Here is a 56,382-nt window from a genome sequence, read left to right as displayed (position 1 = left end):
CGGCTACTGCCGCGGCCACGCCTGGGCCCTGGCCGGCGCCATCCTGCTGGCGCTGCTCATCACCGTGGCCTCCCTGGCCCTGCCCCGGCTGATGCAGATGGGTATCGACACGGCCATCGTTGCCGAAGGGATCAGCCGCCTGGAGCGCACCGCCGGGCTCGGCCGGATAGCGCTCTATTACGGCTTGCTGGTCGGCGTAGTCTTCCTGGCCACCTTCGTCCAGGTGGTGGTGCTGGAATGGATCGGCCAGTCGATCATGCACCGCCTGCGGCAGCATCTCTTCACCCACCTGCTCACTCTCGACCTCCACTATTTCCACGGCCAGCCCGCCGGCCGCCTGGTGACCCGGCTGACCAACGACATCGAGAACATGCACGAGATGTTCACCTCGGTGATGGTCACCCTGTTCAACGACGGCCTCAAGCTGGTGGGCATCTTCTGGTTTTTGTTCCTGATGAACGGCCGGCTGGCCCTGGCGATGGCCGTTTTCGTCCCCCTGGCCACGGTGAGCACCATGGTGTTCTCCCGCTTCGCCCGGGAGAAGTTCCGCGCCATCCGCGCGCAGCTGGCCCGGATCAACAGCTTTCTGGCCGAGTCCCTGGCCGGGGTGGCCGCGATCCAGTGTTTTGGCGGCCAGGAGCGGAGCAGCCGCGCCCACAGCGGCCTCACCCAGGAATACCTGGTGCGGACCTTCGGCCAGATCAAGGTATTCGGCCTGTTCATGCCCCTGACCGAGCTGATGAGTTCGGCCGCCATCGCCCTGATCATCTGGTACGGCGGCGGCGAGGTCATCCGCCGCCACCTGACCATCGGCGAACTCGCCGCCTTTGTCTCCTACATGCGCCTCTTTTTCCAGCCCTTACGCGAACTCTCCCAGAAGTATTCCATTGTGCAGGCGGCCATGGCCTCGGCCGAGCGCATCTTCCAGACCCTGGATACCCGTTCCGCCATGACGGCACCCGCCCTGCCGCCCGCCGCCGCGCCGGCTGCGGTCGCGGGCGCCATCGAGTTCAGGGGCGTGGTTTTCGGCTACGAACCGGGCCAGCCGATCCTGCACGGCATCGATCTGCGTATCCGGCCGGGCGAAACCGTGGCCCTGGTCGGGGCCACCGGCGCCGGCAAATCGACCCTGATCTCGCTCCTGGTCCGCTTCTACGATCCGGTGGCCGGGCAGGTGCTGCTCGACGGCGTCGATGTCCGCACGCTGCCCCTGCCCACCCTGCGGCAGCGGGTCGGCCTGATCATGCAGGATATTTTCATCCTGCCGGACACGGTGCGGGCCAACATCGTCCTCGACCAAGAACCGAACGAAGAGCGCCTGGCCGCCATCCTCGACCGGACCGGCCTGCGGGCCTTCATCGACCGGCTGCCCCGTGGTCTGGACACCCGCATCGGCGAGGGCGCCCTCAACCTCAGCCTGGGCGAGAAGCAGTTGCTTTCCTTTGTCCGGGCGCTGTACCGCGATCCGGCCATCCTGGTGCTCGACGAGGCCACCGCCTCCATCGACACCGAATCGGAGAACATGCTGGAGCAGGCGATCGCCGCCGGCTTCCGCGGCCGCACCTCGCTGGTGATCGCCCACCGGCTCTCCACCATTAGGCGGGTGGACCGGATCGTGGTCCTGGATCAGGGCCGGATCGTCGAGCAGGGCAGCCACGACGAACTGATGGCGCGGGAGAGCCTATACCGGGATCTGGTGCGGCTGGATGGGGAGTGAGGGGGGAGCGGTCGGGCAACTTCGCCGCTGAGACAATCCCGTTCGTCGGGATGCGGAGCCGGTCGCACTCCGGAAACAGGTTGGCGGGCCGCTAGTGTTTCGGGCTGTAGGCCGTGTTGCGGTAGAAGGGGATGGTCCGCTCCAGCATCTTCTGCAGGTCGCCGCTTCGATCGATGGCGGCCAGATAGTTGTTGGCCGCCTCGCGCAGGTCGTCGTCGTCGATCCGGACGGCCCAGGCCAGTTCCTCCCTGGTCAGGAGGATGTTGCCGGGCGTGAGCCCCTGGTCGATGTAAAGGGCGGCGTAGTAGTAGTTGGCGGGCTGGCTGAAGATGAAGACGTCGATGCTGCCCCTGATCAGGGCCTGCACTCCCTCCGGAGCCGTGGCGAAACGGTTGATCGCACCCTTGGGCCGCAGTCCCTTGAGCCAGGCGTCGGCGGTGCCCTCGGCGACCACGCCCAGCCGGATCGAAGGTTCGGTCAGGTGCCGGATGCCGTTGCCCAGCCGGTCGTAGTCGCTGAGCCGCACCAGGGTGGTCTGGCCCGAGGGCAGGTACGGGGCGGTGGTGGCGATTCTGTGTCGTTGCGCCTCGGCTACGGTCATCCCCGCCATGACGATGTCGATGTCCTTTGCCCGTAGGGCAGGGATCAGCTCATCCCTGGGCAGTTCCACCAGTTCCAGCCGCCGGTTCGTGAAACCGGCCAGCCCGGCGGCGAACATGGTTTCCAGCCCGGTGAGCGCGTTGTCCTTGGCATAGGCGAGCGGTGGAGCGTCGTTGACAATGCCCACCCTGAGGGTTTTGGCGGCCATGATCGCGCCGAACAGGTCCCTCGATTTGACGGCATCGGTGCAGCCGGTCAGCATGAGGACGGCCGCGAGCGGCAGCAGAAGTCGGAAGAAACGGGCCATATCGATCCTTGACGAGGCGGTGGGCGGTGTCGTTTTCGGTTGCTGGACGGGGTGTCGTTTCAACGGGCCGGGGCGATGCGCTGGCACGGCATGGACTTACCTGACTGCCGGTTGCGAGCGGTGGGCGGTCAGCAGGGCGGCCGCCGCCTCTTTGCTCAGATCGGCAATGGCCTGGGAGGCCTGGGCAACATAGCCGGAATAGTCCGGTTTGTCGATGGTCTGCGCCTGGCGGAAGGTTTTTCTGGTGAGGATGGTCTTGGCGACGCTGTCGCTGACCGTGTAGACGGCGACGGTGGCGAAGGTGCGGCCGTCGCCGCTGAACTCGTTCATTTCGACCTCCAGCTGATAACGGACGGCGCCGAAACGTGGTCCGGGATAGAGGCCGATGTTGTCGGTGGCGAGCAGGTCCTTGAGGGCGCCGACCATCTGCTGGCCGATCTGTTCGTCGAGGGGGCCGGCCCAGAGATGGGTGACCGAGGCACGGGTGGCGCCATCCGGCTGCTTATCGATCAGACCGCGTCCCTGCAGGTGCGGCGCCAGCCGGACCGGCATCAGCAGGATCATCCCGGAAAAACCGGAGAAATCCCGTGCCAGCGGTTGCTGGTGGACGGGGTGCAGGGTGTGGAGGGTGCTGGTGGTCGGCGTCAGGCAGGCGCTGAGCAGAAACGCGCAGAGCGCGGCCAGGCACAGGGAACGCGGGCAGAGACGGCGGCTGTTCATGGTGTGTCCTCGCGCTGGCCGAAGACCAGGGCATCTGGGTGCTGTTGGAGATAGTCGGTCAGTTGCCGGATCGAGACGGCGGTCCGCTCGATTTCCCGCAGGGAGGTCGTCACCTGGTAGGCAAAGATGGAATCTTTCGCGGTCAGCTGTTCGACGTTGTTCAGGGTCTTGGTGAGCGCCCCGGCCGTGGCGTTCAAGCCGGACAGCAGGTGCTTCAGTTCGGCGCTCGCCTCCGGCACCTCCCTGTCCGCGGTGCGGAGAAAGGTGGTGGCCGTGGCCGAGAGAGTGGCGAAATTGGCCAGCCCCGTTTTCAGCTCGGCGGCCAGGGCGGGAAACTCGGCGTCGGCGTGGGCGAGCAGGGCGTTGAGTCGCACCATGGTGGATTCCAGCGTCCCCAGCACATTGCGGGTTTCCTTGGAATTGACCAGGTTGTTGATGCCGTCGAGGGCCGTGGCGGTTTTGTTGAGAATCTCGGTGAGGGGCAGGCTTTCCAGCTTTTGGGTGATCTGTTCGAATCCGGAGGGCTGGGTGGGAATTTCGAGCAGGGATTCGTCCCTGCCGCGCAGGGTCGTTTGCGCATCCGGGAAAAAGGCGAGATCGATGTAGAGCTTGCTGGTCAGGAGGCTGGTGATCTTCAACTGGGCGCGCAGGCCCTGGCCGATCATCTGCTTGAGGATGACATTGAGTTCCTCCGGACTCCAGCTCTTTTTCTGCTCGCCCGACAGGTCGGGTTTTTGCTCGATGTCCAGATACACCGGGATGATGTAGTTGTTGTGTTCCTTGTCGAAATTGATCTGGACGGCGCTGACCCGGCCGATGGTCACCCCGCGGAAGGTCACCGGCGCGCCGGCGTCGAGGCCGTAGAGCGAGCCGGTGAAGTAGGCGACGCAGCGCAGCCGGTTCTCCTTGAACTTGATCTTGCCCAGGATGACGATCGCCGCCAGGGCCAGGGTCAGGGCGACCAGGACGAAGATGCCGACCAGGGTGGGATTGGCTTTCTTGCTCAAACCGTTCGAACCTCCCGTTGCCCGGTTCCCCGGGTGAGAAAATTGAGCACCGTGGGATTGGTGCATTCCCGCAGCAGGGTCTTGGGATCGCCGGTGGCCAGCATGGTCCTGGCCTCGCTGTCGAGGAACACCGAATTGGTGGCGATGGCGTAGATCGAGGCCAGTTCGTGGGTGACGATTACCACCGTGGCGCCCAGACTCTCCCGCAACTCCAGGATGAGCTGGTCGAGGTTGCGGGCGCTGATCGGATCGAGCCCGGCCGAGGGCTCGTCGAAGAAGAGAAAATCCGGGTCCAGGGCGATGGCCCGGGCGAGCGCCGCCCGCTTGCGCATGCCGCCGGACAGCTCGGACGGATAGAAGGCCTCGAAGCCGGCCAGCCCGACCAGCGACAGCTTGAAGGAGACCATCTCATCGATCACCGCCGGCGCCAGGTCGGTGTAATGCTGGAGCGGCAGGGCCACGTTTTCGGCCAGAGTCATCGAACTCCACAGGGCGCCGGACTGGTAGAGCACGCCGGCCCGGCGGATGATCGCCGCCCGGTCCTCGTCGGCCAGGTTCCAGAAATCGGCGTCGCCGTACCGGACCGAGCCTGCGGCGGGCTGCTTGAGGCCGATCATGTGCCTGAGCAGGGTGGATTTGCCGCAGCCCGAGCCGCCCATGATCACGAAAATATCGCCCCGGTTGATGGTGAAATCGAGGTCCCGCTGGAGCACGAAACTGCCGTAGGCCATGGTCAGCCCCGTGACGGTGATGGCGGGAACGTTGGTGCCCATGGCGGCGGTTCAGCGGTAGAGGAGGTAGGTGATGAACGAGTCCGACACCACGATCAGCACGATCGAGGTGACCACCGCCGAGGTGGTGGCCTCGCCCACGGCCAGGGCGCTGCGGCCGCACTGCATGCCGCGCAGGCAGCCGGCGAAGCCGATGAGCACGCCGAAGATGGACGCCTTGAGGATGCCCTGGCCGAACTGGCTGAGCTGGATCGTTTTCCGGGTCTGCTCCAGGTATTCGGTCAGGGAGAGGTCGAGCATGGTCACGCCGATCACCGAGCCGCCGAGAATGCCCATGATGTCGGCGTAGACGCAGAGCAGGGGCAGCATGAGCATCAGGGCCAGCATCCGGGGCAGCACGAGGAAGCCCACCGGCGAGATGCCCATGGTCCGCAGGGCGTCGATCTCCTCGTTGACCTGCATGGTGCCCAGCTGGGCCGCATAGGAGGCGCCGATGCGGCCGGCGATGATCACCCCGCTCATCAGGGCGCCCATTTCCAGGACCATGCCCAGGCCGACCAGGTTGGCCACGTAGATCTGGGCGCCGAACATCTGCAACTGCACCGCGCCCACGAAGGAGAGGATCACCCCCACCAGCACGGCGATCAGGGAGACGATGGGCAGGGAGTCGACGCCGCAGCTCTGGATGAAATACAGAAAATCACGGGCTTTGAACGGCTTCTTGCCGATGAGCAGAGCCAGCAGGGCCAGCAGGATTTCGCCGATGAAGGTGGCCACTTCCCGGGTCTGCCCGATCAGGGCCAGGGTGAGCCGGCCGACGCGGGTGGCCACAAATTCCCGTACCGGTGCGCTGTAGGTGGTCTGTTCGGGGACCGCTTCCGACAGCGTCAGCAGCCGCTGCACGCCGGGGGGCAGGCCGGTCCGGTCCACCTCGATGTGGTGCTGGTCGGCGGTTTCAAGGACGGCTTTCAGGAAAATCAGCAGCCGGGTGTCCCAGGCCGCGAGGGCATCGCAGGCAAAGCCGAGGCGCCGGACGGTCCCGTCGAGGGCGGCGAGCAGCTCGGCCGGCTCCGGAGGATGGGCGCGCAGGGTCCAGGAACCGCTCAATGCCACGGCGAGATCGCCCGGCTGCGGCCGCTGGAGGGTGAACGCCGGCGGCTGGTCCATGGGGCTTGGGGTCGGGCGAGGCTCCGTTTGCATCGGCACGACCCGATCATCTGCCGATCGGCTGGGCGTTGCGTCCCGGCTTGGGCAGGAGCTGGCGCAGGGTATCGGCCTGCGGGTTGCGCCATTTCCGGTTGATGAGGATGTCGAACACCTGCACCGGCTGGCCGTAGTACCGCGCGTTCCAGTCGTCCAGCGGGACAATGGCGGCACCCTCGAAGCTGGCCCCGCCGTAGGCCCCCTGGGAACGGCCGAAGGCGAGGATGTCGGCGGTCTGGACCTTGGCCGAGCCGCCGACCGGCCCCGCGGCGAGGGCCACGTCGGCGCCGAGCTTGTAGTCGGTCGAGAGCAGGGCGTTCAGGCCCCGGTCGGTCCTGATCAGCAGGATGATTTCCGAGGCATCGGCCCCGATTTGCAGGCCCAGGGAAACCGAGCCCATGCTGTAGAATGCCGGCGAACTCCACTCGGCGGTGGCGGGGTCCTGGGCGATGAGCAGGCCGCGCCCGCCCGAACCGCCGATGATGAAGCCGCCGCGCAGCATCTGCGGCACGATGAAGATTCCCCGGGCGCCACCGGCGTTGTTCCGGAACCACTCCATGTTGGGATCGGCCAGGAACCTCTTGTACACGGCGGCCGCCCGGTCCACCAGCTCGCCCGGTTCGCCGTAATCGTCGGCCCTGGCGGGGACGTGGAAGAACACTGCGGCGAGAACGGCGGCCAAGACGAGGAAAACGGAGCGGTAGGGAACGGACATGACGAAGACCTCAAGGGAAACAGGAACGCGTGTTTCTTCCTGCCGGAAGCATTGATGCTATTGTATCGATCTCCTTTGTACAAGAAAAAAATGGCCTGTGGGCGGGCCGATGCGAGGGGAGCGGTTCGAAACGGCCCGTGCCCGGACGGGGGCGGGAGAAGGGACGAGCACGGTGGCACGCCCGCAAACCGGCGGTATCGGCCGGTTTGCGGGGGAGAAACTCAATCGACGGCGTAAAAGTATTCCTTTTCCGCGCCGCACTTGGGGCAGACCCAGTCATCCGGCAGGTCGGCGAAGGCCGTGCCTGGCGCTACACCGTGTTCGTAATCGCCTTCAGCGGGATCGTAGACGTACCCGCAGGGGCATTCCATCTTCTGCATAGGGACTTCTCCTGAAAGTGAGGATTGACGGGTGCTTTCCGCCGTTTTTTGTCGTAAAAAACGGATATGGACAGCCATGTTATTGACGATACACTATAATTTTTTCCGGCCGGCGACAAGGAAAACCATGTTCGAGTCAGGAGGAATTCTCCTTGCGCGGGGCGGACCGCCGGTCGACAGGCACGCCTGTTCCGTCCGGGACAGAGGGAAAAAAAAAAACCCAGCGCCGCCGGGAAAAGGCCCGGAGATGAATATAACTCTTGACAAACTCCGGCGTCATCGAGTTAAATGCCGCGTTCTACGACTGATTATTTCCATTGCATGACGTTTTTGTTGAGGAAAGAGAGGAGGAGTCGCATGTATGCAATAATCCGCACCGGCGGCAAACAGTATCAGGTGGAGGCCGGCGATACCCTGCGCGTCGAGAAGCTGGAGGGCGAAGTGGGCGACACCGTGGAGTTGGCGGACGTTCTGCTGCTGGTCGACGGCGAGACGGTCAAGATCGGCCAGCCCGTGGTCGACGGCGCCAAGGTGGTGGCCAAGATCCTGGAGCAGGGGCGACATAAGAAGGTCATCGTTTTCAAGAAGAAGCGGCGGAAGGGCTATCAGGTCAAAAAAGGCCACCGGCAAATGTACACCGCCCTGAACATCGAGACGATTTCGGCATAAGCAACACGTACATCCGGAGGGCATACCATGGCACATAAGAAAGCGGGCGGCAGTTCACGCAACGGCCGCGACAGCGCCGGCCAGCGGCGCGGGGTCAAGCGGTTCGGCGGGCAGGTCGTCAAGGCCGGCAATATCCTGGTGCGGCAGCTGGGCACGGTCATCCATCCCGGCGCCAATGTCGGTTGCGGCCGCGATTACACCCTGTTCGCCAAGATCGACGGCACCGTCAAGTTCGAGGATTTCGGCAAGGATCGCAAGCGCGTTTCCGTCTATCCCATCGAGCAGGGCTGATCGTCTCCCGCCCGGGAGGCGAGGCGCGTCGCGCCGCAGCCCCCCCCCACAGTCTGTTGCAACCCGGCATCAACACATGATGATGCCGGGTTTTTTTCGTAGTGTCTTCCTTGCAGGTCGCGGATAGATCATGGGTTTTGTCGATGAAGCCAAATTTTTCGTCAAGGCGGGTGACGGCGGCAACGGCTGCGTCAGTTTCCGGCGGGAGAAATTTGTGCCCAAGGGCGGCCCCAACGGCGGCGACGGCGGCAACGGCGGCGACGTCATCCTGATCGCCGACCGCAACCTGGGCTCCCTGATCGATTTCCGCTACAAATCCCATTTCAAGGCCGAATCCGGCGCCGGTGGCCAGGGCAGCGACAAGCACGGCCGCGGCGGCAAGGATTGCGTGGTGCGGGTGCCGGTGGGCTCGGTGCTCAAGGACGCCGAAACCGGCGCGGTGCTGGTCGATCTGACCGCGCACGGCCAGACCTTCTGCGCCGCCGAGGGCGGCAGGGGCGGTTTGGGCAACGCCCGCTTCGCCACCTCCACCAACAGGGCGCCGCGCAAGGCCACGCCGGGACAGCCGGGCGAGGAGCGCTGGCTGTTGATCGAACTCAAGCTGCTGGCCGATGTCGGCCTGATCGGCCTGCCCAACGCCGGCAAGTCGACGCTCCTGTCCCGGCTGTCGGCGGCCAATCCCAAGATAGCCCCCTATCCCTTCACCACCCTGGAGCCGCAACTGGGGGTGCTTGCCTTCAAGTACATTGATCCCTGCATCATCGCCGACATTCCGGGGCTGATCGAGGGCGCGCACCAGGGCGTGGGCCTGGGGCACCAGTTCCTCCGCCATATCGAGCGGACCTCGATCCTGCTCCATCTCATCGATGTCTCCGGCGAGGAGAACCAACCCTACGAGGACTATCTGGTGCTGGCCCGGGAGTTGGCCGCCTACAAGCGGGAGCTGCTCGACCGACGCCATGTGATCGTCCTCAACAAGATCGACCTGATCGATGGCCAGCGGCTCGATCAGGTCAGGGCACAGTTTGCCGGCCTCGACCTGCCGCTGCTCGCCATCTCGGCGGCGGAGGGCGAGGGCCTGGAATCGTTGCGAGAGCTGCTCGGCGACCTGCTGGAGCGGCAGCGGGCGGAGGCGCGCCATGACCTTTCAGGTGAATAAGGAAGACGGGCTCTATTACCGTCAGACCCTCTTCGATCAGGCCAAAAGAGTGGTGATCAAGGTCGGCAGCGCCGTGCTCACCGGCGACAACGGTCTCGACGAGTCGATCGTCGCCAATATCGCCCGCCAGATTTCCTTTCTCCAGTCTACCGGCCGCGAGGTGATCCTGGTCAGTTCCGGGGCGGTGGCCGCCGGCCGCAAGCGGCTGGGCGTGGCCAGGACGCCGCACGAGGAACTCCGGGTCAAACAGGCCCTGGCCGCCACCGGGCAGGGATTGTTGATGCAGGCCTACGAACTGGCCTTCGCCGTCTTCCGGCAGCCGGTGGCCCAGGTGCTGCTGACCCACGCCGATTTGTCCAACCGGGGCCGCTATCTGAACGTCCGCAACACCATCCGCACCCTGTTCGAGTTCGGGGTGGTGCCGATCATCAACGAAAACGACACGGTCTCGGCCGAGGAGCTGCGCTTCTCCGACAACGACACCCTGGGCGCGCTCATGACCAACATGATCGGCGCCGACATGTTCATCATCCTCACCGATGTCGACTGCCTCTACACAGGTCATCCGGCGGAAGATCCCGATGCCCGGCCCATCTACACCGTGGCCGCCATCACCAGGGAGATCGAGCGCATGGCCGGCCATTCGGGCAGTGCGCTCGGCACCGGCGGCATGATGGCCAAGCTGCGCGCCGCCAAGATGGTGGCGGCCTGCGGCGGTTCGTCCTTCATCGGCCCCGGCCGGCACCCGGAGATCCTTCAGGCCCTGTTCAGCGGCGAACTGGTGGGCACCTTTTTCCTGCCCGGCAAGGGCACGCTCAACCGGCGCAAGCACTGGATCGCCTACGTGCTCAAACCGCAGGGGACTCTGGTGGTCGACGACGGCGCCCGCCGCGCCCTGGTCGAGCAGGGGCGGAGCCTGCTGCCCTCGGGCATCGTCGAGGTCCGGGGCAGCTTTGCCGTGGGCGCGCCGGTCCACTGTCTCGACCGCCGGGGCACGGTGATCGCCGCCGGGCTGAGCAATTACGGCGCGGCCGACATCGAGCGGATCAGGGGCCGCAAAACCGGAGAAATCGCCGCCATCCTCGGGACCAAGGACGCCGACGAGGTCATCCACCGCGACAACCTGGTGATCCTCGGCAGCGAGGGAGTGGTATAAAGCCGCTTTACAAGACCGGCGCTTCGCGTCATAGTGAACACGTTGCCCTGAAGACGGGGCGCACAATTGCAGACGACAGGAGGAGACGACCGCATGGAACGGGCACAGATCGAAGCAACAGTCCTGGACATGGTGAAAAAAGCCAAGGGCGCGGCCCGGAGTCTCAGCGCCATGCCGGCTGCCCTGAAAAACGCCATTCTGCTCGATATCGGTGAGGCCCTGATCGCGCAGCAGCCGTATATCCTCGCCGAAAATCTCAAGGACATGGCCGAAGGCGAAAAGAAAGGCTTGTCCGCCGCCATGCTCGACCGCCTGCGGCTCACCGAAAAGGGGATCAGGGACATGGTCCAGGGGTTGCGCGAGGTGGCCGCTCTGGAGGACCCGGTGGGCGAGGTGAACGAGATGCGCCGCCGGCCCAGCGGCATCGTCGTCGGCCGGATGCGGGTGCCCCTGGGCGTTATCCTGATGATCTACGAATCCCGGCCCAACGTCACCATCGACTCGGCGGCGCTGTGCCTGAAAGCCGGCAACGCGGTCATCCTCCGCGGCGGCTCCGAGGCCATCCATTCCAATCTGGCCCTGGCCAAGGTGTTGCAGGAGGTGCTGACCAAACACAAGGTCGACCCCGCCATCGTCCAGGTGCTGGGCTTCACCGACCGGGAAGGGATCGACGTCCTGCTCCTGCAGGAGGAATACATCGACCTGGTTATTCCGCGCGGCGGCGAGGGCCTGATCCGGGCGGTGACCGCGAAATCGCGCATCCCGGTGCTCAAGCATTACAAGGGCGTCTGCCACTGTTTCGTCGATGCCGATGCCGACCAGGACATGGCCATCCCCATCATCCTGAACGCCAAGGTGCAGCGGCCGGGCGTGTGCAACGCCCTCGAAGGGCTGCTGGTCCACCGGGAGATCGCCGAGGAGTTCCTGCCCAAGGTGGCGCAGGCCCTGAACAAGGAGGGGGTGCGCCTGCTCGGCTGCCGTTCCAGCTGCCTGATCTGCGACGAGATGATCGAGCCGGCCGCGGACAGCGACTGGGGCACCGAGTTCCTCGACCTGGCCCTGGTGGTGAAGGTGGTGGCGGGTATCGACGAAGCCATGGACTATATCGACCGCTACGGCTCCAGACACACCGAGATCATCATCACCCGCTCCTACGAGCGCAGCCAGCGCTTCCTGCGCGAGGTCGACGCCTCGGCGGTGATGGTCAACGCCTCCACCCGGTTCAACGACGGCGGCCAGTTCGGGCTGGGCGCAGAGATCGGCATCTCCACCACCAAGCTGCACGCCTACGGTCCCATGGGCTTGAAGGAGTTGACCACGCAGAAGTTCATCGTCTACGGCGCCGGCGAAACCCGGACCTGACGCGTGGCCGCTCCGGACGGAGAACTGACGGTCGGGCTGTTCGGCGGGACCTTTGATCCCGTCCACCAGGGGCACCTCGATGTGGCGCTCCATGTGCTCGACCGCTGCCGGCTCGACCGGCTGCTGTTCATTCCGGCCCTGCTGCCGCCGCACAAGCGCCAGCCGGTGGCCTCCTTCGCCCACCGGACGGCGATGATCGAAGCGGCCCTGGCCGGTTGCCCCGATACCGGCGGCCGCCTCCGCTGTTCGCGCATCGAGGCGGAGCTGCCGCCGCCCTCCTACACCGTCAACACGGTGCAGGCCCTGATGCGGGAAGGCCGCCACCGCTACAGCCTCATCATCGGCGCCGACTCGCTCCTTGATCTGCCCCACTGGCACCGGGTCGACGATCTCCTGGCCCTGGTCGACCTGATTGTGGTCAAGCGGGAGGCGATCGCCGCGGCCACCGTCGAGCGGGCGCTGGCCGCCCTGGCGCCGGCCTTTGCCCGCGATGCCGGCCGGGAACGATGGCTTGGTCGGGACGGCCGGACGGCGATCTACCTCGACGATATCGAGCTGCCGGTCTCCTCTTCGGCCATCCGCGAGGAGCTGGCCCGCGGCACGATGCCGGCCCTGCTGCCGCCGCCGGTTCTGGCCCACATCCGGCGCCACCACCTCTACGGCTGGAAGGAGTCCCCGTGAACTACATCGCCGATCTCCACATCCACAGCCACTATTCCCGGGCCACCAGCCAGGCCAGCAACCTGTACGGCCTGGCCGCCTGGGCCGCGGTCAAGGGTATCGGCGTGGTCGGCACCGGCGATTTCACCCACCCCGGCTGGTTCGCCCATCTGCACGACTGCCTGGAGGAGGCCGAACCGGGTTTCTTCCGCCTTAAGGCTGAACCGGGTGGGGCGCTTGCCGGCCTGCTGCCGCCGGGCATCCGGCCGGCGGTGCCGCTCACCGCCATCCGCTTCCTGCTCAGCGCCGAAATCAGTTCCATCTACAAACGGGGCGGCAAGGTGCGCAAGGTGCACAACCTGCTCTACGTGCCGGATTTCGATGCCGCCCGCCGCCTCAACGCCACCCTGGCCACCCTGGGCAACATCGCCGCCGACGGCCGGCCGATCCTCGGCCTCGATTCCCGCGATCTGCTCGAAATCCTGCTGAAAAAGGCGCCCGAGGGCTTCCTCGTCCCGGCCCATGTCTGGACCCCCTGGTTTTCGCTTTTCGGCTCGAAATCGGGCTTCGACTCGATCGAGGAATGCTTCGGCGATCTCAGCCCCCACGTGTTCGCCCTGGAAACCGGCCTGTCCTCGGACCCGGAGATGAACCGGCTGATCTCGGCCCTGGACCGGTTCACCCTCATCTCCAATTCGGACTGCCATTCGCCGGCCAAACTGGGCCGCGAGGCCAACCTGTTCGCCACCGGCTTCGATTACTTTTCCCTGCGCGAGGCCCTGCGGGCGCCGGTCGACGAGGCGGGGCAGCAGGTCTTCGCCGCCACGGTCGAGTTCTATCCCGAGGAGGGCAAGTACCACTGCGACGGCCACCGCAAATGCCAGGTCTGCCTGGAGCCCCGCGAGACCCGCGCGGCCGGGGGGCTCTGCCCGGTCTGCGGCAAGCCCCTGACCATCGGCGTGCTCCACCGGGTGATGGAACTGGCCGACCGGGAGCGGCCGGTGCTGCCGCCGGGTAGTCCGGGAGTGCACAGCCTCATCCCCCTGCAGGAGGTCGTGGCCGAACTGCTCGATTGCGGCCCGACGAGCAAAAAGGTGATGGAGGGGTATGTCCGGCTGATCAACACCTTCGGCTCCGAGTTCGGCCTGCTGCTCGACACGCCGGTGGAGGCGATCCGGGCCAGGGGATTTTCGCTGCTGGCCGAGGCGATCGAGCGGATGCGGTCCAACCGGGTGATTCGCCGGCCCGGCTACGACGGCGAGTTTGGGGTGATCACCGTCTTTTCCGAAGGCGAACGCGCCGAGCTCTGCGGCCAAGCCAGCCTGTTCGGTGCGGCTGCCGGGCCGGCGCGCACGGCGGCCAGAAAACGCGAACGGCTGGAGTCGCGCCCGGAGAAAACGGACCCGGCAGCAGGGCCGGCCATCAGGGAACTGAACGGCGAGCAGCAGGGGGCGGTGGCCAGTACGGCCGCGCTGATCCTGGTCCAGGCCGGACCGGGCACCGGCAAGACCCACACCCTGGTGAGCCGGGTGCGGCGGTTGGCCGCACAGGCGGACCGACCCAACACGGTGATCACCTTCACCAACAAGGCGGCGGACGAAGTCCGGGAGCGGTTGCGGGATGCGGCAACGGCAAGCGCACCGGTGATTGTGGCCACCTTCCACGGCTATTGCCTGGCCCAGTTGCGGCGTTTCACCCCCAATCTCCAGGTGGCGGGGCCGGAGGAACGGGCCGCCCTGATCGAGGAGTTGTTTCCCGGATGGAGCGCCGGCGAGCGGGATGGTTTTTCCCGCGCCTTGAGCGAGCTGTTCCGTCGATCCGAAGCCGGGGACCAGTCCGTCGAAACCCGCCGCTATCTCGCCGCCCTGACGGAACGCTTTCTGATCGACATCGAGGCGGTGGTGCCGCGCACCGTGGAACTGCTGCGCCGGGACGGTGCGGAAGCCGCCGCCATCCGGGCCGCCACCGGTCATCTCCTGGTCGACGAATTCCAGGATGTCAACGCGGCCCAGTACGCCCTGGTCGCCCTCCTGGCGCAGACCTCGACCGTGTTCGCCATCGGCGACCCGGATCAGGCGATCTACGGGTTCCGCGGGTCCGATCCGCAGTGGTTTTACACGTTTATCCGCGAGATGCACCCCGAGGTGCACCACCTGATCCGCAACTACCGCAGCGCCCCGGTCATCGTCGGCGCCGCCGAACAACTGATCGGCCACAATCCCCATCCGCTGCCGCCCGCGGCGATGCAGCCCCTCTCCTCCCGCCAGGGGACCGTCCATCGCCAGGAATGCGCCACACCCGAAGGCGAGGCCCGGTTCATCGCCGAGCAGATCGAGATCCGCCTGGGCGGCACTTCGCACCGCAGCCTTGAGCGGTTCGATCACACCGGCGGCGGCGCGGTCGGCCTGCGCGACATCGGCGTGCTCTACCGCACCGGCCGCCAGGCCGAGGCCATCGGCAGGGCGCTCGCCGAACGGGGCCTTCCCTTCCAACTGGTCGATCTCGAAGCCTATTACACCAAGGGGGACTGCCGCCTGCTCTACCATTGGCTGCTTTTGCTGGCCGGCCGGGCCGAACCGGACCAACTGCTGGCGCTGGTGCGAAAGGAACAGGGCATCGGCGACCAGGCCCTGCGGCTGGTGCGCGCCTTTCTCCGGCAAACGGTGCGGGAGCAGGGGAACGGGCTTGCCGCCATGCCGCTTCTGGGCGGCCCCATCGACGCGGTGCTCGAACCGTTCCGCCAGGTGCTGGCGCAGTTGCGCGCCCTGGCGGCCACCGAACCGGTGGCGGCCGTTATCGACGCGCTCCTTGCCCGGTACCGGCTCGATCCGGCCCAGCCGGACCTGAAGCGGCTGCGCGAACTGGCCCTGACCTTTGACCGCTCGCTCACCGATTGCGCCGCCCATCTGCACCGCTTCAGCGACTCCGTGCTCTACGATCCGCGCGCCGAGGCGGTGACCCTGTCCACCCTCCACGCAGCCAAGGGCCTTGAGTTTCCGGTGGTGTTCATCGCCGGCTGCGAGGAGGGGCTGCTGCCGCTTACGCCGCACGCCGCAGCGCCGCCGGAGACGCACCCGCGCCATGTGGAAGAAGAACGGCGGCTTTTCTACGTGGGCATCACCAGGGCCATCGCCACCCTGGTGCTCACCTTGTGCCGGTCGCGCGCCCTGTACGGGGGCCCGGCCGAGCCCCGTGAGCCGTCCCGGTTTCTGGACGAACTCCCGGCAGCCGTCTTCTCCCCGCTCCCCCAGTCGCGGGCGCGCCGCCGCAAGCCCGCGATGCGCCAGCTCTCCCTGTTCTCCTGAGTCATGGAAAAGAGCGCCCCCGCACAGAACCGGATCGCCGAGCTCGAGGCCGAGGTCCAGCGACTGGAGCGGGAAAACCGTGCCTTGCGGCAACAGGCGCGGCAGGCCGATTCCGCCAACCAGGCCAAGTCCGATTTCCTGGCCATGATCAGCCACGAGATCCGCACCCCGATGAACGGCGTCATCGGCATCAGCGAGTTGTTGCTCGACACGGACCTGCAGCCTCGGCAAAAGCATTTCGCCCAACTGATCCGCACCTCGGCCTCCAGCCTGCTCACCCTGATCAACAATCTGCTCGATTTCAGCAGGATCGAGGCCGACAAGATGGCCCTGGACCTCGAACCCTTCGACCTGCGGGGCTTGCTCGAACAGTTGCTGTCGCTCTATCGGGTGACCGGCAGGCGCAAGGGCCTGACGGTCACCGCCGACATCGATCCCGGACTGGCGCCGTCCTACCAGGGCGACAGCTACCGCCTGCGCCAGGTGCTGGTCAACCTGCTCGGCAACGCGGTCAAGTTCACCGAGCAGGGCACGATCGCCCTGCGGGTGCGCCGGGAGGCGTCCGCCGGCGGGGAGGACCGGCTCCGGTTCGAGGTCGAGGATTCAGGGGTGGGGATACCGCACGAGTCGATCGACAAGCTGTTCCAACCGTTCAGCCAGGTGGACAGCTCCTCGACCCGCCGCTATGGCGGTAGCGGCCTGGGCCTTTCGATCTGCGCCCGGCTCCTCAAGCTGATGGGCGGCACCTTCGGCGTCGAGTCGGAGTACGGCCAGGGCGCCACCTTCTGGTTTGCCGTGCCGCTGCCGGCAATACGGCAACCACCCAGGACAGGAGCGGTGGCCGTGGCGGACGACGGGCCAACAGAGGCGCAGCCGGCACCGGAAGAGCCGGCTTCCCTGCCTGCCGCCGCTCCCGAGGGGCCGCACAACCTGCGCCTCATGATCGTTGACGACGAAGAAACCAACCGGGTGGTCATGGCGGAGACCTTCCGCCGCGCCGAGGTCGACATCGTCACGGCCTGCAACGGCCAGGAGGCCGTCGACCTCTGCCGTACCGGCCGGTTCGACCTGATTTTCATGGATTGCCAGATGCCGGTGCTCGACGGATTCACCGCCACCCGAACGATCCTGACGGAGGCGGAGCGGCAGCGGCGGCCGGTGCCGCCGGTGGTCGCCCTGACCGCCGATGCCACGGCGGCGGCGCACAAGCGGTGCCGGGAAGTGGGCATGGTGGATTATCTGATCAAGCCGCTGGACTTCAACAGGCTGCAGACGGTGCTCAGCCGCTGGCTGCCCGAACTGCGTTGCTCCATCGTGCCCGGAATGGCGGCAGCCGAGGACGGCGACCGGGCGGCACTGGGGCCGCCGGCCGTCAACGAGGCGGTCTTGCGGCGTCTGCGCGAAAATGTCGGCGACATCGTCCCGGTGATCGGCGTGTTTCTGCGGTCGCTCGACCGCCGCCTCGCCGAGCTGGAACAGGCGGTCGGTGCCAGGGATCTGGAGGCGATCAACAAGGTGGCACACACCATGAAGGGGAGCAGCAGCCAGTTCGGAGCCGAGGATCTGGCGCACCTCTGCCTGTTGGCGGAGCAGATGGGCAAGGGCGGCAACATGCAGCAGATCGACCGGATCCATGGCCAGATCGTCCGCGCCGTCGACCGGGTCAAACAATTTTTCGCTGAACGGCTTGATTAATAAGCCGTGATTCATAGAGTGGTTAAAAGAGGTTACGATATTTCCCCCTTTTCTTTCCGTTTGCGCTTATGACGGTATCCCTGCTCGCCGGTTCCACTCCGGTCATTCTGATAGTCGATGACGACGAAGTTCTCCGCATGCTCATGCGTCAGTTTCTCGAAGGCGAGGGCTATGCGGTGGTGGAGGCCGAAGATGGGCACGCGGCCCTGGAGAAGTTGGCTGAGCAGTCGTTCGACCTCGTGATTCTCGACATCGCCATGCCCGGCATCGACGGCCCGGGCGTGTGCGAGCACATCCGCTCCTCCATGACCGATCCGCCGCCGGTGCTGATGGTGACCGCCCTGGACGACGAAAAAAGCATCGAGCGCTCCTATGGCGCCGGGGCCGTCGACTATATCCGCAAGCCGTTGCGCTGGCCGGTGCTCAAGAACCGCATCCGCTACATCCTGGGATCGCACCGGGCCAAGCAGGAACTGGAACTCTTGTCCCGCAACTACGAGATGATCCTCGACGCCGCGGCTAACGGTATCTGCGGGGTCGACGACCAGGGGCTGATCAGCTACATCAACCCGGCCGCCCTGAAGATGCTGGGCTACACGAGCGAAGAGGTGAGGGGGCGTGACTGCCGGGCGGTGTTCAGGATCTCCCTGCCCGGCAGCGAGGAGTTTTCCGAGGATTGCTGTCCCTATTTCACCCGGCCGGACGTCAGGACCACCACCTGCTTCGACGAGGCCAGGATGCTGCGCAAGGATGGCACCAGCTTTCCGGTGGATTTCCGCTCCACCCCGATCCGCCAGGGACAGCGGCTGATCGGCGGGGTGCTGGTGTTCCAGGACGTGACCGAGCGGCAGGAGGCGGCCGAACTGATCCGCTACATGGCCAACCACGACCCGCTCACCAATCTGCCCAACCGCAACTACTTCCGCCGCCGGCTGCCCCAGGCCATCTCCCTGGCCCGGCGCTACGGCCGCATCCTCTGTCTGCTGTTCATCGATCTCGACCGGTTCAAGCCGATCAACGACCAGTTCGGCCACGGGGTCGGCGACATCGTCCTGATGCAGGTGGCCGAACGGCTGCGCAAGGCCCTGCGGACCTCGGACTCGGTATGCCGACTGGGGGGCGACGAGTTCGTCATTCTCCTGGAAAGCACCGAGGCCCTGGAGGGCGCTACCCTGGTGGCCCAGAAGGTGATCGAATCGCTCAACGAGCCCATCGATGCCGGCGACCACGTCTGTTTCATCGGCGCCAGCATCGGCATCTCGGTCTTTCCTCTCGACTGCCAGGATGCCGAGACCATGCTCCGCCACGCCGACATCGCCATGTACGAGGCCAAGAAGAAAGGCCGCAACTGCTGGCAGCTCTACACCGAATAGCGCTACATCCCCTGGGCGATGGTGCGGATGATGTCCGACTTGCCGATCACGCCCACCAACTGCCCCTCCGCCAGCACCGGCAGGGTGTGGATCTTCTTCTCGGCCATCAGAGTGGCCAGTTCGTCCAGTTCCGTGTCCGGGGTCACCGTGACCGGATTGCGGGTGCAGATGTCGCCGACCTTCGAGCCCGCCATCTTCTTCAGTTCCTGCTCCATCTTGCCCGGCCGTTCGAGGAAGACGAAGGCGTCGAGCAGGGCGAAGGCGGTGGGCAGGTGCACCTTCTTGTTCTGAAAGATCAGATCGCTTTCGGTGACCACGCCGATGAGCAGGCCGCTGTCGTCGACCACCGGCACGCCGCTGATGTTGCTGGTGAGCAGGAGCGCGGCCAGCTCCCGCACCGGGGCGCTTTCCCTGACCGTGATCACTTCGCGGGTCATGATATCCTTTGCTGTCAGCATAGATTCTCCTTAATGGGATTGGGGCCGCAGTGAGCCGATGACCTGCGGCAGGTGCCGTGCCACCTCGGTGGCGGTGTAGCCGTAGGGCCGGTCGGCGGCGATCCGGTCGGCGGCCAGGCCGTGGAGATGGGCCCCGAGGCAGGCGGCTTCCCAGGGATCGTGTCCCTGGACCAGCAGGCCGCCAATGATGCCGGCCAGCACGTCGCCCATGCCGCCGGTGGCCATGCCGGGATTGCCGGAACCGTTGATGGCCCAGTCGCCGCCGGCAGCGGCCACCACGGTTCCGGCGCCCTTGAGTACGGTGATCAGCGGCGGCCGTCCGACCGCGCCGTCGCCGCCCAGCCATTGGGCCGCCGCGAGCCGGTCGGCCTGGATCGCCTCGATCGAGGTGTCGAGCAGCCGGGCCATTTCGCCGGGATGGGGCGTGAAGATCCTCGCTCCGGCCGGATTGCGGAGAATGTCCGGATGACCGGCCAGGATGGCGAGGGCGTCGGCGTCGGCCACCATCGGTCCGGGGTAGGCATTGTAGAGGCGGAGCACCAGTTGTACCGTCGCCTCCTCGGTGCCGATGCCGGGGCCGAGCACGATGCCGTTTTTGCCGGTGCAGAGGGCCTCGATCCGCTGGTAGTCGTCGATGGACAGAAAACCCTGCGAAGCGGGCAGGGGGACCGACATGGTCTCGGCGATGGCAGTCTCGAAAATCGGGTTGAGATCGCCGGGCACGGCAAAGGTCACCAGGCCGGCGCCGCTGCGGAGAGCGCCGCGGCCGCAGAGCAGGGCCGCCCCGGTCTTGCCCGCGGAACCGGCCAGGATGAGCAGATGCCCGTTGACGCCCTTGTGCGCCGTGGCCGGGCGTGGTCGCAGGAGGTCGGCGAGTTCCCGGTCGAGCAGCGTTCCCTGCAGCCCCATCCGGGCGACCAGTTTGGCCGGGATGCCGATGTCGATGCAGGCCAGGCGGCCGACGTGGGCGCCGCCGTGGTGAAAATGGCCGGGTTTGGCCAAGCCGTAGGTCACGGTGAGATCGGCCGCCACCGCGCCGCCGAGCACGGCTCCGGTGTCGCTGTGCAGGCCCGAGGGCATGTCGACACTGACCACCGGCAGCCGGTGGCGATCCCGCAGGGCGTTCATGCAGGTGATCGTGTCCAGGAAGCCGCCGCTGATCTCGCGCTCGAGGCCGGTGCCGAACAGGGCGTCCACCAGGGAATGGATCGGGTGCATCCGGTTGAGGGTGAGGACGGTGTCCGCGAGGGTGAACAGTTTTTCCTGGTTGTCGAGCACCTGGTACGGCAGGCGCAGGCGCTGGTAGACGGCGAAGTTCTGGCCGGCGTCGCCGGTGAGCCGTTCCGGGGCGAGCGGAAAGAAGACAAAGGGAAATCCGCCCAGCCCGTGCACGGTGCGGGCGATCACCAGACCGTCGCCGCCGTTGTTGCCGGGGCCGGCGAAGACGCAAACCGTTTTGCCCGCCACCGGGCCGAAGGCCTGCTCCATCCGCTCGACCGTGCCCCGGCCGGCGTTTTCCATCAGGACCATGCCGGGGATGCCGATCTCCTCGATGGTCTGCCGATCAAGTTCGCGCATCTGCGCCGCCATTGCCAGTTGCATCGCTGCTCACCGCCTCCTTGGCCGGGAACCGCGCCTCGATCCCTGCCTCCGCATTGTCGGGTGAAAAACTCGTTGTCGCGACACCCTATTATATAAGCGCCCGCCTCCGAGGGCAACCGCCCGGTGGGGTGTATCGGTCAGACGGCCCGCTCAAGGGGCCGGCTCGTCGTGCTTCTCCGGCCTATCGCAGAAGGGGCAGGGGGAGAATCCCGCCTCGCGGGCGACCCGGACGTTCTTGAACTGGAGCCGGCATTCCGCGCGGTGGTAGTGGACGCACTCTGGCAGGTGATACAGGCCGGTGGTTCGGTCGGCGCGGATGGGAAGCCCGTCCGCGCCGCTCGCGGTACCGTCCGTGGTGGCCGGCGCCCGCGCTCCCCGTTTGACGAACACGGCGGCCAGACGGGCAAGCCGCCGCCAAACCGGCAGGACCAGACGGTCGTGCAACCCATGGAAGAAGCAGAGGACCCGGTCGGGCACCAGGGGCCGCTCCCGGTACACCCGCCGGAAGAGATACAGCGCCAGCAGGAAAAAGAGGGCATTCGGCAGCCACATGCCCGGCACCAGCGGCAGGATGTCGGCTTCGCTCATGGTCCGGCTGACGGTCAGGGTGATGTAGTAGCCCACGAAGACGAGCAGCCCCAGGGGAATGCCCACGGCACGCCGGCCCGGAGCGGCCTGGAGCCCCAGCGGCAGGCCGATCAGGCTGAGGATGAAGCAGCCCACCGGCAGCACCAGGCGATGGTGGTATTCGGACAGGTACATCCGGGCCGATCTGGCATCCGCCGGCTGTTTGGCCTTGGCCGCGGCGGCGAGCAGTTGCTCCTGGCTCATGGCGCCGCGGCTCTGGTTGGTGACGTCCTCCTTGCCGATCTGGGTCGGCGGCTGGAGGGAGATCTGCAACTGATACCTGCCGAAACGGATCACCTGGTTGTCCATGCCCTCATTGTTGTGCAGGGTGCCGTCGTTGAGGACGACCGTCACCAGCATCCGTTCCATGTCGGCTTCCAGGTGGCCGGATCGGGCCACGGTGATCAGCGGCTGGGTTCGGCCCCGCATGTCGGACACATAGACGCCGTGCCAGCGCTGCTCGTCGTCGATGTCGTCGACGTAGAGAACGATGTCGCCCAGGGCTTCGGTGAACTCCTTGGCCTTGAGCCCCTTGTCGATCTTCTCCTTGGCCAGTTCGAACATCAGCTGCTTGACGCCCAGGGCGCCGGCGGGGATCAGGCTGGCGGAAAAGAGACCGGTCAGGCCGGCGATGGCGGCGGCAATGACCACCACCGGCGGCAGCATGTGCTTGAGACTGACGCCGCAGGCCTTCAGGGCCAGGATCTCCCGGTCGTTGGTCAGGCGGGTAAAGCCGACGATCACCCCGGCCATGCTGGCCATGGGGATGATGTAGAGCAGCATGTGCGGAAAAATATAGGCGAACAGCCGGATGAAATCGGCCAGGCCGATGCGCAGGGCCAGGACGACTTCCAGCAGCGGAATGAGACGGACCAGGAAAAAGACGCAGTAGAGAATGAGGAAGCTGGCAAAAAAGGGCGCCAGCAGCTCGGTGGCGATATAGCTGTAAAGCAGGAGCGGCGGGCGCCAGCGGCGGTTGCCGCCGCTCATGCCCTCTTTTCCCGTGATCCCGGCCTGGCCTTGATCAGAGCGCATTGAGGGCGGACTTGACGTTGACATCGATCCAGTGCTGGTCCCACCATTCCACCGGGGTGACGAAGATGCCGTGCACCAGCATGGAGAAGTGGAGATGGTCGCCGCCGGCCATGCCCGTGACGCCCGAACGACCGATGGGCTGGTCCTTTGCCGCCATGGTGCCCGCAGTGGTGTCGATGCTGCTCAGATGGGAGTAGAGACTGGCGACGCCCTGGCCGTGGTCGATGATGACCGTTTTTCCGTAAATGCCCAGATAATCGGCGAAAACAACCTTGCCCCGATTGGCGGCGCGCACCTCGGCCTGGGCCACGGAGGCGATGTCGACGCCGAGATGGGTCTGGGTGTCGATGGCCGTGCCATTGTACAGATAGGTGCGCTGGTCGGCGAATCCGGCCCGGCCGGCGCCCGGCATGCGCAGAAAGCGGTCGGTCCACAACTGCTGCGGATCGGTGGTGGTGCAGATCTGGGCAATGGTCCGGGCGTTGCTCTGGCGGATCTGATTGTTGACGTAGAGATATTTCTCGACGAGAGTGCCCTGCATCTCCGGGTAATGCTGCTCGAACTCCGGCATTTTCTGCTGGAGGAACTGGTCGCTGAGGTTGATGCTGTCCCGTTTGATCGTCTCCGCCTTGAAGGCGGTGGGCAGGGGCAGGACGACCTCGTTGCCGGCCTCGTCGCTGCCGACGAGCCGTATTTTCTCCGGTTGCCCGGCATCCCAGGGCAGGGCGAAGTAACAGACATAGGCGTCTTTCTTGCCCACGGGAAATCCGGGGAAAAAGGCGTTGTCAATGGCGACCCCGTGTTTGCCCGGCGGTTCGGACAGGGTATACAAAACCATGCCGCTGCCGCCGGGCCGGATGGTCCGCTGGGCATGCAGCATCTTCACCACCGGCGGCCTGGTATCCATGGTCACCGGCAGCCGTTTCAGGGTTTCGTTGCCTTTGAACAAGCCGTTGCAGGAAAAATCCCGTACCGAGACGATCAGTTCGGCATTGCCTTCCCTGATGCCGGCCTTCTGGGCATCGATCGTCACCTTTTCGTTCAGCGAAGTCGGACCGGCCGGCTTGAACCAGGCCTGGCGGGGAAAGGTCTTCTCCAGCAGGGTGACCGAGGTGGCGCCCTGGGTCAGGGTGATGGTGAGCGAACGGATGCCGCTTTTCTGGTCGGTGGCCTGCAAGGGCAGTTCGACCTTGCCGCCCAGGTATTTGATCTCCTTTTCCAGCACCAGGGTCGGTTTCTCGAATTCAAACAGCAGCACGGCCGCGGCGGCCGCCGCCAGGCCCGCGACTACCGCCAGGGCGAGCAGGAGCGTCTTGAAAAAACCGCCGCCCCTCCGCGAGGAGCTGCGCAGTCGGATATGGTGTGCCATGGTCAGTCTGTCCGGTTGTGGTCTTGAAGTCGGCACGCGGTCCGGCGCGGACCGGGCCGCAGGGTGACGGGATTTACGGTTCTCTATTCATTCCAGATGACGTCGTAGCGCTTGATATGCATGTCCGGCACCGGGATGATGGTGAACCGTTTCCCGGTCCGCTGCTCCAGTTGCTCGATGGTGTACGATTCCTCGTTCAGCAGCATTTCGGCGATGTGGGGATGCACCTTGATCGTGACGTGCGAGCCGCCGATCTTGCGGGCGTCGCGGCTGATCTTGCGGAAGATCTCGTGGCAGATGGTGCGGCGCGACTTGATGAACCCGTCTCCGCCGCAGTAGTGGCAGGGCTCGCACATGGTCTGCATGAGGCTCTCCGACAGGCGCTTGCGCGTCATCTGCACCAGCCCGAACTCGGAGAGCTTGAGAATGTTGACCTTGCTCTTGTCGGTGCGCATCGCCTCCTGGAAGGCGGCGAACAGCTCCTCGCGGTGCTGTTCGTTGTCCATGTCGATGAAATCGATGATGATGATGCCGCCGAGATTGCGCAGGCGCAGCTGGCGGGCGATCTCGCACACGGCCTCCATGTTGGTCTTGAAGATGGTTTCGCTCAGGTCGGAGGCGTTGACGTAGCGGCCGGTGTTGACGTCGATGACGGTCAGGGCCTCGGTGGTCTCGATGATGATGTAGCCGCCGCAGCGCAGCCACACCTTCTTGTCCAGGGCGTTGTTGATGTCCGCCTCCACCCCGTAGCGCTCGAACAGCGGCAGGTCGGAGTCGTAGTGGGTGATCTTGTCCTGCAACTGGGGGGCGAAGGTCTTGGCGTAGGACATCAACTGCTCGTAGACTTCGAAGTTGTCGATCACCAGCTCGTTGATATCCTCGGTGAAAAAATCGCGCACCGAGCGGAGGATGATGTCGAGGTCCTTGTAGATGAGGCAGGGCGCCGGCTCCCGCTGCACCTTGGTGAGGATTTCGTCCCAGAGCGAGAGGAGGAACTCCATGTCCGCTTCCAGGGCCTCGTTGTCGATGTGCTCGGCCACGGTGCGGATGATGAAGCCCGTGCCCGGCGGCCGCAGGACCTCGATCCGGTCGCGCAGCTGTTGGCGGGTGACCTCGTCCTCGATCTTGCGGGAGATGCCGATGTGGTCGGTCAGCGGCATGAACACCAGGTTGCGGCAGGGCAGGGTGATGTTGCAGGTCAGGCGGGCCCCCTTGGTGCCGATCGGTTCCTTGGCGATCTGCACCAGGATTTCCTGGCCCTCGCGGAGGATTTCGTTGATCGCCGGCGAGGTGGTCAGGGAAGGCGGCGGAGCCGGCCGCAGCTTGTGGCCCTGGGGCAGCCGCCGATAGTTGTCCGAGAAGATGTAGAGGGCCTCGTCGACGTAGAGGAAGCCGGTGCGCTCCAGGCCGATATCGACGAAGGCCGCGTCAATGCCCGGCAGCACCCGGACCACCCGGCCCAGGTAGATGTTGCCGATCAGGCCCCGCTCCGAAACCCGTTCGAGGTGGAATTCGCGCAGTTTGCCGTTTTCCACCAGGGCGATCCGGTTCTCGTAGAAGGTTGCATTGATGAGGATGTCTGTGTACATAGGAGAGCCTGACCGAATGCCCGGTGCGGTGCCGGAACGCCGGAAATGCGCGGGCGCAGGGCGCGGAAGTGGTTATGAATCAGGGATGTTACTATACTATACCGTCGGTAAACCGCCATAACAAATTGGTCGATGCGGCAGCGCCGCCCCCGGCGGACGGGCCGGTTGCGGCCGGTTTTTCGCTGGCGCCATGGTGATTTCGGTCATCATTCCCAGCCACAACCGGGCGGCCCTGCTGGAGCGGGCCATCGGCTCGGTGCTGGCGCAGCGGCGGGCATGCGATGAGCTGATCGTGGTCGACGACGGTTCCACCGACGGCACCGCCGCCCTGGTCGAGCGGCTGGCCGCCGGCGCCGCCGTGCCGATCCGGCTGGTGCAGCAGCCCAACCGGGGTGCGGCCGCGGCCCGCAACACCGGCATCCGCCTGGCCAGGGGACGTCTGCTCGCCTTTCTCGATTCCGACGACTGGTGGCTGCCGGGCAAGCTGGCCGTGCAGGCGGCGGCCCTGGCGGCCCGGCCGGAGCGGCTGATTGCCCACACCCGCGAGATCTGGTTTCGGCGGGGGCAGCGGGTCAACCAGAAGAAGAAGCACGATCCGCCCGATGGCGACGTCTTCGCCGCCAGCCTGGCCATGTGCGTGGTCGGCATGTCCACGGTGATGGCGCGGCGGGAGCTGTTCGACCGCTACGGATTGTTCGACGAATCGCTGCCCTGTTGCGAGGATTACGACCTCTGGCTGCGGGTCGGCTGCCGCGAACCTTTCCTGCTCGTGCCCGAGCCGCTGACCGGCAAGGATGGCGGGCGGGCGGACCAGCTTTCCGCGATCCACCGCCAGGGCATGGATGTGTTCCGCATCCGTTCGCTCTGCACCCTGCTCGATGCCGGCGTGCTGCACCCGGCGCAACGGCGGGCGGCCGTGGCCGAACTGGCGCGCAAATGCCGGATCTACGGCCAGGGGTGCGGCAAGCACGGCCGGCCCGAGGAAGGCGAGCGCTATCGCGCCCTGGCCGCGCGTTATCAGGAAACAGGAGATTTCCTTTCGTGAACGTGAACCAGGCGTCTTACGGCGATCCGGTCCGCTTCGTCACCCGCCTTTATGTGACCGAAGACTGCCTCGATCTGCCCTACACCCGCGAGATCGTCGCCCGCGCCCATCTGCCGGTGACCGTGGTGCCCGAGCGCGGCGTGCCGAACATCGAAGGCGACTATCCGGCCAACCTCACCGCCGGCAAGCATCATCTCCTGCTCTGCCGCAACCGGGGTGCCTTTTTCAAGCCCTGTCCGGGTACCCGCGAGTACCGCTGCTGCGACTACCAGGTGCTCAACATCGGCATGAACTGCCCTATGGACTGCGTCTACTGCATCCTCCAGGCCTACCTCAACAATCCCTGGCTCAGCTTCTTCGTCAACGTCGAGGACCTGTTCGCCGAACTCGACCGGGCGCTCGCCGCCGAACCTGACCGTTTTTTTCGTATCGGCACCGGCGAGTTCACCGACAGCCTGGCCCTGGACAGCCTTACCCGGCTGAGCCCCCGGCTGGTCGCCTACATGGCGGCGCAGGCCAATGCCGTGCTGGAACTGAAGAGCAAGAGCGTCAATATCGGCAACCTGGAGGGGCTCGACCACCAGGGCCGGACCATTGTCGCCTGGTCGCTCAACAGCCCGCCGATCATGGCCCGGGAGGAGATCCGCACCGCCACCCTGGAGGAGCGCCTGCAAGCCGCGGCCCAGTGCGCCGACAGGGGCTATTCCCTGGCCTTTCATTTCGACCCGATCATCCTCCATCCCGGCTGGCAGGAGGGGTACCGCTTCACCATCGACCGGCTGTTCGCCGCGGTGCCGGCCGAGGCCATTGCCTGGATCAGCATGGGCGCCCTGCGCTATCTGCCGCCGCTCAAGCAGATCGCCGCCGAGCGCTTTCCCGCCTCGCGCTTCTTCTACCAGGAGTTCATCGACGGTCTCGACGGCAAGCGCCGCTATATCCGGCCGCAGCGGGTGGAAATGTACCGGTTCATCCACGATGCCCTGCGCCGGCGGCTCCATCCCCGGACCTGCCTCTATTTCTGCATGGAAAACGATACCATCTGGCAGGAGGTGTTCGGTTATGTCCCCGGCGATTACGGCGGCTTGCCGGCGATGCTCGACCGGGCGGCCCGCTGGCGCTGAACCCGGCCGCCCCTTGGTTTTTTACCCGGCATTGGGTATGGTGCGGCAGAACAGGAGGAGGAAAACGACCGCAAGTCCGGCTGGCCGGGATCGTCGCCCGAGACCGGGTGGCTTAAAGCAGCGAGCCCCGGAACAGGTAGGCGGTCAGGGCCAGGCCGAGAAACGCGACGACCAGGTTGATCCAGGGGCCCAGGGCGGTGAGATAACCCGTGGGCACTTCCACGGGCTGGAGGGTGCGCAGGACCCTGCGGTACTGCACCACCGCCCCCACCGAGGCGAGCGAGCCGAGCAGGATGAAGGAGAGGCCGATCCAGAAAGAAAGGCCCCGTTGCAGGGTCTCGCTGTGCTGCGCGAGCAGGGCCGAGACGAACAGGCCGAACCGCTCCACCACGAAGCCGAAGGCCATCAGGGTCAGCGAGGTGCGGGTCCAGGCCAGCAGCGTTCGTTCCGCCGCGAAAAAGACCCGGGGATCGTTCAGTGCGGACATGCGATTCTCCTGCGCGAAAATGGCCGGTAGGTCACCTGCCTGTTTTGCCGGGGCAAGGGCCGCCTCCGCCGGGACCGGATCCGGCGCGGCAGGACCGCGGGCCGACACCCTCGACGGGGCCGTTTTTTCCGGGATTGATGGGAATGAATACAACAGGTGCGAGGTGAGAGCTATGGGTTTGTTGCCGATCATCGAAAAAGGGAAACCGGTGGCCTGCCATGCGGATTGGCCGCTTTTCTACATGAACGATTTTTCGCGGCTGGGTCTGGTGGTCAGCCGGATGGACGAGGCCCTGTCGGTCCTGCAGGCGGGCGGTTACACGGTGCACGCCGACGAGCGGGGCACTGTGCTGGAGATCGACGGCACGACCCAGGTAGCGGCAATCGTGGCCGCTCTGCACGACAGGGCGATCAGCTGCGAAACGGCCGATCTGGTCAGTTGCGTCTATCAGAGGTGATAGCGCCTTTTTCCCTGCCCGGCGGGCAGGCACCAGGTGAGAGACAGGGAGGGCGGAGTGCCTTTCCTGATAGCTTTTTTGTTTTGATACAGTGATATCTGCCATGCATGCGACCAATGCCCGGCCCGACGGCGCGGCCCCCGTGCCGCCCTGGGTGCCGTTTTCCACCTCCTGCGCCTTCCTGTTCCGTCATCCCCGCCTGCTGGGCTGGAGCCTGCTGCTCGTGCTCCTGACCGGCACCCTCACCTGGTTGGGCTATCTCTTTTCCGTGGACCTGATCAACCATTTCACCGGTTCGTTCTTCACCACCCCGCCCACGGTGGAGAAATTCTGGCACTGGCCGCTCTTGTGGGGATGGACCGCCCTGAAATGGGTTTTCCTGCTGCTCACCCGGGTGGCCGCCTTTTATCTGGCCTTTGTCCTGGCCTACACCCTGACCACGCCCGGCTATGTTTTCCTGAGCACCTGGGCCGGCAACCGGTACTGCGACCAGGCCGGGGAGGGCGAGGCGGTGTTCAGCCTGGCCGGCGCCCTCATCGACCTCCGCGAGGGCGTCAAGATCGGCGCCATGGGCGTGGTGGTCACGGTGGTGGCCCTGTTCGCCAACTTCATTCCGGTGATCGGCCAGGGGGCGGTGTTCGTGCTGTACACCTACTATTCGGCCCTGATGTTCGTCGACTACCCCGCCTCCCGCTACCGCTGGACCCTGGGGCAAAAGATCAACTGGCTGCAGCTCCATGCCGGGCCGGCCTTCCGTTTGGGCCTGTTTCCGGCCATGATCAGCATGGTGCCGCTGCTGAACATCTTTTTCATGGCCCTGTTCTTCCCCCTCTTCACCATCCATACCACCCTCAACTTCCTCGTCATCGAAGGCCGCAAGGAGATCGTTTCCGCTCGGTGAGCGGCGGTCGCCATCTCGAATTTTTTTTCAGGAAAAGGAAAGGCGACGCCCGCTGCTAGCGGTCGCGCCAGGACACCACGAAGACGATGCCGAAGCCGATGGCGAGCATCAGGTGGAAAATGAAGAAGCTGTAGTTGCCGACGAGCGCGGCCAGCAGCAGCGCCGCACTGAATAGGAGGGCGAGGAGCCCTTCGATGATCAGGATGTTGCTGATGGGATTTTTCTGGTCCCTGTCGGTTCGTTGGCGGATGCGGCCGACGATGTTGTATTTGGGCGTCCGCACGAAGGAGGACTTGATGCCCAGGTAGCCTTCGACCACGGCCACCGAGTTGTGAAAGCTCAGGCCCATGAACATGATCAGCAGCAGGGGAAAATAGCCGACCAGGGCCAGGACCTGGTGCAGGGACACCGGCTTGGGCAGGAGGGTGATGTTGGCGTAGAAGTAGACCGCCGCCACTCCGACAAGCCCCAGCAGGGAGAAGGAGAGGGCGCGGGGGTCCACCTCGAGGTCGTCGAGGAAGGGCAGCAGGGCGACGCTGGAGAGGGCCAGCATCAGGGTGGCGACAAAGATCGAGCTGTTGGCGAGATGCACCAGGGCATGCAGCTTGGTGCGCAACGGCAGCCTGCTGCCCATGATTAGCGGCGCCAGGCGGCGGGCATTTTCGGCGCCGCCTTTCATCCAGCGGAACTGCTGCGACTTGATGCCGTTCATCTCGGCTGGCAACTCGGCCGGGGCCTCGATGTCCTCCAAATAAACGATCTGCCACTGCTTCAGTTGCGCCCGGAAACTCAGGTCCAGATCCTCGGTGAGGGTATCGGCCTTCCAGCCGCCGGCATCCTCGATGGCCCGTTTGCGCCAGATGCCCGCCGTGCCGTTGAACTGGAGGAAATGGTTGCCGGCCTTGCGGCCCATCTGTTCGATGGTGAAATGGACATTGAGCTGCAGGGCCTGGAGTTTGGTGAACAGCGAATAGTCGCTGTTCAGGTGGGCCCAGCGGGTCTGCACCACGCCGACGCGTTCATCCCGGAAATAGGGGACGGTATCGCGCAGAAAGCGGGGCGAGGGCAGGAAGTCGGCATCGAAGATGGCAACGAATTCGCCCTTGGCCTGCCGCAGGCCCTCGGCCAGGGCGCCGGCTTTGAACCCCGTGCGGTCGGTGCGGTGGATGACCCGGATATCGAATCCCCGGTCGCGGTACATCCCGGCCTTGCGCTCGCAGATTTCGGTGGTGTCGTCGGTCGAGTCATCAAGGATCTGCACCTCGAACCGGTCGCGGGGATAGTCCAGGGCGATGATGTTGTCGATGAGCCGCTCCGCCACATAGGGCTCGTTGAACAGCGGCAATTGCACGGTGACGAAGGGCGTGTCGCCGTCGGCGGGCGGCGGCGCGGCCTTGACCTTCTCTCTGTCCAGGTAATGCCGCAGCAGGTTGAGCTGGAGCAGGTTGTAGGCAAGAATGAGGACAAGAAACACTATGTAAAGACCAAGCAGTAGGTGCATCGAGGGGAATATCTCCGGAATTGTCATTCAGCGGAAAGGACGGAGGACTCCAGCGGAGTCGGTCGGTCGGCGCCCGGGACTCCTGGGCGGGAAGGCGTTGGCTCGATCGGTTCCTGAAGGATGGTTGGCATTCGGCGCTCTTCTGACTGCTGAACACGTTCTTCGGAGCATCCTCCATTGCTACACGTCCGGCACAAGACACGAGAACGACGAATTCTATAGGAGTCGTGGGCGGCTGTCAATCTTTCCGGTCGATGCGCGGTGGGATGATGCCGACATGTTCGGGGGAAACGGACCGGGGACGGCGGTCCGCCGGTCGGACGAAGGGCGGGATGTCAGGGAGAGGGACGGGCGCCGACCTCGTCCATGAGGTCGTCCAGGAAGCGTTCGCTCAGGTACAGGTCAATGCGGAGCTGATCGTACCGCCGATCCAGGGCGCGGAGTTCGTGTCTGAGCAGATATGCGTCGTGCTCTGAGAGCGGGCTATTCCAGAGCCAGAAGACGTAACGATGCCGCTGGGCGCTGATCTCGTCGAGTTCCCGTCTGAGGCGGTACACTGCAAGGGCGGCCCGGTTGCAGCGTTCGAACGCCCCATCGATTTCCGGTGGGCACACGCGTTGGTAGCGGTGTCCCCGCAAGCCGGCGGCGCAGGCGTTGTCGATGTGGCAATAGGCGCGCAATCCCTGGTCGTAGCCTGCGCGGTACCGCTGTTCGTCGACCGGGATACCGTATTCGGCACAGGCGCGGACATGCCGGTCCAGCCGGCCGAGCGGCTCCCCCGCCTGGCCGTCGGCGGTGCCGATGCCGTGCCAGTCGCCGCTCCGGCACTGCTCCCGGCTGAGAGTGGCGCAGCCGGCGAGCAGAACGAGCGACATCAGGGACACGGCATGTTTCGCCAGGAAACGCCTTGAGGTGGGACGTCCCCGTGTGTGTTCCGATGCCGGCATGTTTTTTCGGAAAACGATGCGGTCAGCCGTCGAGGACCGAGCGGACGCAGCGGGCGAGATCGCTCAGAACCACCGGCTTGTTCAGGAACCCCTCGATACCGATGGAGCGCGCGCTGCGGCTGTCGAGCTGCTCGCTGAAGCCGGTACAGATGATGACCTTGATGTCGGAGCGAATCTTCTTGATCTCCCGGTAGAGTTGCAGTCCGGTCATCTGCGGCATGCTCAGGTCGGCGATGAGGAGGTCGATCCGGTCCGACAGGTTGCGGAAAGCCTCCAGGGCGTCGTAACCGCTGATCCGGACCGTCACCTTATAGCCGAGCCGTTCCAGCATGCCGGTGGTGACATCGGCGATCGATTTCTCGTCGTCCACCAGGAGAATGTGCTCCGTGCCGCGCGGAAGCGGCTCCTGACGGTCGCACTCGGCCGGTTTCCGGGCGGCGGCCAGTTCCACCACCGGAAAATAGAGGATGAAGGCGGTCCCTCCGCCGACCTCGCTCTCCACCCGGATTTCACCGCCGTAGCCCCGCAGGATGCCGAGCACCACCGCCAGTCCCAGTCCCGTCCCCTTGCCGCGCGGTTTGGTGGTGAAGTAGGGATCGAAGATCTTGTCCATGGTGGCCCTGTCCATGCCGTGGCCGGTATCCTCGATGCGCAGCCGCACGTACCGGCCGGGCGCGATGGACAGGTCCTCGGATTCACGGATGTCGAGGCTGACGGCTTCCAGATGGAAACGCAGGCGGCCGCCGTTGCCCTCCATGGCGTGAAAGGCATTGGTCACCAGGTTCATGATCACCTGGTGCAACTGGGTGGCGTCGGCCATTATCCGCGGACACCGGTCGGGCAGATCGTATTCGATCCCGATGGTCGCGGGCAGGGTGGGGCGCACCAGCCCGATGACCTCCCGGATGATCTCGTCCAGCGAAACCGGGGTGATCTCCTGGTCGACCTGGCGGCTGAACGTGAGGATCTGCCTGACCAGGTCGCGGGCCCGCTTGGCGGCCTCGACAATACCCCGGCAGTGTTCGCGCAGGGGGGCGTTGTCGGCGTTTTCGATGAGCATCAGCTCGGCCCGTCCCATGATCGGTGCCAGGATATTGTTGAAATCGTGGGCGATGCCGCCCGCCAGGCTGCCGATGGCCTCGAGCTTCTGCGTTTGCTGCAATTTTTTTTCAAAGGATTTGTTTTCCTTGCGCAACCGTACCTGCTCGGTGATGTCGATGATGGTGACGAACACCTTGCGCCAGCTCTGCTCGAAACCGGCGGCCACCACCGCCCGCCGCTCCACGGTCAGGACATCGCCGCGCAGGGTCCTGTTTTCCAGCACGATCTCGCTGCCGCCCTCCTTGACGAGCCCCAACAGCTCCTTCTTGAACTGCAGCAACTGGTCGTCGGGCAGCACCGAGGTGAGCTGCCCCATGGCCCCGGCGGTGGCGGCGCCGTACATGGCCAGCGCCGCCCGATTGGCGTCGATGATGCGCACCATGGCGGCGCAGCGGGCCAGGCTTTCCGGATTGTCGGCGAAGTAGCGGTGGAGGTCGGCCACGCCCTGGGCCCGCAACTGGTCGAGGAAGGTTTTGACCGTGCTCAGGTCTTCCTCCATCAGGGGAATGGGCGAATGCTCGAAGAGGAGGCGATAGCGGGCCTCGGTCTCTTCAAGGGCCTTCGATGTGTTGGAGATGATGGATTTCTTTCGTTGGTTGAGGATGACGAGGGTCAGCAGCAGGAGGACGACCGCGACCAGTCCGGCAATGGTGTAGAAATCGGCGGGATTGACGTTGAGACTGGAGGCCGCATTGCCCACACCGGCATGGAGCGCCGGCGGGGCGACCAGCACCGGCACTGTCCGACGCCGGCCCGGCCCGGAACAGTCCGCCCTGCGTCGGGGCAGTCGTGCCGGCGACTGTCCGCGAACGGGCACCCGGCGAGCGGGAAGAGGGGAAGAACCCGGCAACATGGCGGTGGCGCCTCGGGTCAACAAGCATTCGGGAGGGAGGGGTCGGAACGCATAGTGTATCTTAGGGGGAAGAGCGCGGCGATGTCAAAGAGAAATCGTCGCCGAACGGTTGACGACCCCCGGCTGTCCATGGGATGACGGGGGGCTGTCGCGGGGCGCAGGCCGTCCGCCTTGGGCACAAGAAGCAACATGTTTCGTTTTTCGGGCTGCACGCTGTGCCTCCGGGGACATCCGCCCCACCGGAGCATCGCATTCGACCGGACAGGAAGTTGCTGTGATTATCCTGGGTAACCTCATTATAACATTGACAATTACAACCAGGTTCGCTAGCGTGATCCGAATATGCGACAGGGCGGTCTCTGCTGAGGAGGAAGCATCATGGCAATCCATACATACGAGGCCACGGAGCTGTTCCACTGGCTGGCCACCCGGGCGGACCTGGTGGTGCTCGATGTCAGAAACGCCAAGGATTTCGCTCGGTTCCAGGTCGAAGGCCCCTACCCGTTCCCCTTGATCAACATCTCCTACTACGAGTTCATGGAGGACGAGGAGGAGGCAGTGTCCCGCGTGCCCCGGGACCGCGGGGTGCGCATCGTCTGCGCCAAGGAGAGTTCGGCCCGTTATGTCGCCGAGATCCTCGACCGGCACGGCTTCGAGGTCGGATACCTGCGGGGCGGCATTTCCTCCTGGGGCAACCTGCTGGTGCCGAAGCGGGTCGGCCAGGGGACGGACTACGAATTGTATCAGTTTATCAGGCCGGGCAAGGCCTCGTGCAGCTACGGCCTGATCAGCGGCAAGGAAATGATGCTGTTCGATCCCTCGCGCAATGTCGATTTCTATCTGGAATTCGCGGCGCAGCAGGGATGCATGGTCACGGCGACCTTTGAAACCCATCTCCAGGCCGATTACATAGCCGGCAGCCGGGACATCGCCCGCCGGACCGGCGCGGTGTTCTACGCCAACGACGGCGATTTCAAGACCTCGAACAATCCCTACACCCCGCTGCGGGACGGCGAGATTCAGCGATTCAATCTCGGCGGCCCCGACATCCGGGTGGTGTTCACCCCCGGTCATACGCCCGGCTCCACCTCCTTTCTCATCGACGACCGGTTTCTTCTTTCCGGCGACACCGTCTTCATCGACTCGGTGGGGCGCCCCGATCTGGGGGGCAAGGCCGAGGAGTGGGCCGGGACGCTGTACGAGACGATCCGGATGGTCAAGCGGTTCGACCACGGCCTCCAGGTGCTGCCCGCCCATTTCATCGACTGGCGCGAGGCGAACGCAGAGCTGGTTTTTGTCCGCGGTCTGGGCGAGATCCTGGAGCGCAACGGCGATATCTACGGAATCGACAATCAGGCCGCCTTCATCGCCTTCATCAAGGCGAACATGCGGCCGCAGCCCGAGGAATACGCCATCATCCGCCTGGTCAACGCCAACCTCCGCGAGGAGGAGGACGCACGGCGGGAGGAACTGGACCTCGGCAAGAATGAATGCGCGGCCTCGGCGTACGCCAGGGCGCGGGAAGCCCGGAACGCCTGAGCGTGCCGGGCAAAGGCAAGGGTTCGGCCGGGGGGCTTGGGGGTCGGCAAACGATTTCTCTTTTTTCCAACAAAGGCTTATGCATCATACACGTGTTCGTTCTGTTTTAGGCAAGGGCTTGTTGTTCTGTTCGTTGGTGACGATTGCCGCCCTCTGGTGCGCGCAACCGGCCGGTTGCACCGAGCCGCCGACCACGCCCAAGGCGGAACAGCTCATGGCGCAAACCAGGCCCAAGCTCCAGCAGGAACTGCGGGACAAGGGATTCACCCTGGGACAGCCGATTTTCGTCCGTATCTTCAAGATTCCCGGCATGTTGGAGGTATGGATGGACAAGGGGCGGGGCTTCGAGCTGTTCAAGACCTATCGGGTCTGCAACTACTCCGGATTTCCCGGACCCAAGGTCAACGAGGGCGACTGGCAGGCTCCGGAAGGCTTCTACAGCGTGACCGCCGAGCAGATGAACCCGAAATCGGCCTATCATCTCGCTTTTGACGTCGGCTATCCCAATGAGTTCGACCAGGCCAAGAATCGGACCGGCAGCCTGATCATGGTGCACGGCGATTGCCAGTCGGTGGGCTGTTTCGCCATGACTAACGGCCGCATCGAGGAGATCTATGTCCTGGCACACGATGCCCTCAGGCAGGGACAGGAACGCTTTGCCGTGCATATCTTCCCCTTTGTCATGACGCCGCTCAATCTGAAAAAATTCGCCACCTCGCCGTGGATCAAATTCTGGCAGACCCTGGAACCGGGGTACACCGCCTTCGAGCAATCGAGGCAGGTTCCCGAGATATCGGTGCGCAACGGCGAGTATGTGGTGGCGTCGCGCAACCACCGGCTGGCCATGCAGCATACCTTCGAGCAGGATCGGTGACATGGCCCCTTCGGAACGCCGCCGGTCACGGCGGATTGTGTTCGCCGGCACCGCCGTGCTCCGCTACGGTGACGACGGCGTGCTGGAGGCGGAGGTCGATACCCGGAATATCAGCCTCCACGGCCTTTCTTTCGAAACCGATGTCCGCCTGCCCCTTGAAACGCCCTGTGCCGTCGAGATCCGTCTGAGTGGTGTCACCAGCAGGATGGATGTCCGCGCCCAGGGCGTGATCCAACGCCATGATCCCGCCGGCATGGCCGTGGCCTTCACCCAACTCGATCCGGACAGCTTTCTCCACATCCTCAATCTGGTCAGGCTCCACGAAGCGGACGAGAGCCCGGCCGGCCAGCCGCCACGCCCCCGCACCTGACCCGTCCGCGCGGGCGGCGTTCGGCGATCCCGGCCTCCGCCCGGACCTGTTCCGGGTGATGCCCCCCCTGTTTCTCGGACAGCGGTACGCGGATTTCTCGATGTCGTCGTTTCTCGACCACTGCGTGCGGCAGTGTTTGACAAAAATGAAGAGAAAGCGACACATGTCTACGCTTTTGTCCGCGAGCGGACTGCCACATGAATCCCCCGGTCTGAAATTTGACGATAAGATTCTGAAAATATGAGTTTTTATTGTCGATGACAAAACCGGATCGATTGTTGCTTTTCGCTGGCAGCCCCAGTCGCCCGCTTCGGTTCGACCGGCGGCCTGCAAGGCAAATCAAGAGCAATCAATCATCAAGGGAGAACAGCATGTCGAAGAAGAGTGTAGAGGAGTTGTTGATCGCCGGCGGCGCGGACGAGCAGCTTCGGGGCAAGTACGATGCCCTGAAGACCAAGGATGAGTTCATCGCCCAGGCGGCGGCCGACGGCTATGTGTTCTCGGTGGAAGAACTGGATGCCGTTCTGCGCGAATCCGGCGACGCCTTCGAGTCCTTCGGCAACCCGCCCAAACGGATGATCTGGTGGCAGTGAGCGACCGGGTCGAGTTCAGAATTCCACGTGACATTTGAGGCCGGCCGGCAGCGCCGATTGCGGGTTGGGCAGTTCCAGCCGGACCCCGAAGGTGCCGCTGGCCGCGTCGATCACCTGATCGATGATCACCACCTTGGCCGTGTAGGTGCCGCCGACCGGCTGATCGAGGACGACCTTGGCGGTGCTGCCGTTGCGCAGGGCGCCGAAGTGAGCGGCCGGCACGATGACCTCGACGTTGAGGGGATTGATGCGGGCAACGGTCAAAAACGGTTCCTCGCCGACATAGTCGCCGGGCGCCCCGGTCCGTTTGACCACCACGCCGTCGATGGTGCTGGCGATGGTGCGCAGCTTCAGGCGTTCCTCGGCCTCGATCAGTTCCAGTCGCGCCTGCTGGATTTCGGTCTCCAGTTCGTCCTTGTCGTGAAGCGAAAGCAGTTGCTTTTTGTACAATTCCTCGTTGCGGCGCGCCTTGCGCTGACCGAATTCCAGCCGCGCCCTGGCCCGGTTGACCACCGCCTTCTCCACGCCTGATTTCAGCCGGGCCAGGATCTGCTCCTTTTTCACCACGTCGCCGCGTTCCACCTCGACCTGTTCGAGAATGCCGGGCGTCTGGCTGCTGAACTGCACCACCTCGCTTGGGGCGAGCAGCCCCTCCAGGGGCGGCAGGTCGGCCGCTGCCGCCGTCATCGTTCCCAGCCACCAGACAAGCGCGGCCAGCGCGGTTTTTCTTCTGTCCATCGTCAAACCTCCCGTTTATTCCATGCGCCCTGAAAAGGAGAGCAGGCTGCCCTGGCGCCGGTCCTGGCGAAACAGCTCCCGCCGTATCCGGGCGTGGTATTTTTCCATGCGTTGCTGGGCGTGATCCAGGGCCAGCCGGGCGAGACGCTCCGGCACGTCCCTTCCGGCCAGCATGTCGGCGATGCCGCCGAATCCCGCGGTGATCAGCGGGTCTGCCAGCGACACGATTGCCTCGTAGCTGCCCGGATCGCTCTGCCGGCCGCAGCGGCCCGCCAGCTGCCGGTCGATGCGGGCCGCCTCGTGCCGCTCGGTGGCGATCACGTGCAGGCCGCCGGCCTCCCTGACCCCCGGTCTCAGTTTGATGTCGGTGCCGCGGCCGGCCATGTTGGTGGCGATGGTGATTTTGCCCGCTTCTCCGGCCCGGCTGACGATGTCGGCCTCTTCCCGGTCCTGCTTGGCGTTGAGCACCCGGTGCGCCAGGCCGGCCGCGGTCATCAGGCGGCTGAGATGTTCCGAGGCGGTGACCGAGCGGGTGCCGATCAGCACCGGCCGGCCGGTAGAGTGGATCTCCCGCACCCGTTCGATCACGGCCTGCCACTTGGCCTCCAGGGTCGGCAGGATCCGGCCGGGCAGATGGCGCCGCTGCATCGGCCGGTGGGTGGGGATGCGGACCGTGGGCAGGCCGTAGACCGACCAGAGCTCGCCGGTCACCTCCCTGGCCGTGCCGGTCATGCCGGACAGGCGCAGGTAGCGCCGGAAGAAGCGCTGGTAGCTGATCTTGGCCAGCGGGTCCCGCCGCCTGGTCAGGGGGCAGTCCTCCTTGACCTCGATCAGCTGATGCAGCCCCTGTTCCCAGGCCCGTCCGGGCATCACCCGGCCGGTGAATTCGTCGACAATCTCGATGGCGTCGTCGCGGACCAGGTAGTGTTCGTCCCGGTGAAAGAGGTGCAGGGCGCTGAGCGCCTGGGCCACCACCCCTTCCCGCCAGGCCATGCCCGTCCACAGCGGGCCGTAATTCCGCGCCAGAGCGCCGATCTGCCGCCGGCCGGCCTCGGTGAGCAGCACCTGCCGCCGGGCCCGGTCGAGTCGGTAGTCGTCATCAAACCGCAACTGCCCGGCAATGGTCAGGGCCTGTTCGAGAAAGCATCGTTCTTCCTCGCCGCCGCCGGTCCCGGAGATGATCAGCGGGGTGCGGGCCTCGTCGATCAGGATCGAATCGGCCTCGTCCACCAGGGCGCAGTGCAGACCGCGCAGCAGCAGGCGTCCGCTCCGGCCGTCGCGCGCATACAGGGACTCGGCCTGCGTGCGCAGGGGGTCGACCAGTTGGCCGAGGGTCAGCCGGTCGCGCAGGTAATCGAAGACGATTTCCTTGTTGGTCACATAGGTGATCCGGCAGCCGTAGGCCCGGGCCCGCTCCGGCGGGGGCATGCCCTGGACCACGCAGCCGACGCTCAGACCCAGCGCCCGGTAGAGCGGCCCCATTTCTTCGGCGTCCCGGCCGGTGAGGTAGTCGTTGACGCTGATCACGTGCACCGGCATGCCGGCCAGGGCCAGGGTGGCCGCCGCCAGGGTCGCGGTCAGGGGCTTGCCCTCGCCGGTTTCCATCTCGGCCACCGCGTTGGCCAGCAGGACCCGGCCGCCGATCAGTTGGCTGTCGTAGTGGCGGACGCCCATGGTCCAGCCGCCGGTCAGGCGGGTCACCTCTCGGACCAGGTCGAGGGAAACGTCGAGATGGAGGACCTGGTGGAGGAAATCGGTGACCTCGTGCTCGTCCATGGCCAGAAGGCTGTTGTCGATGCGCACGGCATCGGTGCCGGCCAAATGGCTCAGTCCGGCGAGCGGTTCCCTGGAGATGAGGATGAACCGGAGTGTATCCGGAGCGGCCCGGAGCAGGTAGTCGAGGATGAACAGACAGGCGGGATGCGGCAGCAGGCGCTGGAGATCGTCGAAGACCAGGAAGAGATCATCCGTGAGACAGCCGCGGAGGTCGGCGAGGAGGCAATCGAGCCGTTTCGGCACATCGTGGGGGTGAGGTCGCCGCTGGTCAGGATTCGGACCGTGGCCGCCGAGGGGCAATCGGGCAGCAGGGTGTTGAGGCAGGCGGGAATGGCCTGGAGGAAATAGCCCGGATCGGCGTCCTCCGGCCCCACCCGGTACCAGATCGACGGGAGGCCGACCCGGTCGAGAAACTGCTTGACGGCGGTGGTCTTCCCCAGGCCGGGCTGCGCTTCGACCACGATGCAGTTGGTGCGGGCATGGCCCCGCTGGAGGAGAAATTCGATGATGCGCTCGCGGCTGAGGCACTGGGCGGCATCGATGCGCGGCGGAAAGAATTTGTCGGCCCGGATATGCGTTTTGGATGCAGCCGAGGGACGCATGGGTACAGGCGTCAACGGCTGGCCGCAAAGAACATCGGCAGGCCGTGGACGAAGGCGGCGACCGGAACGGGGGCGGCGGCAAGAGGGGAAAGGTTTGCGCCGGCCCCGGTAGACTCTGTCATGGCACTCCGGGAGTGCCGGTTGGGGATGGGGAGCCGCCGGAACGGACGGCCCGGCCGGCAACCGGATGGTGCCAGAAACAGCAACCGGATTCGTCCGGACAAAGGCCGGGGGATTTCATGTGCAAGGAGGTGTGCCATGCAACCGTTCGAAGAATATATGGTCCTTCCGGGAGGATCGTCCCGCGTTCAGTGGCCCCTTGGTTTGACCGCCCATTCAGCAGGTTGCCGCTCTGCCGCGATCAAACCGGTTCATATCAAAGCAGGTTTGCAAAGCGATGTCCACAGGCGTTTTGATTTTTGTACGGAACTGCGGACAATGAAGGGAAGGATTGCCGGGGAAAGCTCCTTACAGGGAAGGCGGTACCGGCGGGATGGGCGGGAAAGGGAGTTTCCGGCCAGCGGTTTGTGCGCCTCGATACATGGTCTCTTTGCGGATTCAGTCAATAAATGATTGCAGGCAGACCCGAATGAGGTTTTTTTGTGGCGTGACTTATGGGGAATCAAGCGCGGCCGGCAAACGCAGCCTGTTTTGCGCAGGCAAGATGCCGGGATTTCCAGGGCCGATACATGCACCGGGCAAGCAGTTCCGTTCGAGTCAGGCTGGCAGAGGAGGAGTCGTATGAACAACATTCAGGAAAAAGATTGGGCTGAGGACGACTGGCACGGCCATACCGGCATGGACAGTTCCTGCGATTACTGCATCGTCCCGCAGGAGACCGGCACGGTTCCGGATGAGGACGCCGCGGAAGAGATCGACGACCAGGACAACGGCTGACCGCTGCGAGAACCCGCCGCCCTGAGCGCGAAAGCCCGGAGCGGCAACGGGAACGCGCCGTATCGTGGGGGCTCGCCCCCGTCCGGGTGGCCCTGGCCGCATCCCGAGGCTACAGGTGATAGTCGCCGGAACGTTCGGGCTGGTAGGTGATGTCCACGATCCGGACCTTCAGGACGCCTCCGCCCGGTTTCGGCCACTCGATTTCGTCCCCCTGGGCAAGGCCGAGGAGAGCGCTGCCGACCGGGGCAAGGACTGAAATCGTCCCGCCGTTGGCATCCATGTTCTGGGGATAGACCAGCCGCAGACAGAATTCCTCCTCCGAAGGGGCGATTTTGAACCGGACCGTCGAGTTCATCGTCACCACGTTCGGGGGCATGTCCTTCGGTTCCCGGATTTCCGCGCGATACAACTCGTCTTCCAGGTCCTCGCTGCAGGGAAATGAATGGGCGGGCAGGGCGCCGAGAAGCGCTCCCAATCGTTCGGCGTCAAGCGATGAAATGATGATTTTCGGTCTCATGGTCTCTCCGTTGTCGTTGGTCTCGAAATGTTCGGCACACTCGCTCCGGCAATGGATTGGGTACCCTCGCCGTGTTTATCGTCGTCGCGAACCGGGCGGGTCGCATCCGGGGCCCGGGGGGTTTCCTCGGCGGTGACGATCGGTTCAGCCCGGCGGCGGGCGGACCTGAACGGCATCCCCCGAAATCGGGGAGAAAATACCCGGTGGCCGGAATCGAACCGCATCGTTTTCCCCTTCGGGAGCGTAAAAGCATGCGGCGGGCGTACAAACAAATCCTGAACATCCCCCGGCCCCGCTGCGTCGTGCCCGTCCTCTTTTCCCGCTTTATCGCGCTTCCGCGCCGTTTGTCCATCTTTTCGGCACTCTTTCCAAAAAATAATCAACATTGGCACATTTCGTGCCACTTGTCGATGGTACGGGGCGGCATGCGGGCCGCCGCCGTTCAGTCCGGGGAGGAGAAGTGGAACGATTGAAGATAAAGGAATGGGTCCGTCCCATCGAAGCGTTTCCCCGTATTTCAAACCGCGCTTCGCTGATGGAGGCGGTGGCGGCGCTGAAAAAGTCCGATGCCGAGTATCGGGCCGGCCTGTCGAGCCAAAGGATACTCCTGGCCTATGACGTGACGGGGAGAGTCGTCGGCAAACTCTCTCCCGCCGATATCGTCGAGGCCCTCGCTTCGACGCACGGGCGGGCAGATGCGAAGGCCGGTCAATGGCTGGCCCGTCCGTTCAGGGCGCTGGGCGAACGGCTGACCCTGCATCTGCCCCTCTGGTCCGACCCGCTCCCGGAACACTGGCGCAAGATCCATCGCCTCAACGTCCATTCGTTCGTCAAGGGGACCGCCCCCGGCAGGACGATCCAGGGCAACGAGACGATGGGCGCAGCCTTCCGTCTTTTCGCCGGCGGGCGCCACGATTCGTTGTTCGTTGTCCGGCGAGGCGAAATAATCGGCCTGCTCCTGTTTGCGGACGTGTACAGGAAAATCACGGATTTTCTGCAATCCTGCCCTCTGGCGGAGTTGGGGACTCGCACCACGGTCCGGAGGACCGCCGGCGGCGGATGTTCCGTGACGGCACGATAGCCGTCGAAACCAGGGCGGCCCGCCCGCGCAGCCGTTTGGCCGAAGGCGCTGCCGCCCCGGCCGGAACGGTCTGCGGCCGCCTGGGAAAACCTGCACATGCACGGGAGGAGGGCGCTTGCCGGACAAAACGATTCTGATCAGCGAACAGGACAGGCAACGGATCGAACAGCTCATGCTCTTCTGCGATCTTTTCAAGGAACAGGAAAAGAGGAACATCCGGAAGCTGCACTACGACGCGTCGCGGGGCCGCGTGGTCAGCCCCGAGGACATGCCCGCCGATGTCGCCACCCCGCGTTCGCACATTGTCCTGCGGGACGTTGCCACCGGCAGGGAGTTCGACCTCACCCTGGTCTTTCCCGAAGAGGCGGAGGCGCACCCGAATCCGGTTTCCATTCTCACCCCCATGGGGGCCGCGCTCATGGGCCGGAAAACGGGGGAAACCATAGAAGACCGAACCGCCGCCGGCATCCGCCGGCTCACCATCGCGGCAATCGCGCCTCCGCAGCGCCCGTGAACAGGGCGCGGGCAGCGGTTGCCGGGCCGGGGCCGAATCAGCCGCGCACCGGAAGGCTGAGGGTGAACAGCATGCCGCCCTGCGGTCTGTCCTGGACCGAAATCCTTCCTCCCAATCGATAGACAACGGCGCCGTACACGGACAGACCGGAACGGGCCTCCCTGCCGGCCCCGCCGTCGACGGGGGCTGGCTGCCAGAGTTTGTTCATCCGCGCGGACGTCACTCCCGGACTGCTGTCGGCAATCTGAATATGCACCCTTGCCGGCGTGGAAAAGGTGATGAAGTCGACCCGGCCATCGGCACCGATGGCGGCCAGGGTGTCCTCGACAACGGCGAGAAGCAGTTGCTGGACCTGCGCGCCGTCGGTTGTGATCGTCGGCAGCGTTTCCTCGAAGGCCGTGGTGAACACGATGTTCTTCTCGTTGGCCTCGCCTTCCAGGAACGAAAGGATGTTCCTGAGCATCCAGTTCACGTGCATGTCGGTGTCGGTACGGCTCATTTTCGGGCAGTGCGGGAAGCGCGGGGAAAACGGGCTCACTCGCCGATGCCGAGCCCCCGCTCTCGCTGCGACAGGACCATCTCCCAGTTCCTGAAGGCGCGATAGACATCCTTCTTCACCGGGTAGTCCCACGAGCCGCTGGTGTGCACGATCCGGCCGCCGAACCCTGTCTTGAACCGGTACAACCCGTGGAAGGAATGGCCGGGATCGTTGCTGGGCGAGATCGCGCCCATGTCGTAGGTGCGGCACTGCCTGGCGCGGGCATGGCGGATGGCGTGCCAGTGCATGGCGTACGGGGCCATGAGCTCCCGCCTGTGATTCGCCGAGGCCCCGTGGAGAAACAGGGCCCCTTGTCCTGACAGGGCGACGATCGCCCCGGCCAGGGCCTCCCGGTTGTGGGTCGCCAGCAGCAGCAGGATTTCCGAGGCCTCGGGATGGGACTCTTTTGTCGAGAAAAGAGCGGAAAAATAGCGGTATTCGCTCATGTGGAAGCCGTTGCGCCGGGCCGTCTGGCCGTACAGGCGGTAGAAGACCGGAAGCTGGTCGGCGGAAACGCACTGCACCCGGACCCCCTTGCGTTCCGCCAGCCTGATGTTGTAGCGGGTCTTCGGTTTCATCCGTGCGAGCAGGAGGTCGTCGTCGCCGTCCAGGTCGATGACGCAGCTGTTGGCGACGGTCACGTCGACCGGGGATTTTTTGAGGTTCCAGTGTCTGGTGCCGAAATTCATCCGGATCTCCCGCACCCTTGATTCGGGAAAGTCGTGCCAGTTCTGCTGCCGCATGTCGCCGGCATAGGGCGATTCCCAGGGGAGGTCGTAGCGGATGAAGGTGATGTCCGCGTCGATCTGTTCGATGATCGATTCGGAGAGCGCCTCCAGATAGGAGCCGTAGTCTTCCTGGTGCGGGGCGATTTCCGGTCCCTGGGGGACATACGCGGCCACGGCGCCGGGGCCGAAGGGCTTGACGATCACCAGCACGTCCTTGCCGGTTGCCGACGATTCGATGTCAAAGGCATAGGTTTTCCAGCCCAGCTGCGCCTTCACCTCGCTCCAGTATCTGCTTTGAAACAGGATGTCCGTCGGGTAGAGTTTTCCCGGCCGTTTTGGTACGGTGGTCACGTCCACGTCATGTTCTCCTTGCGGTCGTTCCTTGGTCATGGTTCCCGCAATCCCAGCAACGAACATGCCACATTTCTTGCTTGTGCCGATGGAACGGGCGGGGTGGGCGGCGGGACCTGTCCGGCGGCTGCGGGATCGCCGCCCTCCGCGAGGACGGACGCATCGATCCGGGACCAGCCGCGCCCCGGAACGGGGGACTTGGCCGGACATCCTCGCAGGGCTGGCCGGGAAACCGTACCGGGGAATTTTCGACCGGTGGTTCGTTTCTCCCCAGGCGATGCGAACCGGGGCGGCCCGACCGGCGGGCGCGGATTTGGGCGGGCGCCGCTTCGCCGTGTGGCAGGGTGCGGGGGGGAGCAAGGCCGATAATGGAGGCGGCGCGCGGCCGGAGCGGCCTGTCGCGCGAGGACAGGCATTCCGCTTGCTGGGCAGATGGACCGAACGAGGCGCCATGCCGGGGGAAGGGGGCGAAGAATGCAGGAACGGGCATTGCTGGAGGAGCGGGCCAAGCTGATCGAGCGCAACAAGGAGTTGGCCTGTCTGTTTGAAATCGCCAAGATCGTCGCCCGCACCGACATGACCTTCGCCGAGGTGGTGCAGGCGATCGTGGCCCTGCTGCCCTCGGCCTTCCAGCATCCCGACCGGGTGTGCGCCAGGATCGTGGTGGACGACAGGGTCTTCACGACCGCCGGCTTCGCCGAATCCCGCCACGCGATCCGGGCCGCACTGCACCTGGAAGGGGAAGCCCATGGCGCCATCGAGGTGTTTTACCGCAGGGAGGACGGGGCGGCCGGCCCGGCCGGGGACCGGTTTTGTCCCGAGGAGCGCGATCTCCTGCGGGCCATCGCCCATCAGGTCTCCCTGATGATCGGGATCAGGCTCGCCAACGAGCAGCGGTCCCGGCTCGAACACCAGTTGCGCCATGCCGACCGCCTCGCCAAGGTGGGGCAACTGACCGCGGGAGTGGCCCACGAACTCAACGAACCCCTGGGCAGCATTCTGGGCTTCGCGCAACTGGCGATGAAGAAGATCCACTCGCCGGCCCAGGCCAGCCGCTATCTCGACAGGATCATTCAAGCGTCTCTCCACGCCCGGGAGATCATCAAGAAAATGATGCTGTTCAGCAGCCCCATGCCGCAGCGGAAATGCCGGACGGACCTGAATGGCGTGCTGGCCGAGGGCATGTCGTTCATCGAGCCCCGGTTCGCCAAGGCGGCCATCCGGTTCGAATCCTCGTTCGATCCGGCCCTGCCGCCGATTCTGGCCGATGCCGCGCAGATCACCCAGGTGCTGGTCAACCTGGTGGTCAACGCCATCCACGCCATGCCCGGCGGAGGCACCCTGAGCCTGCGCACGGCCGGCGCCGACGGGATGGCGCGGATGTTCGTGCAGGACACCGGCATCGGCATGGACGATCAGACCCTGGAGCAGATCTTTCTGCCTTTTTTCACCACCAAGGATGTGGACCACGGCACCGGCCTGGGGTTGGCGGTCGTCCACGGCATCGTCGCGGCCCATGGCGGCACCATCGAGGTGCGGAGCGTGGTCGGACGGGGCACGACCTGTATTATTGCCTTTCCCGCCCATGACGGCGAAGACGGGCCGGCATGCGCCGCCGGTCCCGACGCGGGGGCGGGGAGCTGATCGCCTCGCCGCAGGCGCCGTTTCGGCGGAACCGTCCGGAGGAGACCCACATGAATATCGAACAGCAGGCACGGTCCGGACCCTTCAGGATTCTGGTCGTCGACGACGCCGCCGATGCGCGCGAGGTGATGCAGACCCATCTCGAGGACGCGGGCTACGCGGTCCGGACCTGCGCCGGCGTGGACGAGGCGCTGCGGGCGCTGGCGGGTGCCGTTTTCGACGTGATCATCACCGACCTCCGCATGCCGAGAGCCAACGGCCTGGAGCTGATCCGGCATGTCCGCGACAACCTGCCGGATGTCGAGATCATGATGATCACCGGCTATCCCTCCATCGAGGGGGCCGTGGAGGCGGTCAAGTCCGGCGCCGAACACTACCTGGCCAAGCCCTTCACCGAGCAGGAACTGCTGCAGGCCGTCCGGGCGATCATCGACAAACTGGGGCGCAAACGGCTGGCGCACGGCAGGACGGCCGCCCGCGACACCCATGGCATCATCGGCGCGTCGGCCGCCATGCGGCAGGTGTTCAGGCTGATCGACAAGGCCGGCGGCAACACGGCCACGGTGCTCATTGCCGGCGAAAGCGGCACGGGGAAGGAACTGGTCGCCCGCGCCATCCATTACGCCGGCACGCGGCGGACGGCGCCCTTTGTTTCGGTCAACTGCACGGCGATCCCGGAAAATCTGATCGAAAGCGAACTGTTCGGCCACGTCAAGGGCGCCTTCACCGGCGCGGCGAGCGGCAGGGCCGGATTTTTCGAGATCGCCGCGGGCGGGACCCTGTTTTTGGACGAGATCGGCGACGCCAGTCCGGCCATGCAGGGCAAGCTGCTCCGGGCCATCCAGGAGAAAACCATCTGCAAGGTCGGGTCGAGCCGGGCCGTGCACGTCGACACCCGCCTGATCTTCGCCACCAACAAGGACCTGCCGCACCTGATCGCCAAAGGGCTGTTCCGGGAAGACCTGTACTACCGCATCAACGTGATCGACATTCCCCTGCCGCCCCTGCGGGAACGCGGCGACGATCTTTTGCTGCTGATCAACCATTTCCATGCCCGGTTCGCCAAGGATCTCGGCCGTCCGGTCCCTTTTTTCAGCGACGAGGCCCTGCGGCAGCTGGCAGCCTATCACTGGCCCGGCAACGTGCGCGAACTCGAAAATCTGGTGCAGAAGCTGACCCTGATGTGCGAGGGGGAGCGCATCGAATCGGCCGATCTGCCGCCGCAGATGAAAACCGTGCGCACGGCGGCGAAACGGCTGGACCGCAGCCTGGCCGAACACGAGGCCGAATATATCGGCGAGGTCCTGGCCAGCGTGCAGGGGAACAAAACCAGGGCGGCCGCCATTCTCAAAATCGATCGAAAAACCCTGCGGGAAAAAATGAACAATCGACATTGAGCACTTGGGCGAGGTAAACTCAAACCTCGAGCAAAGCTGCATTCGCACCCGGCCGATGCGCCGTCGGCACGATAACGGCACTTTTCCCATGCCGGGACGAACCGGCAGACGACATATCCCTACTTTCCGTGAGGTCACCATGCGCTTTTCGAGCATCTTTACGGCCCTGGCATTGTTTGCGGGCGTGTTGATCCCTTCTCTGGCCGCGGCTGAAACCAGGCCGGTCATCGTCGCCTCGACCACCCAGATCGCGGATTTCGCCCGCCAGGTGGCCGGCGACCGGATCGTGGTCAAATCCATCCTCGCCCCCGGAGCCGATCCCCACACCTATCAGCCGACCCCGGCCGATGTCGCCATGGTGCTCGCGGCCGATCTCTGCCTGGAAAACGGTCTCCATCTGGAGGGGAAGGACTGGATGGCCACCCTGGCCCGCGATGCCGGCAAGCCGCTGGTCACCGCCACGACGGGCATGCAGCCCCTGACCCTCGGCGAGGGGGACGACAGCATCGCCGATCCGCATGCCTGGTTCTCGCCGCGCAACGCCGCGGTCTATGTCAACAATATCGCGCGGGCGATCATCGGGCGGGATGCGGCGAACCGGGCGGAGTACGAGGCCAGGGCCAGGCTGTATCTGCAACAGTTGCGGGTCCTGGACGCCTGGATCCGCGAGCAGGTCGACCGCATCCCGGTCCAGCGGCGCATCCTGGTGACCACCCATGACGCCTTCAACTACTTCTGCCGCGAATACCGGTTCAACGAGGGCAACGGCTTCCTCAGCATCGCGCCGGTGGGCTGGTCGACCGGGGCCGAGGTCGGCGGCGGCATGACGCCGGAGCGGCGGCGCAAGGTGGTGGAATCCATCAAGGCGTCGGGCGCGCCGGCCATCTTTGTCGAGACCAGCATCAATCCGAAGCAGATCCGGCAGATCGCCGAGGATACCGGCGTCAGGATCGGCGGCGAACTCTATTCCGATTCCATGGGCACTGCCGGTTCGGCCGGCGAAACCTATATCGGCATGATGCGGGAGAACGTCCTCCTGATCGTCAGCGCCCTCAAGTGAGGTACACATGCGCTTTGTTCTCGTCGTCTGCCTCTGGGTGATCGTCATCGGCGGCCTGCGCTGGTACTACGCCGACCGGGGTCCGAAAAATATTCCGGTCCGCGAGGCGACCGCGTCCCAGGTCGCGGTCGAGGACGTGTTCCGCCTGGTCCTGACCCCCACCTTTGCCGCGGAACCGGACCCCTTTGCCCTCAGGGTCGGGGACGAGGCGGCAGGCGGCCTGGTGGTGCGGGTCAACGGCCGCCAGGTCGCGGTGCCGGCGGACAGCCTGCGCCAGGGCGAACCCCTGGTGGTGGAGCAACTGGCCGGCATCCAGCCGGGCAGCAACGAAATCTTCGTGGAGGCCAGCCCGCCGCTGGCGGCGAGCGGCCGCAGCCAGGCCATCCGCGTGCAGGTCATCCGGGCCGGCCAACCCCTGGCCGAGGCCACCTTCTGGGGCGAAAGCGGCGCCCGCGTCGTCGGCTCGCTGCCCTTCACCCTGGACGCGGAGGTACGGCATGGGCACTGATTCCGCCATTGCCATCGATGTCCGCCATCTCACCGTGAGCTACCAGTCGCGGCCGGCCCTGCTCGACGTCACCGTGGCCGTGGAGCGGGATCAGCTGGTCGGGGTCATCGGCCCCAACGGCGCCGGCAAGTCGACCTTCATCAAGGCGGTGCTCGGCTTCGTCAAGCCCGACCTGGGCACGGTGGCGATCAACGGCCAGCCCGCCCAGAAGGCCAAGGGCCAGGTGGCCTACGTGCCCCAGCGCGGGGCCGTGGACTGGGATTTTCCCATCACCGTCCGCGAGGTGGCGCTGATGGGCCGCTATCAGCAGATCCCGTGGTACCGCAATCCCGGCCACCGGGACCGGCAGGCGGCGCTCGAGGCACTGGAAATGGTGCGGATGCAGGATTTCGCCGACCGGCAGATCGGCGAGTTGAGCGGCGGCCAGCAGCAGCGGGTGTTCCTGGCCAGGGCGCTCAGCCAGGGCAGCGACATCCTCCTCTTGGACGAGCCCTTTGCCGGAGTCGATGCGGCCACCGAGCGGGCCATTCTCGATGTGCTCGAACGGGCGAAGAAATCGGGCAAGACCCTGGTGGTGGTCCATCACGATCTGTCCACCGCCGCCGAATACTTCGACAAGCTGATCCTGATCAAGCAGCGGCTGTATGCCTACGGCAGACCTGGGGAGGTGCTGCGCGAGGATCTCTTGAGCCGCGTCTACGAGGGGCGGCTCCGCATCTTCAGCGATATCGTCCACCGGGAGGAACGGCCATGATGGAACTCGTGCTCGCCCCGCTGCGGGAGACCTATTTCCAGAAGGCCCTGATCGGCGGCTCGGTGGTGGCCCTGGTCTCGGGCGTGGTCGGCTGCCTGGTGGTGCTGCGCCGCATGGCCTTTCTGGGCGACGCCCTCAGCCATGCCATGATCGCCGGCGTGGCCGGCGGCTACCTGGTGATGAAGCTGCTGTTCGGCCTGGAGGCCCACGCACCGGGCATGCTGCTCGGCAGCCTCATCGCCGCCGTGGCCACGGTGGCCCTGATCAGCTTCGTTGCCCGCATCTCCAGGGTCAAGGAGGATGCCGCCATCGGCATCATGTACACCGGCATCTTCGCCCTGGGGGTGGTGGCGGTCTCGGTCTTCCGCCAGTACATCCATATCGACCTGATGCATTTCATCATGGGCGACATCCTCGGCATCACCGATGCCGACCTCTGGGTCAGCGGCACGGTGGCCTGCGTGGTGCTGACCGTGCTGATCCTCTTTTTCCGCTACTTCCAGATCGCCACCTTCGACCCGATCATGGCGGCGAGCATCGGCCTGCCCGTGCTTTTGCTCGACTATTTGCTGACCACCTGCGTGTCCCTGGTGGTGGTCAGCGCGGTGTCGATGGTGGGCGTGATCCTGGTGGTGGGCCTGCTGATCACGCCGGCGGCCACGGCCTATCTGCTGAGCGACCGGCTGGACAAGATGATGGTCCTGGCCGGCCTGTTCGGGGTGACCAGCGTCATCGGCGGGCTCTATGTCTGCGTCTGGCTCGATTCGGCGGGCGGCGGCGCCATCATCGTGTTCTGCACCCTGCAATTCCTGGCCGTCTGGACGCTGGCGCCCAAATACGGCCTGCTGTCGCGCTGGCTGCGGCTGCGCCGGCTGGTGCCGCAGCAGCACATCGAGGACATCCTCACCACCATCCTCCGCTCCCGGGCCGCTGTCCCGCGGGAGGCGATCGCCACCTATGTCGAGATCAAGCCCAAGGAGATGACCAGGGCGCTGAGATACATGCTGCAGGAAGGGCTGCTCGCGCAGGAGGGCGCCGGCTTCGCCCTGAGCCCGGCGGGCGAGGCCGAGGCCAACAAGGTGCTGCGCGCCCACCGCCTGTGGGAGACCTATCTGGCCCGGATCGGCACCCCCAGGGAAGAGTTGCACGCCACCGCCCATCAGTTGGAGCATCTGAGCCAGGACGCCGCCGAGTATCTGCACGAACAACTGGGCGAGCTGCGGGACGATCCCCACGGCAGGAAAATCCCGGAGATGGCGGCACAACAAGAGCCGCCGGCCGGATGACCGGCGGGGCGCTACTGCAGGACGCCGTTTGACGGCTGCTCTATGAGGGATGTCTGGGCGTCGGCGCTGTCCATGGAGGCCTCGATGGCGGCATGGAGCAGGTCGACGGTGAGGTCGTTGGGATGCCGCTGGAGGCGGGCGGCGAGATAGAGCAGGTTGTCGAGCGTCTGGCCCGACAGTTCGAGGGTGATGCGCGCTGTTTTCATGTTTGTTGCTCCCCGGCGGATGTGCCCGTGTGGTGGTGTGCCTCGCGGCTGACCGGGCCTGTTCCCGGTTGCCTTTCCCTGGGCGGACGGCGCTGTTTTTCTGGTGCGCGGACAAGCCCCGGATAACTTTTTCCGGCCCTGCAATTGGAGCGACGCCCCGCCGGCAAACGGGACGCCCGGAGTGACATGGCAACCGGATACAATTCTGGGCGCGGAAAAAGTTATCGGGACCTGAGTCGACGGACAGGCGGCCGGCCCGTCAGGATTTGCATTCAAACACGGCGATCAACTGCTGCACCGCGGCCACCGCGGGCAGGGAACCATTGGCCACGCTGCGCTCGACATCCCTGATGATCCGGTTCACCCCCGGATGCCTGGCGAACAGGGAGCGCAGGTGGTCGTCGAGCATGTCATGCACCCACTTGATGTTCTGCTCCTTGCGGTGCCGGGCGAACACCCCGGATCGGGTGGTGATCTCGCGGTATTTGCCGATGACCTTCCAGATCTCGTCGATGCCCTCGTTGGCCAGGGCCGAACAGGTGTAGGCGTGCGAGATCCAGCCCTCGGTGGAGGGTTGCAGGTAGTGGAGGGCACGCTCGTATTCGGCGCGCGCGGTTTCGGCCACGAGCTTGTTCTTGCCGTCCGCCTTGTTGATCACCAGGGCGTCGGCCAACTCCATGATGCCCTTCTTGATGCCCTGCAACTCGTCGCCGGCGCCGGCCAGCATCAGCAGGAGAAAGAAGTCGACCATGGAACGGACCGTGGTCTCGCTCTGGCCCACGCCCACGGTCTCCACCAGAACCACGTCGAAGCCGGCGGCCTCGCAGACCAGCATGGTTTCCCTGGTTTTGCGGGCCACGCCACCCAGGGTGGTGCCGGCGGGCGAGGGCCGGATGAAGCAGCGTTCGTCCCGGCTGAGCCGCTCCATGCGGGTCTTGTCGCCGAGGATGGAGCCGCCGGAGATGGAGCTGGACGGATCCACGGCCAGCACGGCCACCTTGTGCCCCTGTTCGATCAGGTGGCAGCCGAAGGTCTCGATGAAGGTGGACTTGCCCACCCCCGGCACGCCGGTGATGCCGATGCGGATGGAATCGCCGGTGTAGGGCAGCAGGATCTTGAGCACCTCCTGGGCCTTGTCGATATGGTGGGCCGCGTTGCTCTCCACCAGGGTGATGGCCCGGCCGAGCACGGCCCGGTCGCCGCGGCGCACGCCGTCGGCGTATTCCTGGGCGGTGAGCTGCGGCCGCCGATGGCGGACCGCGGGTTTCTGCCCCTGCTCGGTGCCGCTGTACGTGCTGATGCCGTCATGGCCGGCCGCCACCCCATCCATCACCCGGCAGGCAAACCCTTCGCACTGGCCTTCGGGAACCCATTCCGGCGTTTTCGTCTTGGGCCTCATGTCGTCTCCTTGCGTGTTGGGGTTGGGGCAGCGCCCCTCCGGCCGGAGAGGGATCCGGAAGAGCGCTGCCCGGGGGGATGCGCTTATTCGGCGTGCAGCCGGGTCTTCAACTCCTCCAGGATCTTCATCGCCGCCACCGGGATGACCGTGCCGGGTCCGAAAATGGCCGCGGCCCCGTTTTCCCGCAGGAACTCGTAATCCGGCGCCGGGATGACGCCGCCGATGACGCACATGATGTCCGGCCGGCCCAACTTCTCCAGCTCCTGCACCAGGGCGGGCAACAGCGTCTTGTGTCCGGCGGCCAGCGAACTGAAGCCGATGATGTGGGCATCGTTCTCCACGGCCTGGCGGGCCGCCTCCTCCGGGGTCTGGAACAGGGGCCCGATATCGACGTCGAAGCCCAGGTCGGCAAAGGCGGTGGAGATGACCTTGGCGCCCCGGTCATGGCCGTCCTGGCCGAGCTTGGCCACCATGATGCGCGGCCGCCGGCCCTCCATCTCCTCGAATTCCTTGGTCATCGCGATGACCTTCTGCACCTCTTCCTTCTCGCTGAACTCCGCCTTGTAGACGCCAGATATCGATCGAATCACGGCCGTGTGCCTCCCCCATTTCTTTTCCAGGGCAAAACTGATTTCGCCCAGCGATGCCCGTGCCCGCGCCGCCTCGATGGACAGGGCCAGCAAATTGCCCTCGCCGGTCTCGGCGCAGTGGGTCAGGGCATTGAGCGCCGCCTGGCATTTGGGCTCGTCGCGCTCGGCCTTGAGCTTGGCCAGCCGCTTGAGCTGGGCCTCGCGCACCGCCGTGTTGTCGACCTCCAGGGTGTCGAGGGCGTCCTCCTTGTCCAGGCAGTAGCTGTTGACGCCGATGATCTTCTCCTTGCCGGAGTCGATGCCGGCCTGGCGGCGGGCGGCGGCCTCCTCGATGCGCATCTTGGGCAGGCCGGTCTCGATGGCCTTGGCCATGCCGCCCAGGCTCTCCACCTCCTGGATCAGGTCCCAGCCGCGCCGCATGATCGCCCCGGTCAGGGCCTCCAGGTAGAACGAACCGGCCCAGGGATCGGCCGGCCGCAGGATGTTGGTCTCGTCCTGGAGATACAACTGGGTGTTGCGGGCGATGCGGGCCGAAAACTCGGTGGGCAGGGCGATGGCCTCATCCAGCGAGTTGGTGTGCATCGACTGGGTGTGGCCCAGGGCCGCGGCCATGGCCTCGATGCAGGTGCGGCAGACGTTGTTGAAGGGGTCGCCCTCGGTGAGGCTCCAGCCCGAGGTCTGGCTGTGGGTGCGCAGGGCCAGGGACTTGACGTTCTTGGGGTTGAAACTCTTGATGATCTTGGCCCAGAGCACCCGGGCCGCGCGCATCTTGGCGATCTCCATGAAGTAGTTCATGCCCTGGGCCCAGAAGAACGACAGCCGCGGGGCAAAGGTGTCGATGTCCATGCCGGCGTTGACCCCGGCGCGGGCATAATCCCAGCCGTCGGCCAGGGTGTAGGCCATCTCGATGTCCGAGGTGGCGCCGGCCTCCTCCATGTGGTAGCCCGAGATGCTGATGCTGTTGTACTTGGGCATGTTTTTCGAGGTGTAGGCGAAGATGTCGGAGATGATCCGCATACTTTGCGCCGGCGGGTAGATGTAGGTGTTGCGCACCATGTATTCCTTGAGGATGTCGTTCTGGATGGTGCCGCCCAGTTGCGACTGCTTGACCCCCTGCTCCTCGGCCGCGACGATGTAGAAGGCCATGATCGGCAGGACCGCGCCGTTCATGGTCATGGACACGGTCATCTGGTCGAGCGGGATGCCGGCGAAGAGCACATTCATGTCCAGGATCGAGTCGACCGCCACGCCGGCCTTGCCGACGTCGCCGACCACGCGGGGATGGTCGGAGTCGTAGCCGCGGTGGGTGGCCAGGTCGAAGGCGATGGACAGGCCCATCTGGCCGGCGGCCAGGTTGCGGCGGTAGAAGGCGTTGCTCTCCTCGGCCGTGGAGAAGCCGGCGTACTGGCGCACGGTCCAGGGTCGCTGCACGAACATGGTGCCGTAGGGGCCGCGCAGGTAGGGCGGGATGCCGGCCATGTAGGCGAGATGGTCGAGGCCGTCGTAATCCTTGCGGGTGTACATCGGTTTGACGTCGATCTGCTCGACCGTCCGCCAGACCAACTCTTCGGCGGAAAGGCCGGTTTCCTTCCTGATGTTGGCCGCCCAGGCCTCATAGCTGGTCGGCGAGACCTTGGGTTGCAGGGCGATGGTGGTAAAATCGGGCGCGCTCATGCGGTCACCTCCAGATGGCGTTGCAGTTTGGTCAGCAGTTCCAGGGCGTTGACGCGGACGTGGAGGAATTCGTCCACCCCGGCTGCCGTGAAGGCCTCGACATGTTCCTTGGGATAGCCGGCGAGGATGACCATGATGCCGGCATCGGCACTCTTGAGCCGCTCGACCAGCGGTGGCACCAGTTCAGGATAGGTGGCGTCGGTGGAGCAGATCACCACCGCCTTGGCGCCGGAGTCGAGCGCGGCCCGGGCGGCCTCGTCCACGGTGGCGAAGCCGTTGTTGCCGATGGTCTCGAAGGCGCCGACATTGAAGAAGGCGGTGGCGAAATCGGCCCGGGCCTTGTGCTGCGGAATCGAGCCCATGTTGACCAGGAAGAGCTTGGGCGTCTGGCCGGTGCGGGCGATATGGGCCTCGGTGAGCCGGCGGATGCGCTCGAAGGGTTCGGCGCCGCGATGGCGATTGAGCGGCTGGACCTTGGCCGGTTCCCCGTCGACGTGCAGGGCCGCGGTGAGCTGGCCCAGGCTGGCGCCGGCGCGGACGGCCTGCACGGCCTTGGTCATCAGGGTCGCGTCCTGGGCGGCCATGCTGTCCCGCACCGCGGCC

General features: G+C 65.3%; 53 protein-coding genes (2 of these 53 running past the window's edge). 28 read left to right on the top strand and 25 right to left on the bottom strand.

Going from position 1 to position 56,382, the window contains the following annotated elements:
* Positions 1–1,717 carry the 3' portion of an ABC transporter ATP-binding protein gene (locus tag Q362_RS0105825; RefSeq protein WP_028317922.1) on the top strand. 74 nt of this gene lie to the left of the window's left edge, so 1,717 of the gene's 1,791 nt are visible here — the last part of the coding sequence; its start codon lies beyond the left edge, outside the window; it ends in the stop codon at positions 1,715–1,717.
* A 91-nt stretch (positions 1,718–1,808) separates the two neighbouring features.
* Here Q362_RS0105825 and Q362_RS0105820 read toward each other — a convergent pair whose 3' ends face one another.
* The 7 genes from Q362_RS0105820 to Q362_RS0105790 all read right to left on the bottom strand — a co-directional run bounded on the left by Q362_RS0105820 (position 1,809) and on the right by Q362_RS0105790 (position 7,380).
* On the bottom strand, positions 1,809–2,624 hold the full coding sequence (locus tag Q362_RS0105820) for a transporter substrate-binding domain-containing protein (RefSeq protein ID WP_028317921.1): 816 nt from the start codon (positions 2,622–2,624) through the stop codon (positions 1,809–1,811).
* Positions 2,625–2,720: 96 nt separating this feature from the next.
* Positions 2,721–3,344 (bottom strand): PqiC family protein, encoded by a 624-nt coding sequence (locus Q362_RS0105815; RefSeq protein ID WP_028317920.1) that lies wholly within the window; start codon positions 3,342–3,344, stop codon positions 2,721–2,723.
* Positions 3,341–4,351: an MlaD family protein gene (locus tag Q362_RS0105810; protein WP_028317919.1), complete on the bottom strand. Its 1,011-nt coding sequence runs from the start codon at positions 4,349–4,351 to the stop codon at positions 3,341–3,343. The genes Q362_RS0105815 and Q362_RS0105810 overlap by 4 nt, the downstream gene beginning before the upstream one ends.
* On the bottom strand, positions 4,348–5,124 hold the full coding sequence (locus Q362_RS0105805) for an ABC transporter ATP-binding protein (RefSeq protein ID WP_028317918.1): 777 nt from the start codon (positions 5,122–5,124) through the stop codon (positions 4,348–4,350). The genes Q362_RS0105810 and Q362_RS0105805 overlap by 4 nt, the downstream gene beginning before the upstream one ends.
* A gap of 9 nt (positions 5,125–5,133) precedes the next feature.
* Positions 5,134–6,249: an MlaE family ABC transporter permease gene (locus Q362_RS0105800; protein WP_028317917.1), complete on the bottom strand. Its 1,116-nt coding sequence runs from the start codon at positions 6,247–6,249 to the stop codon at positions 5,134–5,136.
* A 46-nt stretch (positions 6,250–6,295) separates the two neighbouring features.
* Positions 6,296–7,000, bottom strand: coding sequence for a lipid-binding SYLF domain-containing protein (locus Q362_RS0105795; protein ID WP_028317916.1), 705 nt, complete (start codon positions 6,998–7,000; stop codon positions 6,296–6,298).
* A 221-nt stretch (positions 7,001–7,221) separates the two neighbouring features.
* Complete coding sequence (locus tag Q362_RS0105790) at positions 7,222–7,380, bottom strand: rubredoxin (protein ID WP_028317915.1); 159 nt, start codon at positions 7,378–7,380, stop codon at positions 7,222–7,224.
* A gap of 357 nt (positions 7,381–7,737) precedes the next feature.
* Between Q362_RS0105790 and rplU the strand changes: the two genes are divergently transcribed.
* The 9 genes from rplU (at position 7,738) to Q362_RS0105740 (ending at position 19,050) form a co-directional block, all read left to right on the top strand.
* Positions 7,738–8,049: a 50S ribosomal protein L21 gene (rplU, locus tag Q362_RS0105780; RefSeq protein WP_028317914.1), complete on the top strand. Its 312-nt coding sequence runs from the start codon at positions 7,738–7,740 to the stop codon at positions 8,047–8,049.
* A 27-nt stretch (positions 8,050–8,076) separates the two neighbouring features.
* The gene (gene rpmA / locus Q362_RS0105775) at positions 8,077–8,340 is read left to right on the top strand and encodes a 50S ribosomal protein L27 (protein WP_028317913.1); all 264 of its coding nucleotides are present in this window, start codon (positions 8,077–8,079) and stop codon (positions 8,338–8,340) included.
* A 130-nt stretch (positions 8,341–8,470) separates the two neighbouring features.
* Positions 8,471–9,499, top strand: a complete 1,029-nt coding sequence (gene obgE / locus Q362_RS19335) for a GTPase ObgE (RefSeq protein WP_051553741.1) — start codon at positions 8,471–8,473, stop codon at positions 9,497–9,499.
* Positions 9,480–10,655 (top strand): glutamate 5-kinase, encoded by a 1,176-nt coding sequence (gene proB / locus Q362_RS0105765; RefSeq protein ID WP_028317912.1) that lies wholly within the window; start codon positions 9,480–9,482, stop codon positions 10,653–10,655. Before obgE ends, proB begins: the two co-directional genes overlap by 20 nt.
* Before the next feature lie 93 nt (positions 10,656–10,748).
* Complete coding sequence (locus Q362_RS0105760; RefSeq protein WP_028317911.1) at positions 10,749–12,017, top strand: glutamate-5-semialdehyde dehydrogenase; 1,269 nt, start codon at positions 10,749–10,751, stop codon at positions 12,015–12,017.
* 3 nt (positions 12,018–12,020) lie between these two features.
* Positions 12,021–12,698 (top strand): nicotinate (nicotinamide) nucleotide adenylyltransferase, encoded by a 678-nt coding sequence (gene nadD / locus Q362_RS0105755; RefSeq protein WP_028317910.1) that lies wholly within the window; start codon positions 12,021–12,023, stop codon positions 12,696–12,698.
* Positions 12,695–15,982: a UvrD-helicase domain-containing protein gene (locus tag Q362_RS0105750; protein WP_028317909.1), complete on the top strand. Its 3,288-nt coding sequence runs from the start codon at positions 12,695–12,697 to the stop codon at positions 15,980–15,982. Before nadD ends, Q362_RS0105750 begins: the two co-directional genes overlap by 4 nt.
* A gap of 3 nt (positions 15,983–15,985) precedes the next feature.
* Positions 15,986–17,677 (top strand): ATP-binding protein, encoded by a 1,692-nt coding sequence (locus Q362_RS19330; RefSeq protein WP_051553739.1) that lies wholly within the window; start codon positions 15,986–15,988, stop codon positions 17,675–17,677.
* 68 nt (positions 17,678–17,745) lie between these two features.
* Positions 17,746–19,050: a two-component system response regulator gene (locus tag Q362_RS0105740; protein ID WP_084312343.1), complete on the top strand. Its 1,305-nt coding sequence runs from the start codon at positions 17,746–17,748 to the stop codon at positions 19,048–19,050.
* Between the two features lie 2 nt (positions 19,051–19,052).
* Here the strand turns inward: Q362_RS0105740 and Q362_RS0105735 are convergent, their stop codons facing one another.
* The 5 genes from Q362_RS0105735 to Q362_RS0105715 all read right to left on the bottom strand — a co-directional run bounded on the left by Q362_RS0105735 (position 19,053) and on the right by Q362_RS0105715 (position 25,730).
* Complete coding sequence (locus Q362_RS0105735) at positions 19,053–19,508, bottom strand: CBS domain-containing protein (RefSeq protein ID WP_028317907.1); 456 nt, start codon at positions 19,506–19,508, stop codon at positions 19,053–19,055.
* Positions 19,509–19,517: 9 nt separating this feature from the next.
* On the bottom strand, positions 19,518–21,110 hold the full coding sequence (locus Q362_RS0105730) for a bifunctional ADP-dependent NAD(P)H-hydrate dehydratase/NAD(P)H-hydrate epimerase (RefSeq protein ID WP_028317906.1): 1,593 nt from the start codon (positions 21,108–21,110) through the stop codon (positions 19,518–19,520).
* 150 nt (positions 21,111–21,260) lie between these two features.
* The gene (lptF, locus tag Q362_RS0105725; RefSeq protein ID WP_245590167.1) at positions 21,261–22,727 is read right to left on the bottom strand and encodes an LPS export ABC transporter permease LptF; all 1,467 of its coding nucleotides are present in this window, start codon (positions 22,725–22,727) and stop codon (positions 21,261–21,263) included.
* Between the two features lie 34 nt (positions 22,728–22,761).
* A complete protein-coding gene (locus Q362_RS0105720) occupies positions 22,762–24,141 on the bottom strand; it encodes a M23 family metallopeptidase (RefSeq protein ID WP_028317904.1) in 1,380 nt (459 codons plus the stop codon).
* An 83-nt stretch (positions 24,142–24,224) separates the two neighbouring features.
* On the bottom strand, positions 24,225–25,730 hold the full coding sequence (locus tag Q362_RS0105715) for an Rne/Rng family ribonuclease (RefSeq protein WP_028317903.1): 1,506 nt from the start codon (positions 25,728–25,730) through the stop codon (positions 24,225–24,227).
* 190 nt (positions 25,731–25,920) lie between these two features.
* Between Q362_RS0105715 and Q362_RS0105710 the strand changes: the two genes are divergently transcribed.
* Positions 25,921–26,775 carry a glycosyltransferase family A protein gene (locus Q362_RS0105710; protein WP_028317902.1) on the top strand — a complete coding sequence of 285 codons (855 nt, stop codon included), beginning with the start codon at positions 25,921–25,923 and terminating at the stop codon, positions 26,773–26,775.
* Positions 26,772–27,896 carry an SPL family radical SAM protein gene (locus Q362_RS0105705; protein WP_245590166.1) on the top strand — a complete coding sequence of 375 codons (1,125 nt, stop codon included), beginning with the start codon at positions 26,772–26,774 and terminating at the stop codon, positions 27,894–27,896. Before Q362_RS0105710 ends, Q362_RS0105705 begins: the two co-directional genes overlap by 4 nt.
* Positions 27,897–28,008: 112 nt before the next feature.
* On the opposite strand, the gene Q362_RS0105700 is transcribed toward Q362_RS0105705, so the two are convergent.
* Positions 28,009–28,383 (bottom strand): YidH family protein, encoded by a 375-nt coding sequence (locus Q362_RS0105700; RefSeq protein WP_028317900.1) that lies wholly within the window; start codon positions 28,381–28,383, stop codon positions 28,009–28,011.
* 172 nt (positions 28,384–28,555) lie between these two features.
* Here Q362_RS0105700 and Q362_RS0105695 point away from each other — a divergent pair, with 172 nt between their 5' ends.
* Both Q362_RS0105695 and Q362_RS0105690 read left to right on the top strand, forming a co-directional pair.
* Positions 28,556–28,840, top strand: coding sequence for a hypothetical protein (locus tag Q362_RS0105695; RefSeq protein ID WP_028317899.1), 285 nt, complete (start codon positions 28,556–28,558; stop codon positions 28,838–28,840).
* A 103-nt stretch (positions 28,841–28,943) separates the two neighbouring features.
* Positions 28,944–29,741: an EI24 domain-containing protein gene (locus tag Q362_RS0105690; RefSeq protein ID WP_051553738.1), complete on the top strand. Its 798-nt coding sequence runs from the start codon at positions 28,944–28,946 to the stop codon at positions 29,739–29,741.
* A 55-nt stretch (positions 29,742–29,796) separates the two neighbouring features.
* Here Q362_RS0105690 and Q362_RS0105685 read toward each other — a convergent pair whose 3' ends face one another.
* The 3 genes from Q362_RS0105685 to Q362_RS19320 all read right to left on the bottom strand — a co-directional run bounded on the left by Q362_RS0105685 (position 29,797) and on the right by Q362_RS19320 (position 34,023).
* The gene (locus Q362_RS0105685) at positions 29,797–31,242 is read right to left on the bottom strand and encodes a cellulose synthase family protein (protein WP_035215758.1); all 1,446 of its coding nucleotides are present in this window, start codon (positions 31,240–31,242) and stop codon (positions 29,797–29,799) included.
* 335 nt (positions 31,243–31,577) lie between these two features.
* Positions 31,578–32,117 (bottom strand): DUF2799 domain-containing protein, encoded by a 540-nt coding sequence (locus Q362_RS22080; protein ID WP_051553736.1) that lies wholly within the window; start codon positions 32,115–32,117, stop codon positions 31,578–31,580.
* A 94-nt stretch (positions 32,118–32,211) separates the two neighbouring features.
* Positions 32,212–34,023: a hybrid sensor histidine kinase/response regulator gene (locus tag Q362_RS19320; protein ID WP_169737370.1), complete on the bottom strand. Its 1,812-nt coding sequence runs from the start codon at positions 34,021–34,023 to the stop codon at positions 32,212–32,214.
* Between the two features lie 498 nt (positions 34,024–34,521).
* Here Q362_RS19320 and Q362_RS0105670 point away from each other — a divergent pair, with 498 nt between their 5' ends.
* The 4 genes from Q362_RS0105670 (at position 34,522) to Q362_RS0105655 (ending at position 37,519) form a co-directional block, all read left to right on the top strand.
* The gene (locus Q362_RS0105670) at positions 34,522–35,682 is read left to right on the top strand and encodes an MBL fold metallo-hydrolase (RefSeq protein WP_028317896.1); all 1,161 of its coding nucleotides are present in this window, start codon (positions 34,522–34,524) and stop codon (positions 35,680–35,682) included.
* Positions 35,683–35,803: 121 nt separating this feature from the next.
* Entirely contained in the window at positions 35,804–36,556 is a 753-nt protein-coding gene (locus tag Q362_RS19315) for a L,D-transpeptidase family protein (protein WP_245590165.1), read from the top strand.
* A gap of 1 nt (position 36,557) precedes the next feature.
* Positions 36,558–36,926 (top strand): PilZ domain-containing protein, encoded by a 369-nt coding sequence (locus tag Q362_RS22075; protein WP_028317895.1) that lies wholly within the window; start codon positions 36,558–36,560, stop codon positions 36,924–36,926.
* A 371-nt stretch (positions 36,927–37,297) separates the two neighbouring features.
* Positions 37,298–37,519 carry a Nif11-like leader peptide family natural product precursor gene (locus Q362_RS0105655; protein WP_028317894.1) on the top strand — a complete coding sequence of 74 codons (222 nt, stop codon included), beginning with the start codon at positions 37,298–37,300 and terminating at the stop codon, positions 37,517–37,519.
* A 15-nt stretch (positions 37,520–37,534) separates the two neighbouring features.
* On the opposite strand, the gene Q362_RS0105650 is transcribed toward Q362_RS0105655, so the two are convergent.
* Together Q362_RS0105650 and Q362_RS19305 are read right to left on the bottom strand one after the other, a co-directional pair.
* On the bottom strand, positions 37,535–38,257 hold the full coding sequence (locus Q362_RS0105650) for an efflux RND transporter periplasmic adaptor subunit (RefSeq protein WP_028317893.1): 723 nt from the start codon (positions 38,255–38,257) through the stop codon (positions 37,535–37,537).
* Positions 38,258–38,272: 15 nt separating this feature from the next.
* Positions 38,273–40,276 carry a preprotein translocase subunit SecA gene (locus Q362_RS19305; protein ID WP_211248451.1) on the bottom strand — a complete coding sequence of 668 codons (2,004 nt, stop codon included), beginning with the start codon at positions 40,274–40,276 and terminating at the stop codon, positions 38,273–38,275.
* Between the two features lie 1,100 nt (positions 40,277–41,376).
* Between Q362_RS19305 and Q362_RS23465 the strand changes: the two genes are divergently transcribed.
* Positions 41,377–41,532: a hypothetical protein gene (locus tag Q362_RS23465; protein ID WP_157469910.1), complete on the top strand. Its 156-nt coding sequence runs from the start codon at positions 41,377–41,379 to the stop codon at positions 41,530–41,532.
* A gap of 109 nt (positions 41,533–41,641) precedes the next feature.
* On the opposite strand, the gene rnk is transcribed toward Q362_RS23465, so the two are convergent.
* A complete protein-coding gene (gene rnk / locus Q362_RS0105630) occupies positions 41,642–42,049 on the bottom strand; it encodes a nucleoside diphosphate kinase regulator (protein WP_028317891.1) in 408 nt (135 codons plus the stop codon).
* Positions 42,050–42,252: 203 nt separating this feature from the next.
* Between rnk and Q362_RS0105625 the strand changes: the two genes are divergently transcribed.
* The 3 genes from Q362_RS0105625 (at position 42,253) to Q362_RS0105615 (ending at position 43,644) form a co-directional block, all read left to right on the top strand.
* On the top strand, positions 42,253–42,522 hold the full coding sequence (locus Q362_RS0105625) for a hypothetical protein (RefSeq protein WP_157469908.1): 270 nt from the start codon (positions 42,253–42,255) through the stop codon (positions 42,520–42,522).
* Positions 42,510–43,130 (top strand): CBS domain-containing protein, encoded by a 621-nt coding sequence (locus Q362_RS0105620; RefSeq protein WP_157469906.1) that lies wholly within the window; start codon positions 42,510–42,512, stop codon positions 43,128–43,130. The genes Q362_RS0105625 and Q362_RS0105620 overlap by 13 nt, the downstream gene beginning before the upstream one ends.
* A gap of 115 nt (positions 43,131–43,245) precedes the next feature.
* Complete coding sequence (locus Q362_RS0105615; RefSeq protein WP_028317888.1) at positions 43,246–43,644, top strand: GreA/GreB family elongation factor; 399 nt, start codon at positions 43,246–43,248, stop codon at positions 43,642–43,644.
* Positions 43,645–43,681: 37 nt separating this feature from the next.
* Here the strand turns inward: Q362_RS0105615 and Q362_RS0105610 are convergent, their stop codons facing one another.
* Positions 43,682–44,143 carry an ATP-binding protein gene (locus Q362_RS0105610; RefSeq protein ID WP_028317887.1) on the bottom strand — a complete coding sequence of 154 codons (462 nt, stop codon included), beginning with the start codon at positions 44,141–44,143 and terminating at the stop codon, positions 43,682–43,684.
* 35 nt (positions 44,144–44,178) lie between these two features.
* Complete coding sequence (locus tag Q362_RS0105605; protein WP_028317886.1) at positions 44,179–45,267, bottom strand: lipid II:glycine glycyltransferase FemX; 1,089 nt, start codon at positions 45,265–45,267, stop codon at positions 44,179–44,181.
* A gap of 468 nt (positions 45,268–45,735) precedes the next feature.
* On the opposite strand from Q362_RS0105605, the gene Q362_RS19300 reads away from it, so the two are divergent.
* From Q362_RS19300 to Q362_RS0105575, 6 genes are all read left to right on the top strand, one after another.
* Positions 45,736–46,905: a sensor histidine kinase gene (locus Q362_RS19300; RefSeq protein ID WP_051553730.1), complete on the top strand. Its 1,170-nt coding sequence runs from the start codon at positions 45,736–45,738 to the stop codon at positions 46,903–46,905.
* Positions 46,906–46,955: 50 nt separating this feature from the next.
* Positions 46,956–48,302, top strand: coding sequence for a sigma-54-dependent transcriptional regulator (locus Q362_RS0105595; RefSeq protein WP_028317885.1), 1,347 nt, complete (start codon positions 46,956–46,958; stop codon positions 48,300–48,302).
* A gap of 139 nt (positions 48,303–48,441) precedes the next feature.
* Positions 48,442–49,362, top strand: a complete 921-nt coding sequence (locus Q362_RS0105590) for a metal ABC transporter solute-binding protein, Zn/Mn family (RefSeq protein ID WP_028317884.1) — start codon at positions 48,442–48,444, stop codon at positions 49,360–49,362.
* A 7-nt stretch (positions 49,363–49,369) separates the two neighbouring features.
* Positions 49,370–49,870 (top strand): hypothetical protein, encoded by a 501-nt coding sequence (locus tag Q362_RS19295; protein ID WP_051553729.1) that lies wholly within the window; start codon positions 49,370–49,372, stop codon positions 49,868–49,870.
* A complete protein-coding gene (locus tag Q362_RS0105580; RefSeq protein WP_028317883.1) occupies positions 49,860–50,624 on the top strand; it encodes a metal ABC transporter ATP-binding protein in 765 nt (254 codons plus the stop codon). The genes Q362_RS19295 and Q362_RS0105580 overlap by 11 nt, the downstream gene beginning before the upstream one ends.
* Positions 50,621–51,910: a metal ABC transporter permease gene (locus Q362_RS0105575; RefSeq protein ID WP_028317882.1), complete on the top strand. Its 1,290-nt coding sequence runs from the start codon at positions 50,621–50,623 to the stop codon at positions 51,908–51,910. Before Q362_RS0105580 ends, Q362_RS0105575 begins: the two co-directional genes overlap by 4 nt.
* An 11-nt stretch (positions 51,911–51,921) precedes the next feature.
* On the opposite strand, the gene Q362_RS0105570 is transcribed toward Q362_RS0105575, so the two are convergent.
* The 4 genes from Q362_RS0105570 to Q362_RS0105555 form a co-directional block, all read right to left on the bottom strand.
* The gene (locus Q362_RS0105570) at positions 51,922–52,116 is read right to left on the bottom strand and encodes a hypothetical protein (RefSeq protein WP_028317881.1); all 195 of its coding nucleotides are present in this window, start codon (positions 52,114–52,116) and stop codon (positions 51,922–51,924) included.
* A 259-nt stretch (positions 52,117–52,375) separates the two neighbouring features.
* Positions 52,376–53,515: a methylmalonyl Co-A mutase-associated GTPase MeaB gene (gene meaB, locus Q362_RS0105565; RefSeq protein ID WP_028317880.1), complete on the bottom strand. Its 1,140-nt coding sequence runs from the start codon at positions 53,513–53,515 to the stop codon at positions 52,376–52,378.
* A gap of 83 nt (positions 53,516–53,598) precedes the next feature.
* Positions 53,599–55,779, bottom strand: coding sequence for a methylmalonyl-CoA mutase (scpA, locus tag Q362_RS0105560; RefSeq protein ID WP_028317879.1), 2,181 nt, complete (start codon positions 55,777–55,779; stop codon positions 53,599–53,601).
* A protein-coding gene (locus tag Q362_RS0105555) for a methylmalonyl-CoA mutase family protein (RefSeq protein ID WP_028317878.1) crosses the window boundary here: on the bottom strand, positions 55,776–56,382 show its 3' portion. 1,529 nt of this gene lie beyond the right edge of the window; 607 of the gene's 2,136 nt are visible here — the last part of the coding sequence; its start codon lies off the right edge, out of view — the gene reads right to left on this strand; the stop codon is at positions 55,776–55,778. The genes scpA and Q362_RS0105555 overlap by 4 nt, the downstream gene beginning before the upstream one ends.

The organism is Desulfobulbus elongatus DSM 2908 (assembly GCF_000621145.1).
Lineage (GTDB): Bacteria > Desulfobacterota > Desulfobulbia > Desulfobulbales > Desulfobulbaceae > Desulfobulbus > Desulfobulbus elongatus.
This window is presented reverse-complemented; position numbering and strand designations above follow the sequence as displayed.

Bases quoted from the DNA above. Each gene is read 5' to 3' on its own strand.
- Q362_RS0105820 (WP_028317921.1), bottom strand. From the start codon at position 2,624: ATGGCCCGTTTCTTCCGACTTCTGCTGCCGCTCGCGGCCGTCCTCATG.
- Q362_RS0105815 (WP_028317920.1), bottom strand. From the start codon at position 3,344: ATGAACAGCCGCCGTCTCTGCCCGCGTTCCCTGTGCCTGGCCGCGCTC.
- Q362_RS0105805 (WP_028317918.1), bottom strand. From the start codon at position 5,124: ATGGGCACCAACGTTCCCGCCATCACCGTCACGGGGCTGACCATGGCC.
- Q362_RS0105800 (WP_028317917.1), bottom strand. From the start codon at position 6,249: ATGGACCAGCCGCCGGCGTTCACCCTCCAGCGGCCGCAGCCGGGCGAT.
- Q362_RS0105795 (WP_028317916.1), bottom strand. From the start codon at position 7,000: ATGTCCGTTCCCTACCGCTCCGTTTTCCTCGTCTTGGCCGCCGTTCTC.
- Q362_RS0105790 (WP_028317915.1), bottom strand. From the start codon at position 7,380: ATGCAGAAGATGGAATGCCCCTGCGGGTACGTCTACGATCCCGCTGAA.
- rplU (WP_028317914.1), top strand. From the start codon at position 7,738: ATGTATGCAATAATCCGCACCGGCGGCAAACAGTATCAGGTGGAGGCC.
- rpmA (WP_028317913.1), top strand. From the start codon at position 8,077: ATGGCACATAAGAAAGCGGGCGGCAGTTCACGCAACGGCCGCGACAGC.
- obgE (WP_051553741.1), top strand. From the start codon at position 8,471: ATGGGTTTTGTCGATGAAGCCAAATTTTTCGTCAAGGCGGGTGACGGC.
- proB (WP_028317912.1), top strand. From the start codon at position 9,480: ATGACCTTTCAGGTGAATAAGGAAGACGGGCTCTATTACCGTCAGACC.
- Q362_RS0105760 (WP_028317911.1), top strand. From the start codon at position 10,749: ATGGAACGGGCACAGATCGAAGCAACAGTCCTGGACATGGTGAAAAAA.
- Q362_RS19330 (WP_051553739.1), top strand. From the start codon at position 15,986: ATGGAAAAGAGCGCCCCCGCACAGAACCGGATCGCCGAGCTCGAGGCC.
- Q362_RS0105740 (WP_084312343.1), top strand. From the start codon at position 17,746: ATGACGGTATCCCTGCTCGCCGGTTCCACTCCGGTCATTCTGATAGTC.
- Q362_RS0105735 (WP_028317907.1), bottom strand. From the start codon at position 19,508: ATGCTGACAGCAAAGGATATCATGACCCGCGAAGTGATCACGGTCAGG.
- Q362_RS0105730 (WP_028317906.1), bottom strand. From the start codon at position 21,110: ATGCAACTGGCAATGGCGGCGCAGATGCGCGAACTTGATCGGCAGACC.
- lptF (WP_245590167.1), bottom strand. From the start codon at position 22,727: ATGAGCGGCGGCAACCGCCGCTGGCGCCCGCCGCTCCTGCTTTACAGC.
- Q362_RS0105720 (WP_028317904.1), bottom strand. From the start codon at position 24,141: ATGGCACACCATATCCGACTGCGCAGCTCCTCGCGGAGGGGCGGCGGT.
- Q362_RS0105715 (WP_028317903.1), bottom strand. From the start codon at position 25,730: ATGTACACAGACATCCTCATCAATGCAACCTTCTACGAGAACCGGATC.
- Q362_RS0105710 (WP_028317902.1), top strand. From the start codon at position 25,921: ATGGTGATTTCGGTCATCATTCCCAGCCACAACCGGGCGGCCCTGCTG.
- Q362_RS0105700 (WP_028317900.1), bottom strand. From the start codon at position 28,383: ATGTCCGCACTGAACGATCCCCGGGTCTTTTTCGCGGCGGAACGAACG.
- Q362_RS0105695 (WP_028317899.1), top strand. From the start codon at position 28,556: ATGGGTTTGTTGCCGATCATCGAAAAAGGGAAACCGGTGGCCTGCCAT.
- Q362_RS0105690 (WP_051553738.1), top strand. From the start codon at position 28,944: ATGCATGCGACCAATGCCCGGCCCGACGGCGCGGCCCCCGTGCCGCCC.
- Q362_RS0105685 (WP_035215758.1), bottom strand. From the start codon at position 31,242: ATGCACCTACTGCTTGGTCTTTACATAGTGTTTCTTGTCCTCATTCTT.
- Q362_RS22080 (WP_051553736.1), bottom strand. From the start codon at position 32,117: ATGTCGCTCGTTCTGCTCGCCGGCTGCGCCACTCTCAGCCGGGAGCAG.
- Q362_RS0105670 (WP_028317896.1), top strand. From the start codon at position 34,522: ATGGCAATCCATACATACGAGGCCACGGAGCTGTTCCACTGGCTGGCC.
- Q362_RS22075 (WP_028317895.1), top strand. From the start codon at position 36,558: ATGGCCCCTTCGGAACGCCGCCGGTCACGGCGGATTGTGTTCGCCGGC.
- Q362_RS0105655 (WP_028317894.1), top strand. From the start codon at position 37,298: ATGTCGAAGAAGAGTGTAGAGGAGTTGTTGATCGCCGGCGGCGCGGAC.
- Q362_RS0105650 (WP_028317893.1), bottom strand. From the start codon at position 38,257: ATGGACAGAAGAAAAACCGCGCTGGCCGCGCTTGTCTGGTGGCTGGGA.
- Q362_RS23465 (WP_157469910.1), top strand. From the start codon at position 41,377: ATGAACAACATTCAGGAAAAAGATTGGGCTGAGGACGACTGGCACGGC.
- rnk (WP_028317891.1), bottom strand. From the start codon at position 42,049: ATGAGACCGAAAATCATCATTTCATCGCTTGACGCCGAACGATTGGGA.
- Q362_RS0105610 (WP_028317887.1), bottom strand. From the start codon at position 44,143: ATGAGCCGTACCGACACCGACATGCACGTGAACTGGATGCTCAGGAAC.
- Q362_RS19300 (WP_051553730.1), top strand. From the start codon at position 45,736: ATGCAGGAACGGGCATTGCTGGAGGAGCGGGCCAAGCTGATCGAGCGC.
- Q362_RS0105595 (WP_028317885.1), top strand. From the start codon at position 46,956: ATGAATATCGAACAGCAGGCACGGTCCGGACCCTTCAGGATTCTGGTC.
- Q362_RS0105590 (WP_028317884.1), top strand. From the start codon at position 48,442: ATGCGCTTTTCGAGCATCTTTACGGCCCTGGCATTGTTTGCGGGCGTG.
- Q362_RS19295 (WP_051553729.1), top strand. From the start codon at position 49,370: ATGCGCTTTGTTCTCGTCGTCTGCCTCTGGGTGATCGTCATCGGCGGC.
- Q362_RS0105580 (WP_028317883.1), top strand. From the start codon at position 49,860: ATGGGCACTGATTCCGCCATTGCCATCGATGTCCGCCATCTCACCGTG.
- Q362_RS0105575 (WP_028317882.1), top strand. From the start codon at position 50,621: ATGATGGAACTCGTGCTCGCCCCGCTGCGGGAGACCTATTTCCAGAAG.
- Q362_RS0105570 (WP_028317881.1), bottom strand. From the start codon at position 52,116: ATGAAAACAGCGCGCATCACCCTCGAACTGTCGGGCCAGACGCTCGAC.
- meaB (WP_028317880.1), bottom strand. From the start codon at position 53,515: ATGAGGCCCAAGACGAAAACGCCGGAATGGGTTCCCGAAGGCCAGTGC.
- scpA (WP_028317879.1), bottom strand. From the start codon at position 55,779: ATGAGCGCGCCCGATTTTACCACCATCGCCCTGCAACCCAAGGTCTCG.